Here is a 56,633-nt window from a genome sequence, read left to right on the forward strand (position 1 = left end):
CGCCACCATCCACCACGTCGGCATCTACTACGGCTCGGGCCGCATGATCCACGCACCCCACACCGGCGACGTCGTCCGCATCTCTCAATTCACCGGCAACCCCTACCGCGAACGCCAATACATCGGCGCCACCCGCCCCATACCACCGAGTTCCACCGAAACCTGACCGGAGTCCTCCACTTGCATCATCACGGGAGTTCGAACCGTGACACGCACGCCACCAAGACCCCTCGCGCCCCATGTCCCCCGGACTCCAGCCACCAGCGTCCGAAGAGAACGCCCCGCCACCGAAGAAGACCAAAAGCCCACCGCCGGGCGGGCCGATCCGAGCCTGCAGCTACGGCGGCGACTGCCAATCCACAGCCCCCTCGTCCTGTCCGCTCAAGGTCGCATCGACTTCCTGACCTTCCTGTTCCGACGACAAGTCTCATCCCCATGGAGGCCTGACCATGCAGCCCCTCAAACACTCCGACCTCGCTGAACTTCCTGCCGTCGTCGACATAGTCACCGCTGCGCGAGCTCTCGGCCTTTCCCGCACCTACGCTTACCAACTCGCCAAGAACGATCGATTCCCCTGCAAGGTCATCCGCATCGGCACCTGCTACCGCGTCCCCACCGCCGCCCTCCTAGCACTTCTCGAAGCCTCGTAGCGCAGAACAGGAACACCGGTTCATACGTACAACCCATGCCAGTTGCAACGAAAGAGGACTCCGCGCACAAGGAACAGGGCGGCAGGCGCACAGTACCGCTGCCCTGCTTGTGTTGGCTGACGTAGGCGGGCTGCAAGCTTCGAAACCCCGGCCGCCATGTGCTTTGAGCCGCCAGGTTGCGTAAATCGCCGCGAGCGAAGTCAGCTGAAGGTTCCGTTGCTCAGTTTGGTTGATTAGCCCGGGCGCTGGGCGGACTCGCCATCGTCACAGTCACGATCGAGCGCTCGCATCTCAGCGAGCGTGTCGATCTGGTAGGTGGTCCGGCAATCCCATCATGGCCCGGAGGGCGCAAAATGACCCTCGCGGGCTGGCCAGTGAGGAGCGCTTCAATGAGTGCGTCAGGGGAGCGGCCTGCGCCAGGGCCAGCCTGGACAGCGAACAACTGGCGAAACTCGCCCCTAGTTCGGACTTCACCCGGCTCACGAAGACGCCACGTCGCTGGGGGTGTTCGCCGTGTCGGGGCCGGCTCCAGGCGCACGGCGGGCTCGACGAGGGCTCGACCCAGGTCCACTGTTACAAGCTTGGGGGTCCTGACCTTGCAACACGCTCAGACGTCGTGCTCGGTCCTGACCGCCATCAACGCGTGACAAACCATCGCGCGTCATCCACCTTGCCCGGCGTCTCGCTGTGCCGCGCCGGTGCTTGGCTCCATGGCATATCGAAGGTCGCCAGAGCGAGCCGTTCCCCGCCGATGGCGGAGGACGACCGGTCCCGTACTTCTCCAAGCGCGCTAAACTCCGGCGCGCTGGCCGGTGGGGAGGTCATTCTTGAGTCATGACACAGCCCAACATCCGCTCTGGACACGACAAGCAGTCTAAGAAGATCACTGCAGTCACTCGGCGCGACGTCTTCGACTACCTGCGCGGGTTGGACGATTCGTGGTGGGGGCGGCTGGCCGAGATCGGGTTCCTGGAGAGCCTGTATGACTTGGATGCCCTGCCGTCGAACGACTCGCGATACGCGACGGCACGGCGTGACATCATCCAGCACCGGGTCAACAACTACGATTGGGAGGATGACTGGGTTCTCGAGGACCTCCGGTTTCAGCTTACGGACGGACCAGATGAAGTGCTCCTGGCGTTCCTGGCTCGGATGGTCCATCCCGAGGTGCAGTCTGACGTCGACCGGGCGACTCGGCAGGTTGACGAACTGAACCGGTTGTTGGCGCCGGACGGCTGGGCGCTGCGAGCCCATGAGTTCCTTTCCGGCCGACCGATCTATGCGGCGGTCCCGATAGGCCATGCCGCTGGTCCAGTCATCCCCCTGCCGCTCAGAGACGACGACGCAACAAAGCTCGATCTCGTCCTCGGTCAAGTCCATTATCAGCTTGGCAATGATAACCAGAGAACCGCTCAAGACCTGGTCCGCGCCGCGACCCTCGCCCTTCGCCGCGACGGAGGCTTCTTTCACCCGGTTCCCGATGACAACTGGAGAGCTGATACCTATGAAGCTGTCCTGACCGTGGAAGCTGAGCTTGTCTCCGATTTCACTCCGTCGGTGACCGACTCGGTCTGGCGAAGCCTGGCGAGTTTTCTCCACCGCCTCCAACGCGAAGACGTCCAGTCTCTTGTGGTCGAGCCCAGCGTCCCTTCACTTCCCGACATCGGCCCCGACTGGCGCAAGAGCGCCGCAAGTTCTGCCTCGACTCCGACCAATCAGGGCCGGCGCGAGAGGCAGATTGGTGACGGCCACCCTAGCGAGGACGGGCTATTGTTCGGCAGTAGGGCTGAACTCGTGGTCTATCAGGTCCTCAAAGAAATTCAGCGGGAGGGCCCGCCCCAGAACGCTATCGCCATCCTTCCCTTGCCGAGTGCAAAACTCCGTGACGTCGGCGTACGCAGCCCTGACCTCGTCGTCATCGGCAACGGCCGTGCCGTCGTTATGGAAGTCGATGGCCCGCACCACTACGCCCGTACCCGTAAAGCCGACGATGAGGACCGGGACCGGCACTGGCTGCGCTGCGGAATCCAGACGGTGCGCATCGCCTCCGAGTAGACCGATGACACCGCCATGTTAAAGGAGCGTCTCAGAGAGGACCTGACCCGCACACTCATTCCGCGCCGCTGACCAACAGGTTGCTTGCCGAAAAGCGTAGACCGGCAAAAATATCCTGCTTGGTGGCGAGAGAGTGGACTGGCCGGGAACAGGCAGAGTAGTCCGCTCAGTTCGCGAAGCGGGCCGCCCGGGATGGCGTATCAAAGAGATGTCAAAGTCGCGGCGTGTGGCCACGTGTGTCGAGTTGCTGTGGTACATCGTTGATTCGGACGCCAGTGCGCTTGGGGGGTTAGACCAGGCCTTTGGGTGACTCATTGAACAGCGCCCACCATACGGGATAATTGGGAGGGTTCGTGGTTACTTGGGGTGGAGTTTTGGGGCGGCGGCCCACTCGCCTGGCTGCCGTTGCGGCGGTGGTCGGCTCGCTGGCCCTGTCAACCGCCACCTCCGCTTCCTCCGCCGCAGGCGACGAAGGCGTGAGTCTCGCGACCCACTGGCCGACGGAGCGGCACGACGTCAGCTTTATTGCCAAGTTTCTCCCTCATCACCAGGTGGCTGTGCAGATGGCCAGGGTGGCTGGGGAGCGGGCGGCGGAAGAAGAGGTTCGTCGACTGGCCTCGCACATCGTAGAGGTGCAGACCCGCCAGATCGGCCAGATGCGGGCCTGGCTCAGAGAGCGCAGCGCCGAGCCGATGCCGGCCCCGGCTCCCGTCCGGAAGATGGATCAGCAGAACCTGCGCATGCTGCGCGAGGCGCGCGGGGCGCAGGTCGACCGGCTGTTCTTGATACTCATGCGCATGCATCATTCCCAGGGCATCTCGGAGGCGGCCGACGAACTCCAGCACGGTCGGGATTCGTTCGCCACCAAACTCGCCCGGACCGCTAAAGAAGACCATCTCGGCGAAGTAGCCGAGATGAACCGGCTGCTGACGCCGTGTACGGGAGGACCGAGTAGGGCGGGCGGACGTCTCGACACGGTCGAGGGAAAGCTGCCGGGAGTGCGTCAGGCGCTGGATATCTCTTGCAGGCCGAGAACCGGACGGTGATCCTGACGGTGTGCCACGGCCTCGACCCGAATCCAGGATCTTGGCCTGCTCGGAGCGGCAGACAAGCGGCTGGAAATCGCAGACGGCGACGAGCGGCATGAACGGATAGGCTACGGCGCCGGGTAAGTGTTCACAGCACTGCACGAATGATCTGACGTGCACGGCCAGAAGGTGATCTGGTCAATCATTCGGAGTCGTCTCCGAAGTCGGTGGGACGTGTTGTCCACGAGCCCAGAGGCGTTCCATGGCGGGCCCGCCGACCTGCGATCTCGCGTGGGGCGCCAGTGAGGCCGAGACCGCAGGGCCTGGTATCGGGCTGGCAGGTCGCGCCTAGGCACGGATGGTCCACGCAGATGCGGTTCGTGTCAGCGGAGCATCCTGGAGGAGACGACCTTGGCGACGTCTCTGCGCAGGCTTGGGAGCGTGGGGGCGAACTTGTAACCGCAGCAGTCTGTGTCGTTGAACTTCATGTGCGGGACGATGGCCTCGTACGGGTCGAGGTCATACTGTTCGCACAACCAGGCGCAGACCTTGACCAGGGAATCGCGTAGGCGTTGCGGAGGCAGAACGGTGTTGTAGGTGCCTTCGCACTCGATGCCTACTGTGTCGGCGTTCGCGCCTCTCACATGCGTGCCGACTACCATCTCGCCCCGCTGGGCGGCCTGGAGGCTACCCGTACGTCCCTCCAGGATGTGGCCTCCCCGGCTGATGGTGAAGTGCTGCCCGGTGTCGCCCCATCCTCGACCTTTATGCGCATTCTGGATGGCGCGCGCGAGGCGCTGGGCCCGCGCGAGCGAGTAGTCATCGACGTTGTCGGTGAAGGTGTGATGGACGACGATGTACTTGGGAGGACGCCGGCGGACGGCCGCGGTCCTCTCGGGCTTGCCGGCCCCCCACTCCTTTGTCGGGTGGATCAGCGGAGACTTGGCGGACGTCTTGCGTGCGTTACCGGAGGTGGGAGATCGCCTGCCATCGGGCACGCCCGCCTGGCTACTCGAGGCGGCTCGTTGAGCTGTCCGCTCCGGAGGCGAACCCCGCATCTCCTGGACGCCGAATGCCGCGCCGGCTGCGAGGAGGCCGCCCAGCAGGAGAGCTCGGCGAGGTACGGCACCGCCTGTGGAGTCGTTCGCGCGGTGTCGTCCGTCGTAGTTCATCGGAATTCCTCCGAGGGGGCGCCCGACGGCGTGGCCAATGTCGTATGAATGGCAGGCCGAAGGGCAGGCGGAACTCGCCGCCTGTGGTCAACTGGGAATAGTGCGGGCACGGATGCATAGCGGTCTGCCCACCCCGGCTATGGCCGTGGACTCGAAAGGGCGCCGGTAAACTAGTTGCGCACGTGCACGCCATGAAGAAGACGCTGTATCAGCGGGCCGCGAGATCGTCCTCATCAAAGGACCGGATCCAACAGAACCCGTTTCTCTGCTGACTTCCGGTGTTCTTCGCTGTGGCAGGTCAGCTGCTAGGACGGTTTGCCGATGGGGAGTCAGGCACAGGGCGGCCGACGACTGGGGGAGCGTACTGCCTTTTCACGCTTTCTCCTCTCCTTGACTGCCTACCGGGTTAGCTGACGGGTTCGGGCCAGGAGCAGGCCCTACCGCGACTCCGGTCGCGGATTCACCCCAAGAAGGATGGGTCCCCGGTTTCCAGGGCGTCGGGCGCCATGGAATTAGGCGTTCGGACGGTCGCCTCTGGAGCGGCGTTCTCCGGCCGACTACTAGGCAAGTTAGTACATGGAGCTCAGTGGATCCAAGTCGGCAAAGGTAAAATTCAATAATGATCTACGTGGCCCGATCCGTCTGGGGTCGCGTCTTCGCCTGTGGGTGAGGCGGGATCGGGAGGCGCCTCAAGGGGTGCGGGGCACTGGAGTTCCGCCAAGGTCGACTTGGCTCAGCCCTGAAGGCGGCATACGGGATTTTGCCGGGGCCTCGTCCTACAGCTCGTAGGAGATGACTACAGTACGTGATGTGCAGTTGACGCAACGTGCTTCAATGAGGAGTGCCTCGCCGTCGGGTGGCGGCCTATCACTCCTGCTGATCACGTTGTCTGCGCTCCACTTCGTGCTGTGCCTGCCTGGTCTGCACTCCGGAGCACCGGCCGGGACGGTGGAGCACAAGGTCTTCGCCGTCGCCCTCGGTTCCTACACCGACGGTCAGATCGGTAACGCGGGCGGAGCATCCACGAAGGGTCTGCCCCCGGAGTCGCATGACGACTGTGGAGACTCGACGGCTCTCCCGTCCGAGGGCAATCGGGTCGTGATGCTTCTCATCGCCGCGTTCCTCGGACTCGCCGTCCTCTTGGTGAGGGGAGAGCGAGATACGGCAGCGATGTTCCTGCGGAGCCTCCGCACCGCGTTGCGTCGACGATGTTTGTCGCCGAGCTGCCCTCACGGGGCCCGTCTCCTGAATCTGATCTGCCTGGCGCGGCTGTGATCGGCCGGGTTATGCGTCCGCGCCGATGAAGAGAAGGCGGAGCACGACGTCCTCCGATCTTCACCCTCGGCATGCCCGCTGAGGGATGTCCTCGCGGCCGCGCCGCAACCACATCCGCGCTGTTGAGCCGTGCCTTCAGGAGAGAACGTTGGACGCGATCGACCTGCACGTCCCAGGGCCTTCAAGGAGCCTTGGCTCTCACCCGAAAACGCGAGCCGGTACCTGCCGGTCGCCTGCTCGCATGGTCGGGGACACCCCCGTCCTGTGGATTCCGGATCTGACCGGACGGAGCCCGAACGGCTTCTGGGCCAAGATCGAAGGCACGAACCCGGGCGGTATCAAGGATCGTCCGGCCCTCTATATGGTCGCCCGCGCCCGGGAACGTGGGGATCTCGTCCCCGGGACGCCGATCATCGAATCCACCAGCGGCACGTTCGGGCTCGGCCTGGTACTCGCCGGGATCTCTTACGGCCATCCCGCCACCCTCGTCACGGACCCGGGGATGGAGCTGCTGATGATCAATCTGCTTCGTGCGCACGGCGCCACAGTCGACGTGGTGACGGAGCCCCATCCCACCGGGGGCTGGCAAGAGGCCCGGCGACGACGTGTCCAGGAACTTCGAGAACGGCAGGGCGACGCCTACTGCCCTGACCAGTACAACAATCCCGACAACGTCGCCGCCTACGAGGGACTCGCGCTCGAATTGGCTGGTCAACTCGGCCAGGTGGACGTGCTCGTCTGCAGCGTCGGCACCGGAGGTCACAGTGCCGGGACCTCGCGGGTTCTGCGCCGGATGTTCCCGGAGTTGCGGGTCATCGGGGTCGACACCGTCGGGTCCACTATCTTCGGGCAGCCAGCGAGGCCGCGGCTCATGCGCGGACTGGGAAGCAGCATCTACCCGCGCAACGTGGACTACGCCGCGTTCGATGAGGTCCATTGGGTCGCGCCTGCTGAAGCCGTCTGGGCCTGCCGGGAACTCGCCAAATCCCGGTACACCACCGGCGGGTGGAGCGTGGGGGCGGTGGCGCTCGTGGCCTCATGGATGGCCCGGTCAGGATCGGGACACAACAGGATCGCGGCCGTCTTCCCCGACGGACCTCAGCGCTATTTTGCGACGGTCTTCGACGACGAGTACTGCTCCCGCCACGACCTGCTGGGCACCGTCCCTGGCGAGAAGCCCGATGTGATCAGGCATCCCGCCGAGCGCGAGGTCACCCGGTGGACCCTCTGCGCCAACGTGACGGCGCCGGCCGGAGCATCCGCGGAGGCCGCGCTGTGAGGGCGACATGGTCCCAGCTGTGGTCGTTCGACCGTCCGGTCCGGCTGCTGATGGTCAATCAGCTCACCATCAACCTGGGCTTCTACATGCTGATGCCCTACCTGGCCGATCACCTGTCCAGCGATCTCGGATTCGCGGCGTGGCTCGTCGGCCTGACACTGGGCGTCCGCAACCTCAGCCAGCAGGGCATGTTCCTGATAGGAGGAAGCCTCGCCGACCGGCTCGGATACAAGCCGATGATCCTCACGGGTCTGGTACTGCGCACGGTCGGGTTCGTCCTGCTCGGGATCGCCGACGCGTTGCCCCTCCTGCTCTTGGCTTCGGCCCTCACCGGCCTTGCCGGAGCCTTCTTCAACCCCGCCGTGCGCGCCTACCTGGCTCGGGAGGCCGGAGAACGCAAGGTCGAGGCGTTTGCGGCGTTCAACGTCTTCTACCAGCTGGGGATCTTGGTCGGGCCGCTGATCGGGTTGCTACTGGGCGGCATCGCGTTCCAGCTCACCTGCATGGTCGCGGCCGGGCTGTTCGCGGTGCTGGCCGTCGCGCAGGCCAAGGCGCTCCCAGCCCGGCGCGGCACCCGCGCCGGCGCCGGCGGTTCCGTCGTTCGGGATTGGCGGACGGCGCTGGCCAACCGTGCCTTCGTCCTGTTCTCCCTGGCGATGATCGGCTCATACGTCCTGAACTTCCAGGTCTACCTCGGGTTGCCCATCGAGGTCCGCCGGGTGACGGGAGGGGAGCTCGGCGTCACCCTGCTCTTCGTCGTGTCCGGTGGCTTGGCCGTGCTGGGACAGGTGCGGATCACGTCCTGGGTCAAAGGACGCTGGACGTCGGCGCAGGCTCTGGTCCGGGGGCTGGCGTTGATGGGGCTGTCGTTCCTCCCGATGGGACTGGCCGCCGTCCTGGTGCCGGCCACGGCGTCGCTGCCAGACGGACCGGCAGGCTATGCGGTGGCGATTGCACCCATCTTGCTGAGCACCGCACTGCTCACGCTCGCGACCATGGTGACGTACCCATTCGAGATGGCCACCATCGCGGCGCTCGGAGGTGACGAGTTGGTCGGTACCTACTACGGCCTCTACAACACGATGTCTGGCATCGGCATCGCACTCGGCAACATGCTCACAGGGGCCGCCCTCGACGCGGGCCGTGCCATCGGGATGCCCAGCCTGCCGTGGCTGGCGCTCGCCGTGGTGGGCATCGCCTGCGCCTTGGCCATCCGTACCCTCGCGCGCGCTGGACGGCTTACTCCCATCCGTGAACGTCCGCGCGACCGCGTCACAGCTTCCGGTTGAGATACCACCTCAAAACGGTGTGAGGCGGCGGGGGCACGAGGTGTTGAATTGTCCAGCCACAGCGCTGTACTAGTCACCTTGAGAGGCACGAGTGACCACGCCCACCTCCGGAGTATCGACACCACCGCTCGTGTATCAGCTCACTCTCGAACGTCCAAGCGGAATCAAGGACGAGGCGTGGCGAGAGATCGAAGCGCAGCAGCGGCGTCTTGCCCTGGCTCTGGAGACCGGCGACCATCCGCTGTGCGTTGGCACGGCCAAGGAGCTGGTCGAGGCCATCGCGAAGATCGTGATGTCGACGCGCGGGCAGGCCACCGGAGCCTTGATGGATTTCGACAAGTGCGTCATTCACGCACACAAGGCTTTGGAACGTCTGCCGGATCCTGACCTCAGCGACGATCAGAAGCTGAGGCAGCTCGTCCGGAGCGCGAAGGGCATCGTCACCCAGCTCGGTGCGATCCGCGACGCTTACGGAACAGGCCACGGCCGGTCCGAGCAACCTGCGGTGAGCGAGGAGATGGTCCACCTCTGCCTTGACGGGGCACTGCTCTGGTCCCGGTGGGCGCTTCGCCGGCTTGGGGTCCTCACCCTCTCGATGCCCGAGCCTTTGATCCAGGACCTCGAACACGCGACCTTCCACCGCGGTGATCTCGCCAGGCGTCTGGACGCAGCCCGCATGGCCACCTTGGATTCGGCCGTGCAGCGCAGGATCGGGCTCGCCGTGGCGCAGCGCGCGATGCGGGAGACCTTCGTCGTTCGACACGACGGCGTTGAGGAGTGTGCTCTGAGCCGCGATTTGACGATCTGGCCAGCCGCATACCGCAGCGCGCTCTTCGAGGGGCTGTTCATCGACCCGAGCGGGCGACTGACCGTGGACGAGTGGTCGGCCGAGTGGGCAGCGCGCGTGCTCGCGCCACTTCCTCCGAACGAGGTCATCGCGCTGATCGGCAGCTTGCGGAGCAAGCTCGCCGAGACGAGTGCGCCCTCACTCGCGCAGGATCCCTTCTCGGGCGACCTCGGCCTCGAACTACGCCTCAGGGAGGGCGCCTCCTACCTGGCACCGGCTGCGCGAGACTACTGGAGGCTCCTCGCCCGCGAGGTTGCCGTGGCAGCCGAGAACACCTAGTCGGCAGTCAGACCGCGCCGCAGCGAGGGTGTTTACGGAGGCTACAGGGCTTCACTTGCCTCGGTCTGGCTGAAGTTCTGTGCGCAGGCCTGCCGCCTGGGGCGGCGACACGCCTTCGATGATCTCTATGTGCTGGTCGCTCGCCTGCCGACGGACGGCTCGGACGACCGTGCATCGTCTTTGGCCCCCATGCTTATCGCTAGCGGCGACATCTTCGAGCAGCAAGGGGCGGCTGCCCTGGTGATCATGCTGCTTCCCAGCGCCGAGTAGGGTGCGCTGTTTGCGCATGGTTTGCAACGTCTTGGGTGTTTGGTATGGTCCGTGCCTATTCGGTGCCTGCCATGCGCCGAAACCACACATCAGTGCCCGCTTCATCGCTGAGTCGACGGCGGCTCGCGATCCGGCTCGTCTGTAGTGCGACCCGGTGGTCAGGTGAAGACGGGGACGCCGAGTCCGCGCACGCGCGGAGCCGGGGAACCAGCGCGAGAACGTTCCAGGTCGACACGATCTGACATCTCGCAGGGGTGAATCGACCTCTCCTCATCACGAACGCATGAGGTCGTAGGGCAGCTTCCATGCCCGAATCCGTCAGCTAACCCGGTAGGCGGTATGGAAGGAGAAGGTGCCGTGAGACCTCGGCATGGAAAAAAGATCTTCAATCTCACTGCTCCCGTTTCCGGAGTGGTTCTCGCCGGTGTGTTCGCCGGTTCGCTCGGCCTGATGACGGGCGGCGACTCGGAGGACAAGGAACCCCGCACAACGCGGCCCGCCATACTCGCAGCGGACCGAGGTGAAGAACCGCCTGAGCCGGGACGTGCGTCTCAGCCCGATAAGAGCAGGGCGGAGCCCGCCAAGCCGCCGGCCACATGCAAGCCTTCGCAGGCGAAGAAGCGTAAGTACGCGAACGGCCGGATCCCGACCCGAGACCTCTGTCCGCTGCCTGAGCGGGGAGAGTTCCTGCGGGCCGACGCGGCGGTGGCCTTCTACAAGCTCAATGCGGCCTATAAGAAGCGCTTCGGCAAGGACGTGTGCGTGAGGAGCTCCTACCGCACCTTTGCCAAGCAGAAGCAGCTCTATGACCGCATGCCTGCGGGCATGGCCGCACGGCCAGGCCGCAGCAAGCACGGGGATGCCATCGCCGCCGACTTCTGTGGCGGTGTGCAGAACGATGAGTCGCCGCAGTTCAAGTGGATGCTCGCCAACTCGAAGAAGTATGACTGGGTGCACCCGAAGTGGGCCTTCAGCAGTCCGTTCGAGCCGTGGCACTGGGAGTTCGACGTCGGCCAGGACGCCTAGCGGACTCTTCGTGGGGTGGGCCGGACCGGGCGAGCTGGTCCGGCCCACCCCACCATGGGTCCCTCCTGTCGGAGCTGGCGACCGTTGACGTGGGCGCGGTCCCCGAGGAACCGGTGGGCCGGGAACGCGGCGAAGCATCATGACGCGTGAACTGCTTTACCACCTGGCCGGGTACGGGGCGTGTGATGGGCGGCCCGGCCGTTGGGGGGAGCCGTCCTTTACGGGTCGGTCGGCCTTCTCGCAGAGGCGTTGGTGTTGACACGCAGCAGGCCACACCACACCAAGCGCGGCCGGAGTTGACGCCGCTTCAGCCACATCGCCGTGCCTGTATCGGGCGTCGAATGCCGAACCGACAGCAGTGCGGGCGGGGCCGTGGGCCCCGCCCGCACTGCCGAGCGGTACTACTGCTTGAGCAGCTCCTGCATCTTGGTGATCTCCGCGGACTGCGAGCTCACGATGTTCGTGGCCATCTGCTTGGCCGCGGGGAACTGCCCGGAGGCCTGCTCGGTCTTGGCCATCGCCACGGCGCCCTCGTGATGCTTGATCATCATTTCGAGGAACGCCTTGTCGAAGGCCGCGCCCTGGGCGCCCTCCAGTTCCTTCATCTCCTTTTCGGTCATCATGCCGTCCATGCCATGGCCCATGTGGCCCATGCCGCTCGTCCCGGGGGAGGGCACCGACGCTCCCCAGCCGGTCAGCCAGCCGGACAGCTGCTTGATCTCCGGATCCTGGGCCTTCTTGATCTCCGTGGCGAGCTGCTTCACCTCTGGTGAGGCGGCGCGGGTGGCGGCCAGGTCGGCCATCTCGATCGCCTGGCGGTGATGCGGAATCATCATCTGGGCGAACATGACGTCCTGGTCGTTGTGCTGTGCCTGCGAGCCGCCATTGGACGGCGAAGCGCTCGCCGACATCGAATGGCCGGACATCGGGCCCTTGGCATCGTTGGAGTCGTTGTCGCCGCAGGCGGCCAGGCTGATCGCCAGGGCGGGGACGGCGACGAGCGCGAGTACGCGCTTCATGGTGGTGAACCTTCCGTGTTGAGTGTCTGTGACGTCTGGGAGCCCGGCGCTACGAAAGCACCGGCGGCCTGTCACAGCCTCAGCACGCCCAAGCGGTAGAGAGACGACCTAGGTGGAGGCCGGCCTACGAGGAGGATCCGGATCCTGGTCAGGATCCGCCTCGCCACGATCATCGGCTCGCGCACGAACAGAGCGACGATCGCCGCAAGGAAGGAGATCATGGTCAGTATCGCCAGGCAGACCTGACCGCCCGGATGATCCTGGTGGCGATCGGCTGGCTGGTCCTCGCCAGAGGACTTGTGGATGGCCTTCGACGAGGACGGCGTCGCGTCATGCTCGATGCTCATGGCCGTCAGTGGAACGCCGACCGTCTCGGTGGGGCTCGGCGACGCCTGGAAGCCGTGCATCCCCAGAACGCAGAGCAGCATGAGCAGGGCCAACGGCAGCTTCATGGCTCGCCGGTACCGTTCCGGTGACCGAATCAGCTCTCCCACCTGCCGTTCCACATCGACCATCCGCGTCGACGACCGCTGGCCGTACCTCTCCCTGCCTTCTCTGCCACGTCCATGCTAGTGAGGAGTGGCCACTGGTCGGCCAAAGCGCCGCCTTGACTAGGCCATACGTCTTCCAGCGCGCTCCTGGCTCAATCGAGATCGCCTCGGTCAGGGGCCACGACTTGGTCATCGGCTAAGAACGACCGGTTGTCGTGCGATTGGGGCTGGTCGAGCGAGCCAGTTCAAGAGCGGCGTCCAGAACGCGACACCTGCGCCGTCCTGCAGCCTCCGCGCCGACCGAGATTAGACAGTCTGTCCGCGCCTCCGATCCGGTAGCGGATCACAAACCGGTTACGATGCAACGTAGTAGGACGATCACAAGGCTGGCGGCGGGAGGTTCGAGTGGGCTGCGGTCGAGTTGTTGCCAGGTTGGTGACACCTTGAGCAGGCGGGTTGAGTTTAGCCAGGTCGTGCCGCTCTCGTGAGCCTTGGTGGCTTGCCGGGCGGACGGGGGCGATCAAGGCAAGTCGGTCGCCCGCCTTCTGTCATATCTACTATCCAAAGTAGTAATTGAGGTGGTGTTGCGACTGCTTGGGCGCGGTCATCGGCTGGCGTTGAGGTGACATGGCGGATATCGTCGCCTCCGACACGTCGTAGGAGATGGTACGCGAACCTCGTGGGAGGTCCGGGTGTTCAAGTCGAGCGGCCGCGCGGTTCCCCTGGTGATCGGCATTTCCGCGGTGACTACACTGATCGCGGACGTGGCGGTCCTGGCCGTCCGCTCGGCCTCGCAGGCACCTCCGGCCACAGTGGCGCAATCAGGATCGACCCGCTTTCTGGCGGCGGGGCGTCCCGCATCGGCCTCCGCGGGCCTCGTCGCCCCCTTGAAGTCGCGGCTCGCGCCGCATCTGCTCGTGGCCGCCTCACGACCGGTACCGGCCCCGGTGATCGCCAAGATCGCCGGTTTGAAGGGCGTAGGTGGAGTCGAGACGGTCGATGCGGCACGGGGACGTCTCGCGGGCAAGCCCGTCACCGTCTTCGGTGTCGAGCCTTCGACCTTCCGGCGCTACACGCCGAAACCCACCGCGGAATCGGACGCGCTCTGGCGCAACATTGCTGCAGGGGACATCGCGGTCTCCTTCGCGCTGGGGACCGACGGCGGTGTGTCCCTCGGCAGCCAAGCGGAGCTCGACGGAACCTCTGGAAAGACCAGCCTCAGAGTGGGCGCGCTCGCCACGGTGGGGATCGGTGAGGTCGATGCCGTGGTTTCGCGGTCAACCGCGCGGGCCCTGGGCATGGCCGAAGGCAACGCGCTGCTCATCAGCGCCGGGAAGCGTGACCTGCCGAGACTCACTCGTAGCGTGCGCCGGCTCGTATCGGGCGAGTCCAAGGTCGTGCCGCTCGCCAACGGCAACGGGGCGTCCCCGGACGCCGGTGCCCAGCTCCCGGATGCTCGTGGTCAGGTCTTAACCGCACTCCAGATCCGCTCGGCCATCGAAGCGGCAGAGAGCAAGCTCGGGATGCCGTACGTCTGGGGCGGAGAGTCGGACGCCGAAGGCGGCTACGACTGCTCAGGGATCCTGCAGTATGCCTTCGGCCTGGCTGGTGTCCGGCTACCGCGAGTCGCTGACGATCAGGCGAAGGCCGGCTGGCGGATCCCGTTCGACAAGGCCCGGCCCGGCGATCTGCTCACGTGGGCCCACGACCCCACCGCCCCGGGATACATCTCCCATATCGCGCTCTACCTCGGCGATGGCAAGATGCTCGCCGCACCGAGGCGCGGCACCGTCGTGCGCATTCAACCGGTCTACTTCAGGAACTTCCAGGGGGCGATCCGCATCAATCCGCGTCTCGCCGCCCGGCTAGCGGGCTGACTGGTTGAGATTGGGCCTCACCCCCACGCCTGGCCGAATGGGTCGGCGTTTCGAACACGGTGAGGACGCGATGGGAAGCCGGGGGGTCTTACGTGCGAGGGCGACGCTCAAGCGAGGAACCAAACGGATGCTGAGATATGCAAGGTCCCGGCACTAGCTCCCAGTTGCCACCGGTGAGCCTCACGGTGGTTACTCCTTCCCCGGGTTGGGCTAGTGCGGTGTAGGGCGAACAGCGGCAAGGAGCAGCCAGAGATGGGCGGTAACCACGCACACGGCAGTCACGCTCATGGCGGGAGGGCCAGGGCATCGCGGCCGGTGCGGATAGCGGTGCTGGCGGTCATTATCCCTGTCGCGCTGGTGACGTTGGCGGCTGTGCTGTGGATGTGGCCGGACAAGCCCAAGGCGCCCGCCAGCACGGGATCGGCATTGACCAAGGTGACCGGCACGGTCGTCGGTATCGATCTCAAACCGTGTCCGAAGCAGGTGCAAGCGGCGCCGCCGGGTGAGCCGACGTCCGATGCTCCGCCCACTGACCCGCGCCGGTGCGGCACCGCCCGGGTGAAGTTGACTTCGGGAGCCGACAGCGGCCAGGTCGTGCGCACCGAACTGCCCAGCGGGCCAGGCACCTCGGTGTTCACCGCCGGGCAGAAAGTCGTGTTGCTGCACATGCCCGACGCCGTCGAGGCGCCCGAAGGCTCGGCGCCGCCTGGGGTGAGCCCCTACCAGCTGTCGGACCACGACCGGTCGACCCCTTTGTGGCTGGTCGGGGTGGCGTTCGCGCTCGCGGTGGTTGCGTTCGGGCGGCTGCGCGGACTGACCGCACTGCTGGGCCTGGCGGTCACGTTCGTGCTGCTGCTGCAATTCCTGATCCCGGCGATCCTGGACGGTCGGCCGCCGCTGCTGGCCGCGGTGGTGTGCGCAGCGGCGATCATGCTGACGGTGCTGTACCTCACGCACGGATTCACGATGTCGACCTCGATCGCGGTGATCGGCACCATCGCCAGCCTCACCCTGACCGGAGTACTCGCCACGGTAGCGATCAATCTGACGCACCTTTCGGGGATCACCGATGACGCTTCGCTGAACCTGGACCTCAGCTACAGCGTCAACGGTCAGGGACTGCTCCTGGCCAGCATCATCATCGGGGCGCTGGGCGTGTTGGACGATGTCACCGTCACCCAGGCCGTCACCGTCACCGAGTTGGGGCGCGCCAACCCCGCTTACCGGTTCGGCCAGCTGTACCGGGCGGCGGCCCGGATCGGCCGCGCGCACATCGCCTCGGTGATCAACACGGTGATCCTGGCTTATGCCGGAGCATCCCTGCCGCTGCTGCTACTGCTGAGTGTCGGCAACCAGCCGCTAGGCGAGGCGCTGACCGGACCTGCGCTGGCCACTGAGATCGTCCGCAGCGTCGCAGGCACTCTAGGACTGATCGCCGCCGTCCCGATCACCACCGCCCTGGCCGCCCTACTGCGTTCCCGTGATCCCGCCACTACTGAGCCTGCCGATGCGGACCCTGTGCCAGGCGGGGAACGTTACGGCGCCCGGCATGCTCCGCCAGCGAATGCGGCGGGCCGGGCCGCACCCGATGGCGGGCAGCCTCCCGGCGGTCAGCACCGCACGGCCCAGCGGCCGACGAGTGAAATCCCACCGCCATCGTGGCGCGGCGGCTCCAGTGACCCATTCCCATAACGGTGCGGACACTGCCCAGGGGCCCGTGGGACCTAAGACTGCCCGGTTGCTTCATCGGCCTCGGCTTCTGCCGGGTGGCCGGCCCAGACGGGGGAAGCGACGCTCATGGCGAGCGGGGGATTGCCAGACCCGTAATAGACATCAGCCGAGCCCGGCTTGGCTGGACAGAGTGTCGAGCGCGGCCTGGATACGCTGTCCGGCCTCTTCGGCGACCGGACGCAACTCGGGCCGCTCGGGGACGGCGACCATGATGCCTGGGTCGAGCGCCTGCACCAGAGTCCCGCCCTCGGGCAGAGCACGAACGACGACATTGCACGGGAGCAGCAGACCGATCTCACGCTCGACGCCCAAAGCGCGGTGGGCGAGCTGCGGATTGCACGCGCCGAGAATGAGATAGTCCTCCATGTCCTCGCCGAGCTTGCTCTTAAGGGTGGTGCGGAGGTCGATCTCGGTCAGGATGCCAAAGCCCTGGTCGGCGAAGGCTTCCTTGACCTTGGGAACAGCATGGTCATAGGTCAGGTCGAGGGTGATCGTGCGGGCGTAGTCCATGGCGTTAGTCCTCGCCTCGGGCTGCTTCACGGTGTGCGGTCCGTAGGGGAGACGGCTAATGACGGCCACAAATAGGAGCATCACCAGTCGCCGGAGGCCTGCTCTTCGGTAGCGGTGGGCCGAGACCGCGCGCGCGGAGCTTGGCGCACCGATTTCTCGGCGGCGTGCCCAGGCACCACGGTGGTAAACCGCCCCGGACGGCCCGTGCCGTGGATCATGAAGATCATCATGAGTGATGGCAGGTGAGCGCGGTGCCGGCAGCAGAGTGTCGGCCGGCGGCCCGAGGCAAATGCGCCGATGGTTACGGCCACCGCGTGCCGGCCGAGGTTTCGCTTCCGGTCCGTCGTGCGGGTGGGCGGAGATTTTGGTCAGCGTCCGGACGATCAGGACGATGACGGCGATGACCGGTTCCGTTCGTCCTCAAGCTGTTGAACCGGTGCCGTCTTGCGGGAGAGGCAGCGTGCCGTGTGTGTCCTGGGCCTCGGCCACGGTCTCGCCGATGGGGACGAATTTATGGGTCATCTGGGTGTCCTGTGCGATGACGCCGCTGGTGAGGATGGTATTACGGTGGCGCAGAGCCCCGTTGTCCCGGAGCAGGTCGTCGACGTCCCTTCTGGCCTTAGCGAGGCGTTTCGTGAGTCGTAGGTGGACGAAGAGACCGCCTATGGCGAGGCCGGGGATGAACCCGGCGAAGGAAGGCAGCCACAGCGTGGACGCCGCTGTAATGATCATTGCGACCGTGGCCGCGAGAGCGCCGATGTGCTTCTCCAGCCACTCCAGCGAAGCGTCGACGCGCCTGGGTATTCTCACCTCTCCGTCCTCTCCCTGTGATGCGTTACTAAGCCGGACCGTAGACGAGTCGTGTAACTGCGTTGAGGGGTGCTCTTGACGGTTCATCCCTCGCGGTCGAACCAGCCGAACCGCCAGAGGCTAGAGGCCCGCCACGGCGACCCCCAGCATCAAGTAGAAGGGGCTGTGTCCGCCCGGGAGCATCCGAGTACCTGTGAACTGCGTGAGCAGGTTCAGAACGATAGTCAGCAGCCCAAGTGCGGTGAGCGGCCAGCCGATCCATCGGTGCCGGGCAGGGCGGTAGCGCGTGGGTGGGGTCGCACGGCCGGAGGCCGGCACACCGCCTTGATTTTGGCCTGGCGCTTGGCTTCAGGGGACATGCGTCTCCTCCCAGAATCTACTAAGTAGCATAGTAGAACATGGGCGGGTGCTGTGCCGCGGCGTCGGTTGACGCCGCGGCACACTTGTTCAACGGGCGCCGTAGAGGACGTTGAACGTCCGGCCGCCGTCGCGGGACTCGTACACACTGGCATCCTCGGCGGCAGCCAGCAGGTGCCGTTCGTCGACGGCGGTGAACGCGGCGGCCTGACCGCTAGGCAGGCGGCCGAGGCGCTGCCAGCCGGCGCCGTCCGCCTTGACCTGGACCTGTCCGTCCGGGGCCACGCCGATGAGCGTCCTGCCGTCCACCACGTCCACGTGGGTCAGGACGGGGGCGTCACCAACGACCTTGAAGGAGCCTCCCGAGTCGTTGCTCTTCAGTAGCCCGTCGGGCGTGGCCGCATAGACCTCTTCGGGACGTTCCTTGTGCGCGCCGAGGTCGTTCACATCGAGGCGTTCGCCCAAGGTCCAGGTGCGTCCGCCGTCGCGGCTGTGCCGCACGCGCTGGGTTTGGCTGTCAAAGGCATAGAGAGTCTGCCCGGCCTGCTGGAGCGCGTGGAAGTCGGCCTTGCCGGCTTCGGAGACCGTGGTCCACGTTTGTCCGGCGTCCGCGGAGCGGATCAGGCCCAGATGTGGCGGGACGCCCTTCTTCTTCATGTCGTCCATCGCCGGGTGACCGCTCGCGACGAACGAGCGAGGGCCGACGATGGTGAAGCCCATCGTGTCCTGCCGGCTCGTCCCCACCCGGCTGGCCCGGTCAGGGGACTCGATCTTGAAGACACCGAAGTGAGCCGCGATGTAGACGGATCTGTCGGCCGGGTCCATGGCGACGCCGTGAACGTGCCCGATCTCCGCCTCCGTGGAAGGAGCGGATGCCTTGCCGGAGGGAGCGGGCGCCTTGGCGTCATCGGCCTCGGTGCCGCACGCCGCCAGGACGATGGCGCCGGCGATCAGGGCCAGCGCATGGAGCGGGCGTACGGCACGGGTGCGATGGAAGCGCAGGTTCATGTCGGCTCTCCGATCAGGCCTGGTAGCCGAGCAGGGTCATCATCCCGGACTCGGCGTGGTAGATGTTGTGGCAGTGGATCATCCATCTGCCGGGGTTGTCGGCGTCGAAGTCGACCTCCAGCGAACGGTTCGGGAGGACGATCGCGGTGTCCTTGCGCACCCCGGTCGGTGCCACGGCGAAGGTGTGGCCGTGCACGTGCATGGGGTGCCACATGGTGGTCCGGTTGACGAACGACAGCCGCACCCGCTCTCCCGAACGCACCGGATACAGGTTCTTCGGGGCGTACTTGCGCCCGTTGATGGCCCAGTCGTACTTCATCATCCCGCCGGTCAGATCCAGGCGGATCGTCCGATCCGGACGCCGGTCCTTGAGTTGTACGGCGTCGGCCGGGCGCAGGTCGCCGTATCCGACGATCTTCTGTCGCAGTTCGCGCGGCTGGGCGTCCGCGGCGGGTGTCTCGGCGGCGGTGCTTGTGCGGAGTATCGCGCGGGCCACGGCGTTCTTCCCCTCGGCGAGGGCGGTCAGTGGGAACGCCCCGGACTTGACAGTCACGATGGCGTCGTAGCGTTCTCCCATGCCGAGCAGGACTGCGTCGGTCTCGACGGGCCGCACCGGAAAACCGTCCGTGTGGGTGACCGTTAGACGGTGCCCGCCCAGCGCCACGCGGAACGCGGTGTCACCGCCGGCGTTGATGAGCCTGATCCGGATGCGGTCGCCCGGTTTGGCCCGGAACGTCTCTGGTTCCTTGGCCACTCGGCCGTTGATCAGGAAGTACGGGTAGCGGACGTCACCCGCGTCGCCGCCCAGCAGTTCGCTCTCCGCGCCCATGAGCATGTGCCCGCCCATGCCGGACGAGCCGGGCGCGTGGGTCTCGGTCTTGTCGCCCATGTCCATGCCGGGCATGGCCGAGTGGTCGCCGCCGTTCATGCCCATGCCACCCATGCCGCGGCTTAGTTCGGCGAGCACCTGTTCCGGGGTGCCGGTCACGTCGTCCAGCCAGTCGTCGAGGACCACGACCCATTCGGCGTCATAGGCCAGCGGCTCCCTGGGATCCTCGACGATCAGTGGCGCGTACAGGCCGCGGTCGAGTTGAGTGCCTGAATGCGGATGAAACCAGTACGTGCCGGGATGCGGGGCGGTGAACTCGTAAACGAATTCGGCTCCCGCCTTGATCTCGGGCTGTGTGACACCTGGGACGCCGTCGTCGTCGTTGCGCAACGCCAGCCCGTGCCAGTGGACCGTCGTGCCGGTGGCCAGCCGGTTCGTCACGCGGGCGCGCACCACCTCGCCGGCCTTCACCCGGATCGGTGCGCCGGGCAGACGCTCGCCGTACGTCCAGGTGCGGACGGTCCGTCCTCCCAGGTCGATCGTCCCCTCGCTCGGGATCAGATGGAAGTCGCGGATGGCTGTACCAGCCCCGCGGCGGGCGGCCTCCGCTTTGCGGACTTCCGCGCCGTTCGGTGAGACATAGGCGGAACCGCTTTCCGGGCCGCCACATGCGGCGAGGGCGGTGCCGCCGGCAACCAGGAGCCCTGTGCGCAGGACGGAACGTCGATCGATCGGTTTCATGATGTGAGGGCCTCGCATTCGGTCATGCGGATGGAAGGAGATCAGGCATGAACCGGGCACGAGTGGACGTGGCGAGGGCACGAGCAGGACATCCTCGCGACGATCAACGGCACCCGGCTGGGCCGCTCCTAGATCCGCAGGACCGCTACGCGAGTTATGGACAGGCCAAATCCCGGCGGCCCGCGTGGGTTGGGCAGTGAAGCTGGTCGCATCCGGCAGGGCTGGTCGTGCCTTGATGAGCGAAGCCGCCGCGCCGACCGGCGTAGCGCGATGGCCAGCCCGGCGGCGATCAGCACGGCGAGGCAGATGACGGACGGGTCCAAGACCATCCCTGTTCCAGGGGCGCTCGCCTGGGCGGCACCGTGGACGGCCGACGAGCGCATCGCCTCCGAGGATGTCTCTTGCGCGGCCGGAGTCGGCGAGGGCAGGTAGTGGACGGCCATCGACCGACCATGGGACGTGGCGGCCGCGCCGCGATCATGGGCGACCATGTGCCCGAGGGTGTGCATGGCGACGATGCCGAGGAGGACTGCACCCAGCAGGACCGTCCACGCGAGCGCACGACGCGGACCTCTCGGCCGGACTCCGCCTGCAGTCCGAGAGTGATCGGCATACTTACGGTCGCACATCAGGAAGCACGATAGTAGATGGGTGACGCTCTCATGACCTGACCTCCGGCACCTGGCCGAGTGCGCTCAGTGGCGTGATCGGAATCTCGACATGCAGAGCCTGCGTTCAGGACGTCTCTCAGATTCTCGGACCGGCAGCACCATGGGTGCGCATATTCTACTATGCCTCCTAGTATTTGATCTCTGGAGGTGGTTTCGCATGGTGCGGCCCACGTCATCGGTGCAGCCGGTCCGTGCGCGAACGGGGGCCGGGTGCCTGGCGGCCCTCTTGGTCGCGATCACAGTGGCGGCCGGACAGTCGGCCGCGGCGGAACCTTCTCTCGCCCAGCCCAAGAAGGATCCGGCGGCGCAGTTGGCCGAGCTGGAGAAGCGCAAGAAGTCACTGGAGAAGGACTACCGCGGGCGGATCGAGAGCCTCGAAGATCTGAAGAGGAGCGCGTCCAAGGCCGCTCGGCAGGCAGAACAGCACAATCGTGAGTTGGACGCCGCCCGCACTCAGATTCGCGCGTTGGCGGCAAGCTCCTACATGCAGGGTGCTCCGTCCTCCATCCCCGTCCTGCTCAGTACTGACGGATCCTCCCTCAAGGGTGCTGCGGCGCTGGAGTATCTGGCTCGCAACGGTGACAGGCGCGTCCAGGCGGTGGCCGGCCTGGCGTTGGAGGCCGACAAGTCCCTGCGGACCGCCCAGGCGAAGGTCGACGCGGTCCGCCGCGAGATCGGCGAACTGGAGGGCAAGCGCGCCAAGGTCCGCAAGCTCCTCGCCAAGTATCGTGCCGAGAACCCGCGACGTGGCAGACCTGACGGTGTCTCGGGAAAGACCAAGTCACCGCTGGTCGGCAACTACATGACGCCCCGCATGCGAAAGGTCATGCTTGAGATCGACCAGAAGTTCGGCCCGTTCCCCATGATCGGCTGCTACCGCGCCGGTGACCCGCAGGACCACGGCTCCGGGCGGGCCTGCGACTTCATGGAGAGCACCGCCGGCAGGATGCCGACCGCCTCGGCGACCGCGCACGGGGATTCGGTGGCCAACTACGTCGTTGACAACGCCGCACGGCTCGGCATCAAGTACGTGATCTGGCGTCAACGCATCTGGGATTCGCGCAGCGGCGGCGGCTGGCGCCAGATGGAGGACCGCGGCGGCATCACTCAGAACCATATGGATCATCCACATGTCTCGGTGCTCTGAGGCCGCTTTGGGAAACGCAGTCACGGGATCAGTGGTGTTGACCTGGCCGACGTGATCGCCGGTGTGCGCGCCGAACCCGCCAGAGGGCCAGAAACGCGAGGACGGTCGGCATCATGAGAGCAAGTGGACTCCAGGATGTAACGAACGACGATAGGAGTGCCTCAGCGCCCTCATTCTGTCTGCCAGAGCGCCCCACAGTCGCCGGCGAGCCAGAGTCGCGGCGGGACGGGCCGGGCACTACTCGGTCCACCCACACTGTGAGGTGTGATCGGCGCTCGTCACCCGTCGGAACCACGATGGCCCAGATGTCCGGTCGGATCACCATGCCGAGGGATTGACCGAGTTCCTTCCAGCTGTCGGTCGGTGTACCTCCCAAGTCGCGTAGTCGAGACCAAGCTCCTCCGCCCTGCCGCCACAAAGAAAAGTCCACTCGGCGGCGTTTGAAGACGCCCTGCACCAGCAGCAGACTTCCGTCCTGGACATGGGCGACGGTAGGGGCCAGCGGCAGCCCGTCCGCCGGTGGTCCAGATCGTGTTCTCCATTCCCGCCCATTCGTGGAACTCGCGATGCGCACCCGCTGGCCGTCGGCCGTCGCCTCGGTCCAGCCGACCGTCCGCGTCCCGTCGGGACGGAGCGCCAGCGCGGGGATGAAGAGGTTCAGCGGCATGCCCCGTCGCGGAAGGAGCCGTGGCCGTCTGCCTGCCCTGACGACGGCGGAGGTCGTACGGCCATCGGGCGCGATCTCGTACACGATGACGTCCTGCTTGCGTCCGGTCCGCCAGCCGGCCACGGCTGCGATGATCTGGCCGCGTGCCGTGATGGCGAGGCTCGATCCGAAGGCGACCGGGTCCCGGCGCGGCAGGCGGCGTTGTGTGAAACCACCGTTGTCGCGCCGCCAGGCCACCACCGTCCGGGACGCGGTCGGTTCGGCGAGGCAGTGCACTCTCGGGCCACGGGACCAGGTCCAGCTCAAGGCCGTAAGACCAGTACCTGCGTCATAGGCCAGGGACGGCCGGTCCAGGAAGACGCTGCGCTCAGGTCCGACCACCCGGCTATAGGTCAGCTGCCCGTCCGAGAGTCGAGCGAGGAAGATCACCGATCCGGGTAGGCACCCCGGTGGACCGCTGCGTGCGGCACCGCCGGAGACCAGCAGTGATCCGTCCGCTGCGAACGCCAGCCCCGGGTCAAAGCTGCGCGCGAAACCTGGCGGACGCACGGTCCGCGGCTCGGACCACGTCCGCCCACCGTCGCTCGACTGGGTCACCTGGATGCGTGTGGGATCCAGATACGGATCGGCCGCGACAGCGATGCGCGTCGGATCACGGGGGTCGACGGCGAGTGCCGGCTCGGACATCCGGCCGGGCGGCGCGGTCAGCGGCGCCGATGTGCGCGGCTTCTCCGCTGCGGTGGCCGGAAGCGGTGACGCGAGCGGGATCAGGCACCCGAGGATGCATGACGAGTTCCTCAATGCGGCTCTCAGCGTTCTCACTCCGTCCGATTCGAACGATATCTACTATGCAGCCTAGTAAGTGCTACTACTATGCGACTTAGTAGATAACTCCTCAGAGGAGGCCGCATGTCGGATGGGCTGCGCAACACCTGGAACGAGCGAGTCGACACCTGGCATCACCACGTCACCAACTCGCCCGCCTTCGAGAGGGTCCGCGATGAGGTGCTCCGCCTCGCGGACATTCGAGCCACTGATCGATGCCTCGACCTCGGTGCAGGGACCGGATTCCTGACGCTGCCGCTCGCCGAGCGGGCCGGGCACGTCATGGCCGTGGACATCTCCCCGGCCATGGCTCTGGATCTTCAGCAGCGTGCCGTGGAGGCGGGGTATGGCAACGTCGAATCGATCGCGGGTGACCTGAACATGCTGCGCATACCCGCCGCGTCCCTTGACGTGGTCGTCTCCAACTACGCCCTCCACCACGTGACGAACCCGCAGAAGCGCGAACTCGTCGCGCGCGTTCACGGCTGGCTCAAGCCAGGGGGGCGTCTGGTCGTGGCGGACATGATGTTCGGCCGGGGGCTGGGCGCTGACGATCGCAGGGTCCTCGGCGCGAAGGTCAAGGCGCTGGCGGCCAAAGGCCCTGGCGGTGTGTGGCGGATCGCCAAGAACGTCACACGCCTCGGGCTGCGGCTCGGAGACGAGCAGCCGGCGCCCCCGGACTTCTGGCGGCGCGCGTTCGCCGATGCCGGATTCAGTGATGTGGGCCACAGTCAGGTCGTTCAGGAGGCGGGCATCGTCTGGGGGCGCGCCCATGCCGGCCCTCCGCTCGTCGGAACAGATGAGGGCGCCTCGACGCCGACCTGACGCATCTATCTACGAGGAGTGATAGTAGATATCATGGAGGTAGGACGATGACGATGAAGGTCGAGGGCATGACGGACGAGACGGCGGGGCAGTGGCATCATCATCTGCTCACCGAATCGGTTTCGACCGCGCTCAGCGCCGATATCTGGCTCAGGGCCGCACCACGGCCACAGGACCGGTGCGTCGACCTCGGCGCGGGGGTCGGCATGCTCGCCCTCCCGTTGTCCGGGGAGGTGGCCGAAGTGGTCGCGGTAGAGCCGTCGAGGATCTTGGCCGCCAGGCTCGGAGCCCGGGCGCGCGAGTCGGGTTGTCCGGCCATCAGGACGGAGAACGTTCAGATCACCGAACTGATCATGCCGCGCCGGAGTTGCGATCTGATCGTGAGCGGCCTGGCCCTCCATCACTACGACAACCCCGAGAAACGAGCGTTGGTCTCCCGAGCGCTCCGCTGGCTCCGCCCGGGAGGGCGGCTGGTGATCGCCGACCTGATGTCCGACCGGCCGCGGTCGGTCGGCCTGCGCCGACAGCTCCCGAACGTTTCGAGATCAAACGAAAGAGGACGAATCGATCGCAGTGCCGGCCGGTTCTTCCGGTCGACGCTCCACAGTCTGCGCGAGACGACGGCAACCGGGGAGTTCTGGGTGGAGGCATTCGAGGACGCCGGCTTCCAGACTGTGGGGCACCGACAGTCGGCACCGGGCATCGGAGTGGTGTGGGGCGCCGCCGAGTCGAACTGATCTCCGCGCGCCAATGAGAAAACTACTATGAGCTGTAGTATGCAGAGCCGATCCAACAGGCGGGACGTCGGAAGGCGGTAGATCATGGCCGGGCAGCGCTTCGGCGACCTGGAGGCCGCGGTCATGGACCGGATGTGGTCCTACGGCCGCCCGGCCAACGTCCGCGAGGTCCTTGAAGACCTCCAGCGCGAGCGATCGATCGCCTACACCACGGTGATGACCGTGATGGACAACCTGCACAAGAAGGGGTGGCTGCGCAGGAAGCGCGTGGGGCGAGCGTATGAGTACGAGGCGGTGGCCTCGCGAGAGGGCTACACGGCCAAGCTCATGCGCGAGGCGCTCGCGACCAGCAACAACCAGGCGGCAGCGCTCGTGCACTTCCTGTCCGACCTGTCACCGGAGGAAAGCGAAGCGTTGCAAGCGGCGCTCAAGGTCGTGAAGCCGCGGGACACCACGTGACCGCAGTCGGCACCCTCCTCACCTACGCGACGCTGCTGGGAATCCTGGGGCCCCGGCTGCTGCGCTTCCGCGGCTGGGCCGATCGTGCTCCACGGCTCGGCGTGCTCGCCTGGCAGACGGCCGGAGCCTCGGTCATAGCCGCAGTGGTCCTCGCCGGCCTGATGCTGGTGGTGCCTATCGTCCGGACACCGCATGGCCTGGCGGACCTGCTGGCGGCATGCCGCCTGATGCTGCGCGTGCACTACGAGGTCCCGCCTCAGCCGATCGCGGGCTACACCGGGCTCTTCGTGGCCGGCGGCGTCATGCTCTGGACGGCCGGACATGTCTTGACCGCCTTCATCGCGACCACTATTCAGAGGCGCCGACACATCCAGACGCTCACCCTGGTGGCCCGCCGCCGACGAGACCTGGGTGCGCTGGTCGTCGACTACGACCAGCCGCTTGCCTACTGCCTGCCAGGGCGCCGCCGCTGTGTCGTGCTAAGCACAGGGGCGCTCGAACGGCTGCCTGAGGACCAACTGTCGGCCGTCCTCGCCCATGAACGCGCGCATCTGGCGGGCCGCCACGATCTCGCCATCAACCTCGCCGTGGCGTTCGGCCGTGCGTTTCCAGCCGTCCCGCTCCTCCGCGCCGCGCGGGCCGAGGTCCCAAGGTTGCTGGAGTTGCTGGCAGACGACGTGGCCGCGCGCAAGCACGACCGCGTCACCCTAGCGGCGGCGCTGGTGACCGTCGCTGGCGGCCGGACGCCGGCCACGGCCATGGGTGCGGGCGGCGGTACAGCGCTCCTGCGGGTCCGCCGCCTTCTCGCGCCCCACGACCCCCTCTCCCGTACCGGGCGTCTCACCGGCGGCGTGGGAATCGCTCTCCTCGCGACGCTGCCGCTGGCACTCGCTGCGAACCCGGCCATCACGGCGCTCCTTGAACGGCACTGCCACTTCCCGATGTAACGGTGTAACCCGCGCCGAACCGGGCGTCACAACCGGACCGGGCCACCAGGTATGCGCAGGTGCACAGAGCCGCCGTTCTCGACCGTCACCTCGACGTTCTCTCTGGTGAACGACCTCCTGTTTCCAACGGGGCGGAGGGCCACACCCGGATGGACGTACACCGCCGGACACCTCGTGTAGGTGACGATGACGTCCACCGGCTGACCATCCGAGATCCCATAGCAGACTTCGACCGTCCAGCTTCTGTCTGCGTTCCTCTGGAGCATGGCGTAGCCGCATCTCGATCGATCTGGCACGTGTGCCTCCCGGTTCAGGCTGAGCCTTGCGGCGGGCGTACTGCACCGACACCTCGTTCGCTCTTCTACTAGGCTACATAGTAGATAAGTCGGATGGGTGTCCAGTTGACGGCCCGCAGGGTTGGAAAGCAGAGGGCGTACCCGTCACCCCAGGGGCGGGTGACGGGTACGCGGTACCGGGTGCTCGGAGGGCGATGATCAGGCCACGCGGACGCCGCCGGCGAACGGGCGGCCGGAGATCGAGCTGATCTTGACGACATCGCCGGTCTGCGGGGCGTGGACCATCTTGCCGTTGCCGATGTACATGCCCATGTGGTGCAGGTCGGCATAGAAGAAGACCAGGTCACCAGGCTTGAGCTGGCTTTGGGAGACGCGGGTTCCAGCGTTGTATTGAGCGCCAGTGTAGTGGGGGAGGTTGATGCCCACCTGGGCGTAGGCATAGAGGGTGAGCCCGGAGCAGTCGAATCCCTTGATGTTGGCGCCCTGGGCGGTGCCGTAGGAAGGGCCGGACGCGTTGCCGCCGCCCCACGAATACGGAACGCCGCGCTGGCTCAGAGCCGCCCTGACCGCTCCCATGGCCTTGGCCGAGGCGCCCCCGGCATCCACGTTCGGGGCGGGACCTGCGTTGGTGCGAGCGCCCGAGCCAACCCCGAGCTTCGCTTCGACCTTCTTCAGCTTGGTCTGGAGTTCCTTGCGCTTCTTCTTGGCCTCGTCGGTGAGTTCGCGCACCTGCTTCGCGCGTGCCTCGGCCGATTTGCGGGAGCGCTCGGCGGCCTGCATGGTCTGCAGCAGGTGGGCGACGCGTGTGCTGTCCTGGCGGGCGAAGTAGTTGAGCGTGGCCGATTTATCCAGTACAGCCTGCGGGTCGTCCGCCGATGCGAAGGCGACGGCGGGGTCCGCCGGGCCGTTCTTGTAGCTGTCCGCTGCGAGCTTGACGATCCTGGCGCGGGCGTCGTCCAGTGCCTTCTTCTGGCGGGCGGCGTTGCCCTCGGCCACCTTGGCGGCCCGCTGCGCCTGCTGTAGGCGTACCCGCAACCCGTTGTACTGCTCGCTCAGCTTTTCCGCCTCGTCGGCGAGCTTCTCCTGTTGCGCAGTCAGCTCTTTCCGGGTGGGCTCGGGCTCGGCCCAGGCGGGCGGGGGAGCCACGAGCGTCGCGGAAACGGCGATCGATGCCGTCCACGCCGTGCTCTTGATGAGTCGGCGGCGGACCGATGTTCTTTCTCCGGCAGCTCGTCGCTGCATGCACTGTCCTCTCCAGTACGCCTACCGGGTGAGCTGTCGGGTTCGGGCCGGAGTCGCCCTTCCGCTCGGGGAAGCGGATTCACCCCAGGTGGATAACGGTTCCCCGGTTCCCCGGACGGCGCGGGTCCGCGGGATTCGGCGTGGCCACCGCCGTCCCCGGCGGGGACGCCGCACGGCGGCTCCTACGGAGCGTAGGAGATGGCGACCTCATTCGCCACCCAAGTGGCCAATTACGACAAACCGCCTCTGCTGTCTCGGCGATGTGGTCGGGCCTGCCGGGTTAAAAACGGCCCTCAGCAGATCTCGGACAACTGCACGATGGTCGCGGCGGCGACCAAAAGGGGCGTGGCGACGGCGATGGCAACGAAGGCGGATGCGGCCGCACGGACGGCCCTGCACGGCTTCACCGCCTCGGCGTGCTCGAGACGCAGCAACCGCTCCGTCAGCGCCCCCGTGGAGGGACCCGCAGCGCCGAGCGCGCCCGCCACACCGGGCGTCGCCGCGAGCCGGCACAGGGCGTCAACGAGCGTGCGCCTTCCGCAGGCCTGCGCCGCCGCGTCGTCCGCGGCCATCTCCAGCAGCAACGGCAGGGTCTTTTTCGCGCGCCGGACGGTCGGCAACCAGGGGAGGAGCGCGTAGGCGAGGTCGAGGACGAGCAGCATCGTGTGGTGGCGCTGACGCAGGTGGGTCCGTTCGTGGGCCAGGACCGCACCGAACTCTTCGGGAGTGAGCGTCTCCTGCGTACCGGTGCTGACCACAATGGCGCGCTCCCGAGCGGATAGAGAGTACGCCACGGGGACGGGGTGGTCGAGGACGAGTACGTCGTCGTGCCGTCCGTGTTCCTTGGCGACGAGCCGGAGCATCTCCCAGTGCCTGCGCCGGTGCCGCAGAGCTCGCCGGAGCCGGGGCAGGCTGCGGGCGAGCCTGGAGCAGCAGGCCGTCAGCAGCACCAGGCTCGCGGCGGCCGCCATGATGATCGCCTCGTCACCGTGGTGCGGCAGGCAGTCGCGCAGCCACTCCAGCAGGCCGTGGCCGGGCGCCGGCGGCGACAGCAGGGCCACCGCGATGATCCCGATGTCGGCGATGAAGGTGCCGGCCAGAGCCGCGAACCAGCAGGCGATGGCGATCCCCGGATGCGCGGCGGGACGGCGGAGCCGACCGAGGGCGGGACCAGCCAGGCAGCCCAGCAGGACCGCTGTGAACACCAAAGTGATCACGAGGTAGACCACGCCGTCAGGCCCCCTGGTCGTCGGATGTCCGCCGGCGCAGGGCGTCCAGCAGGTGGCGCGCGTCCTCGGGCGGGACGGCTTCGGCGAACCTCGCCAGGATGCTGCCGTGATCGTCGGACTCGGTGAGGGCGTCGAGCATCAACTCGACCGCGTACTCCTCGCGCGCGCGGGTGGGGGCGTAGCGGAAGGCCGTCCCGTCCGGGGTACGCCACAGCAGCCCCTTCTGCGCCAGCCTTTCGGCCACGGTCTGGACGGTGTTGTAGGCCAGGGCCTTGTCCGCGTTCTCGTTCAGCGCCGCGAGCAACTCGCGCACCCGCAGCGGGCCGCGCGCGTTCCAGAGCACGTCCATGATGGAACGCTCGAGTGATCCGCCCAGTCCGGCCATGCGCCACCTCCGTCCTGCGCACATTGTGCCGGAGAACCGGCTGTGGACAGGACCGCGGGCTGTCGCTCGCTACCGGCACGTGATGCGGGGCTCGGCCTCATACGTGGTGTGGAACTTCTGGCGGCGCACCTCTTTCCCGTTCTGCTTGAAGATACGCCAGACGTCGATCTGGAAACCCTCGGCTCCGGGCATCGGGATGCACTTCGGCCCCGACTCGGTCTTGCTCTCGAAGCTCTTGATCGCGTACTTGCCGGAACTCTTCGATTCGATCTCGTAGCGCTTGGTGCTCCAGAAACTCACGGTGACGGACGTGCCGGTGTAGGCCGTGTCGACGAGGACGCCGTAAGGCGAGTCGTTGCGCCACCGGAAATCCGGCTGGGGGAAGGAGACGGTCGACTCGCGTCCGGCCGGGTAGCGGGAGATGTAGTACGAGTGAGGAGTGTGCTGGACGTCCTGCAGCCCGCCGAAGAAGACGGCGTTGAACATCGTCGTCGCGAACTGGGAGATCCCGCCGCCGACATCGTCCACGTACCGTCCGTTGAGGATCATCGGCGCCTCCACGAAGCCGCGCGCCTTGTCGCGCTTGCCGACGATTCCGTTGAGGGAGAAGGTCTCGCCGGGCCGGACGATATAGCCGTCGAGGATGCCGGCGATGGTGTGGATGTTCTTGACCCGAGGCGCGCAGCACGGATGGCGGGTGGTGAAGGAACTGATCTTCTGCTTGATGCCCAGGTTGCGGGCCTGATCGGTCGCGACCCGCGGCTTGTCGACGGTCATCGGCAAGGTCACCTCACGTCCTTGCGGCCGCAGTACCGCTCCGGCGACCGTGTCACCGAGTGCTCGGGTGTCGACTGCCCGGCCCGCCACGGAGGGGACGAGGGCGAGCTTGCCCGACTTGACGTTGAACGTGGCGTCGCGGGCAGGACGCTCAAGAGCACGCAACCTCGTACCCAGTTCCCGCGCCAATCCCGGGCCGTCGACGCGTGGACTCACCCTGCCCGCTTGATCAGGTGCGAAGACAAGGTAGGGAGCGAAGCTCCTTGGCGCTACCGTGATCCGCTCACCATCCACGACCAAGCCGACCGGTCCGGACATGGCGACCTGTGCGGGTCCCGCCGCGACCCGGCGGATCTCGTTCGCGTCCGCCTTGGGCTTCAACGGGCTTGTCTGAAGTTCGGGAATGGTCGACTTGCCTTCCAGCACCGCGAGGAAAGCGGCCTTGATCGGCCCGGCGGCCGCCTGCGCGTCCAGCCCGGTGCCCGGCTGTGGAAGTACGGTCTCGGGTGTGGTTCCGCGGAACTTCACGGCCCCTTCCCGCACGGACGTGCCGATCCGTTTGTTGATCTGGCCCAGGGTGGCGGCGAACCGGGTCTCGTCTATGCGGACCTGAGGAGTGATCTCCCGTCCGCCGAAAACAGCGGAGAACACTGAGGTGAACCCGAATCCGCCTTGTAGGGCCGCGTCCACGGTCGCCCGGGAATCCAGGGACAGCCCGGCCTCCGCAGGTTCAAGCGTCACCTCTCGGCCCTGAACTCGCACCTGGAGCGGCTGAGCGGCACGTGGGCCGAGTTCCCTTTCGAGGCGTTCCACGGCGGATCGCTCACTGAGCCCGCCGATGTCGACCCCCACTACCGAGGTTCCCCGCGGCACGCCGGTCCCGGCGTACACCGCTGCACCGCCGTAGCCGACGGCCGTGACAATGACCAGGGCCGCGACGGAGAGGAGCAGGGCTCGCCGGGGGCGGCTTCGGACGGCCAGGACGATCCGAGCAGCGGGCGGTTTCGCCGTGTCCTCAGATGACGGACGTGTGGTGTGCACTGCCACCTCTTCTCCGGGAGCGTTCCTGATGCCGGGACCAGACTACTAAGTACCGTAGTAGAGAAATGACGGAAGTAAGCCCTGTCGGGCAAGGCGTCCCTGGCTGGAGTACGTGGAGAAGCCTTCCGCGTACATATGCACGTCTCGTAGTTCGCGGGTGAGCTGCCAGCGGTTCAGTGATGTCCGATTCGGGTGGGCGAGCGCATCTACTAAGAGTACGTAGTACTATGCTCATGTAGTAGTAAGGCGCTGTCGGAGGGAGAACGATGACCACCGCACCTTCAGGCTCGTCCGGCATGGACGGCGAGAACGGTTGGAAGAGCACGGCTGGACAGCACTGGGTTCAGCACGAGGATCGTCACGACCGAATGCTCGCGTCCCTCACATCCCGGCTCATGAGCACAGCCGGGATCTCCGGGACGGACAAGATCCTCGACATCGGCTGTGGATGCGGCGAGACCAGCCGTATCGCCGCCCGGCAGGCCGCGGACGGTGAGGTCCTCGGCGTCGACATTTCGGCACCGATGCTCGCCCGGGCCCGTGTGCGCGCCGAAGAAGAGGGCCTGGCCAACCTTCGCTTCGAAGAGGCTGACGCCGCGACGGCGCAGCTCCCGGACGCGTACTACGACCTCGTGCTCAGCCGGTTCGGCGTGATGTTCTTCGATGACGCCAGGGCGGCCTTCGAGAACATCTCGCGATCGCTTCGCCCCGGTGGTCGGCTGGCCTTTCTCTGCTGGCAGGAGGTCATGCAGAACGAGCACATCGTCGTCCCCTTCAGTGTGCTGGCTGCACACGCGCCGGTACCGGACATCGGGGGGCCCGATGCTCCCGGTCCGTTCTCGCTTGCCGACCCCGAGCGGATTCGCGAACTGCTCAACGATGCCGGCTGCACCGACATCAAGATCGAGCCGCTACACGAGCGGCTTCGCCTGGGGGCGGACGTGCCGGACGCGCTGGCCTACTTCAGCGAGCACCCGGCGGCCTCGTCGAGCATCACAGCCATGGATGAAGCCACGCTGGCGAAGGTTGCCGACGAGTTGGCGGAGGCGATCCGGCCGTACCAAACTCCCGAGGGTGTGTTCTTCGGCTCCGCTGCCTGGCTGGTCACGGCCCGGCGCTGACCGACCGCATCCGAGTTCAGGGGTCGGGTGCCCGGTGAGAGTTCAGGTCTCCACTGGTGCAATGGTCTCAGGGCGAGGCGAGGGCGTGCGGCACTCCCGTAGTGCCCGCAGGCGCCGACGGAGCGCCTCTGCCAGGAGCAGCAGCGAGGCCACCGCGAGCACCGGCTGGAACGGCGCGAAGTAGGAGAGCGCCCCGCCGAATCCAATGGCGAGTACCACGAGCTTGTTGCACACGGGGCACCCGACCGCGAACAAGGAGACCAAGCCGCCGGCGAACGCCTTCTTGCCCTGATTGACCACCGGACGAACTGGAGCGATATACGTCGCCAGCAGCAGGCCCTCCAGAACGGCGGTCAATCCGAGGACGGGGTAGTTCCACCACAGCACAGGGGTCATCCGCGTGTAGAAATCGGTGGGGACTACACCTGTTGGCACCCCGATCGCGAAGGCCGTGACCGCAGCCCCGCCCAGGGCGACACCCCACTGCCGCCACGTCCAGCTTCGCATCATGACCTCCTGCTCCGGGTTACCTACTATTAAGGGTAGTAGAAAGCTGTGCGGGCGGTCTTGGCCTTCGGTCACCTCGGCTCGCTGACAGTGCCGTAGCCGACAACCCAACCGGCTCAATCGGGCTTCGCGGGCCTCGCGATGTCGGTGTCACCGCCGAGATAGCGGCTAGGGGAGGTGCCGGCGGTGCGCCGGAAGGCTGCGAGGAACGCGCTCGGAGTCGCGTATCCGACAGCGTGTGCGGCATGGGAGACGGGTCGGCCTTCGGCGAGCAAGGACAGGGCGGTGCGCATCCGCATGTGGATGCGCCAGCGATCGAAGCTCATTCCGGTGTCGTTGACGAACAGCCGAGTCAGCGTCCGTCGGCTCACCCCGACCGCGCGGGCGTGCGCCTCAAGGCTGCGTTGATCTGCGGGGTCGGCGAGCAGCGCTCGGGTGACGGCTTGAACGCGTTCGTCGACGGCTTCGGGCACGTCGATGGGCGTTGTCGGGAGCGGATTCAGGAGGTCCAGCACGACCGCCTCGGCTCGGAGCCGGACGTCATCGTCGAGGTCGTTGCGGGCGAGGTAGGCGATCAGGTGGGCGAGGAGCCCGTCCACACCGACCGGCGTGGGGACGGCCCAGTCGAGGGCGCACCGGCCCGGTTCGAGGTAGAGGCTGCACAGCACCGCGTCGCGGGTTGCGCCGGTTCGGTGGACGACCCCGGCCGGCAGCCACAATGCGCGAGTGGGCGGTAGTACCCAGTGTGCATTACCGACCACCACGCAGAGCACGCCCCGTCGCGTCCACGCCAGCTGGTGTTGCGGGTGGCTGTGGGGATCGAACCACTGCCCTGACGACAGCGGGAAGTGCCCGACGACGATCGCGCCCACCTCGGTCGGAGCGGCACCCACCACGAAATCGGCCATACCGCCCCACCGTATGTCCTCAATGCGACAGCATGCGGCCTCAGTGCGGATCGTCACCGCCGCGCCCAATGCCTAGCGTGATCGCATGCCGACTGATCATTCCCGTCAAGCATGCACGGACCAGGCTGGTGGCGCGGCTGTCGCGGTATCGGAGCCGGAGCCGTCCGCCGGGCCCGAGCGTCGCCGTCTCGCGCTAATCGTGCTCTGTTTCGTCCAGTTCATGCTCACCTTGGACGACACCGTCGTGAGCGTTGCACTGCCCAGCGTCCGGGACGCCCTGGAGTTCGACGGCACTGGCCTTGCCTGGGTCGTCAACGCCTACTTCCTTGCCTTCGGAGGACTGCTGTTGCTGTTCGGCCGCATGGCCGACCTGCTGGGCCGCCGTCGCGTCTTTCTCGCGGGGGTCGCGCTGTTCGGCGCGGCAAGCCTGGCGTGCGGTCTCGCCCAGGAGCCCTGGCAGCTGGTGGCCGGGCGGTTCGTGCAAGGTGCGGGTGCCGCCATGGCGGGGCCCGCGGCGCTGTCGCTGATCACCCTGCTGTTCCCCGGAACCGAGGAGCGCGCCAAGGCCCTCGGCATCTGGGGTGGCATCGCCGGTTTGGGCGGCACCCTGGGGCTCGTGCTCTCCGGTTTCCTCACCGGCCTTCTTTCCTGGCGCTGGATCTTTTTGATCAATCTGCCTGTCGCCCTGGTCGCCTGCGCGCTGCTCCCGCGTCTGGTCGCGGAGAGCCGAGCGACCCGTGCGGCACGCTTGGACGTCACCGGTGCCGTTCTGGGCACCGCCGCGGTCTTGACACTGGTCTACGGACTCCTCCAGGCCGGCGAGGCTGGCTGGACGGACGCGGGTGTTGTGGCCCCGGTAATCCTTGCCGCCGTGCTGGTGGCCGGGTTTCTCGTCGTCGAAGCGCGCGCGGCCGAGCCCCTCCTGCCATTGCCGTTCCTGAAGCTCCGGACGCGCGCCGTCGGCAATGGCATGACCCTGCTCTTCTCGGCGGCCTTCTATGCGATGGCCTTCCTGCTGATGATCCATCTGCAGACCGTCCTCGGCTATGACCCGCTCAAGGCCGGTATTGCCTACCTGCCCTACGGCGCCGGAATCCTCGCGGGCATATGGCTGTCCTCCCGCGCCCTGATCAAATTCGGGATGCGCTCGACGCTGGTCCTGTCCTTCCTGGTCAGCGCCGCTGGTTTGCTCTTGCTGTCAAGGGTGGCGCCAGCCGATTCTTACGCATCCGGGGTGCTCCCGGGCATGCTCGTCACGAGCCTTGGGTGTGGCTTGAGCCTGCCTACGCTGACCGTCGCCGCACTCACGCGCACCACCGAGGAGGATGCCGGTCTCGGCTCGGCCATCTTCAGTTCCGTGCAGCAGGTGGGCGGCGCCGTCGGGGTGGCAGTCCTGGTCACCGTGGCCGCACGCCGCAGCGACACGGTGGCCGATACGTCCGACCGGCTGCACGCCGCAACCGAAGGCTTCACCCTGGCCCTCACGATCGCCGCCGCCCTTCTGGTGCTCGGTGCCGCTCTGATCGCCGGCCTGCTAGGGGGCGCCGTTCAGGACCCGCGACCCGGTGGTGAAGGACCCACGACGCAACCGGGATAAGTCCAGGTGAGTAGGGCTGTTCGGTGAGCAGGGGCTCCTCCTCCCAGGGAGCGTGTTCAGGTCCGGGACGGCCGGTACCAGGCACTGGATCACTGTCCGGTTTCCATAGGAGGTCAGAAATTCCACCAACACTCGGGAAGATTTACCCCCGGGGGGTATGTTACCTCCTGGCAAACATACCCCCGGGGGGTGCGTCTCGCGAAGGGTGGACTGTCATGTCCGCAGATCCGAAGCGATGGTGGGCGCTCGCCGTGCTCGCCACCGCCCAGTTCATGGTCATCATGGACACCTCGATCATCGGGGTCGCGCTCCCCGACATGCAGCGCGAACTCGGGTTCAGCCAGAGCGGCTTGCAATGGGTCTTCAACGCCTACGTCGTCGCCCTGGGCGGGTTGCTACTGCTCGGCGGCAAGCTGTCGGACCTGTTCGGCGCGCGACGGGTGTTCGCGGCCGGGTGGCTGGTCCTGATCGGCGGGTCGGTGATCGCGGCCGCGGCCACGGGGGCCGAGGTCGAGATCGTCGGCCGCGCGGTTCAAGGCGTCGGCTCGGCGCTGATCGCACCGTCGGCGCTGACGTTGCTGATGGTGCTGTTCTCGGCACGGCCGAAGGAGCTGGCCAAGGCGATGGCGTTCTACGGCGCCGCGGCTCCGGCAGGCGGTACTGCAGGGGTCTTCCTCGGCGGTGTAATCACCGAGTGGCTGAGTTGGCCGTGGGTGTTCATCATCTACATCCCGATCGGCCTGCTCACGCTGGCCATGGTCCCGGCCGTCCTGCCGGACGTTCCCGGACGCCGTGTCGGGCTTGACGTACTCGGCGCACTCGCCGTCACGGCCGGGCTCGGCCTCGCCGTCTACGCGATCGTCCAGGCGCCCGAGCGAGGCTGGGATTCCGCCGCGACGGTCCTGCAGCTCGGCGGCGCCGCCCTGCTGCTGGCGGTCTTCGTCGGGCTGCAGCGGATCGTCCGCAGTCCGCTGATGCCGCTCTCGGTGTGGCGCACCCCGAACCTGGCGGGTGCCAACGTCGCGATGACGCTGCTCGGCGCCGCGTGGATCCCGATGTGGTACTTCCTCAACCTCTACCTCCAGCAGGTCCTGGGGTACGGGGCGTTCCCGAGCGGCGCGGCGCTGCTGCCGATGACGGCGCTGATGATGGTGCTGATGGTCGGCGTCACCGGACGACTCATCGCCCGGTTCGGCACCAAGCCGCTCATCGTCGCCGGCCTCGTCGTCCTGGCGGGCGGCCTGTCGGTGCTGTCCACGATCGACGTGGGCGGGAGCTTCGTCACCGACGTCCTGCCCGGGTCGTTGATCTCCGCAGTCGGCATGTCGCTGGTGTTCATCCCGGCCACCATGGCGGCGATCGGCGGTGTGTCCGCGGAGCAGGGCGGTCTGGCGTCCGGGATCGTCAACACCACCTACCAGGTCGGCTCGGCCATCGGCCTGGCCGTGATGACCGCCATCGCCACCTCGCGGGGCGCGGATGAGCTCGGCGACCTACCCAGCCTGACCGACGGTTTCCAGGCCGCGTTCATTGGGGCCGCCGTCGTCGCGTTGGCGGGTGCCGGACTTGCCCTGGTCACGCTGCGGACCCCCAGCGTCCAAGGAGGGGCCGAAGAGCAGGTCAAGGTGAAGATCCAGTCATGATCGGGTGTAGCAAGGCCGCCGCCCGGGTCACCTGCCTGGGCGGCGCGGCCATGCCAGGGAGCTGTCGGCAAGGTCAGCCGATGCTGAGCGCGACGCCGCTTCCGATGCCGAGGGCGAGGGAGATCGCAGCTGCCAGATAGGCCGTCCATTGGGCAGTGCGGTCCAGACTCTCGTCTCGGTCGGAGTCTCCGGCGAATGCGGGCACGATCCAGCGCAGGTAGTAGAAGACGCTGGCGACGGAGTTGACGGCGGCGACGGCGGCGAGCCACGCGTAGTCACCGTCCAGCGCCGCGCCGAACAGAAGGAGTTTGCCGACGAACACGGCGGTGGGCGGTGTGCCCACCAGACCCAATAGGCAGATCACCAGGGACACCGCCAAGAGCCGAGAGCGTCGTATCAGCGCGCCGTAGGCTCCCAGGTTGTCGCGACCGACGGCGATGACGATGGCGAAAGCGCCGATATTGGTGATGGCGTATGCGGCGAGATAGAACAGTAGAGCCGGTTCGGCGAGGTCGGTGCGCCCGGTCATCGCGACAGGCACCAGCAGATAGCCGGCCTGGCTGACGGTGGAGTAGGCGAGAAGCCGCCGGACGTTGTCCTGCCTGAACGCGGCGAGATTGCCCAAGGTCATGGTCGCGGTGGCGATGACCGCGATGAGCAGCGGCCAGTCGCCCACGCCGGGTGGAAGGGCTTCGGCCGCGAAGCGGTAGAGGGCGGCGAAGGCCCCGATCTTCGGGACGGTGGTGACGAACGCCGCGACGACCGGGGGAGCGCCCTCAGTGACGTCCGGCACCCAGAAGTGGGCGGGTACGGCGCCAGCCTTGAAGAGCAGCCCGGCCAGGAGAAGGACGACGCCCACCATGACAGCGCCGTCCGGGGCCGCCACGAGTTCGGCACGGAGTGATTCGTAGGACGTGCCGCGGCCGAGCCCGTAGAGCAGGGTCACGCCGGCCAGCATGAGAATGCCCAGGAAAGCGCCTACGAGGTAGTACTTGAGCGCAGCCTCTGTCCCCGGCGCGTCTTTCCCGAAGCCCGCCAGCGCATATCCGGGGATGCTGGCCAGCAGATAGGCCGCCACCAGCACCAGAAGATCGGACGCGGCGCCGAGCATGATCGTGCCGAGCGCCGCCATCAGGATCAGGACGTAGAACTCGCTCTCCCTGCGGTGGCCCCGCATCGGGCCCAGAGCGAGCACGATGACCAGCAGTGTCGCCGCCAGGACGACGATTCGTGTCACGTGGGTGATGGGGTCGAGCATGAACGCGTCGAAGGTCATCAAGTCCGCCCGGCGGGCGGCGAGGGTCGCGGCCACCAGGCCGGCCACCAGCCCGAGCACGGATAGCGCGGCAACGACCCATTGCCGGGTTCGCGGCAGGAACGACCCCGTGAGCAGCCCGATCACGGCGGCGCCGAGGATGAACAGTTCCGGCAGGAGGTCTGCCGGATTCTCGCGCATCATCGCGCCACCAAGGAGACCACCGTGGCGGAGATCGGCTCGATGACGTCCAACAAGAACCGCGGCGCGACGCCGATGACCACCGTCAGCGCCAGCAGCGGGACGATCGCGCCGAGTTCACTGCGGTGCGCCTCGGCGACCTGTGCCGTCAACTCGCCCGGAGGGCCCAGGACGGCGCGGTGCAGCAGGCGTAGGAACAGCGCGGCGGTGATGAGGATGCCCAGGATCGCCAACGCGCCGACGACGACGAGTCCGGTGCCGCCGCTGCCGATCACCCCCGTGAAGATCTGGAACTCGGCGATGAAGCCGGAGAAGCCGGGCAGCCCGAGGGAGGCGAACGCGCCGACCGCGACCAGGCCAGAGAACACGGGGGCACGTGCGGCCAACCCGCCGAAACGACCCATGTCGTAGGTGCCGGCTCGGTCATAGAACATCCCGGCCAGCAGGAACAGCGCGCCGGTGATCAGCCCGTGGCTCACCATCTGGGTGACGGCGCCGGTCACCGCGAGCTGCCGCGCCGCCTGGTCGCCGAGGGCGCCGGCGGCGCCGAGCGCCACGATGATGTACCCCATGTGGTTGACCGAGGTGTAGGCGATCAGCCGCTTGAGGTCCTCTTGCGCATAGGCCACCAGGGCTCCGTACAGAACGCTGATCAGGCCGACGATGATGATCACCCAGGCGTAGCGGCGCCAGGCATCGGGGAGCATGGGCATCGCGATCCGGACGAAGCCGTAGGTGCCCATCTTCAGCAGGACGCCGGCCAGGATCGCCGATCCGGCGGCGGGCGCGTCGGTGTGCGCGGGCGGCAGCCAGGTGTGGAACGGCACGGTCGGCGTCTTGATGGCCAGGCCGATGCCGATCGCCAACAGGACGAGTCCGGCAAGGCCCGGCGAACCCGCCAGCGGCGGCGTGCGCGTCAGCTCCACCATGTCGAAGGTGTGCGGCTCGGCACCGAGGTAGAGGCCGATGAACCCCAGCAGCAGGACGAGTGAACCGAGGAAGGTGTAGAGGAAGAACTTCAGCGCTGACCGCATCCTGTCGCCATGTCCCCACCCGGCGATGACGAAGTACATGCCGACGATGGACAGATCGAAGAACACGAAGAACAGCAGCAGATCCAGGGCTGCGAACAGACCGAGTGAGACCGTCTGCAGGATCAGGAAGAGCCCGGCGAAGGCACGCACCTGCCGTTCTTGGCGCAGCGAGTAGATCGCGCAGGTCAGGAACAGCAGTGAGGTCAAGGCCAGCAGAGGTAGCGACAGTCCGTCGACGCCGATGTGATAGCCGGCGGAGACGGACGGGATCCAGCGCACGTTCGTCTCGTAGGAGATCCCGTCGCCGGTGCCGTGCCCGATCCACATGGCGACGACCAGGGCGAAGTCGATGGCGCACGCGACGATCCACGTCCAGGTCACCGCGCGGGCGCCGAGCCTGGGGACCGTGTAGAGCCCGAGCGCGACAGCGAGCGGAAGGAAGATCACTAGGGAGAGCACGTTCACCTGACCAGGAGGACGATGAGGATGAGCACGGCGAACAGGACGGCGGCCTGCGCGTAGTAGGTGTGCGCCTGGCCGGTCTGCGGGCGGCGGGCGAGGTCGGCCAGCCGGCGGGCTCCCCGTCCGACCGCGTTGACGAACCCGTCCACCCTTACCTCGATCCGGAGGCCGGCCAGCGCGGCGGCGAGCCGTCCGGTGGCGGCTGTCGCACGCACTCCACCGTCGATGACCCGGTCGTCGAATCGGGCGAGTGCTGTGGCCAGCGCGAACACCGGGCGGGCGACGAGCAGTTCGGCGAGCCGTTCGAGATGCAGCCAGTGCTGGGCGGGAGCCGTCCACGCCGTCCGGATCCGACCGCCATTGCGCATGAGGACCCAGGTGAGCGCTAGGACGAGCAGCACCAGGGCGGCGGAGAGTGCCAGCTCGGCCGGACTCGGGCTCGGCTCCTGTCCGGCACCGAGGAGGTGCCGCCACGCTTCGTCCACCACCGGCAGTGCGAAGACGCCAAGCACCGCGGAGCCGAGGGCCAGCGCGGGCAGCGGCAGCTTTTCCAGCAGGCCGATGTGCCGTGTCCCGGCCTGCTCGGTGTCCGTTCGTGTGGCCGCGTCGATCGGCTGGGCCACGGCGAACAGCGCCCGCGCCGCATAACCGGCTGACAGCAACGCTGCCGCGAGCCCGACCGCGTACAGCAAGGGAGAGTGCTCCAACGCGGTGCTGAGAACCGTGTCCTTGGTGGCCCAGAGCGACAGAGGCGGCACCCCGGCAAGGGCGAGCAATCCGATTCCGAAGGTGACGCCGACCAGGCGGTACCGGCGGCCCGCACCATGCAGCTCGGTGAGGTCCTTGGTGCCGAGGGCGCTGAGGAAGGCGCCGGCGCCCAGGAACAGCAGGCTCTTCACGGCGGCGTGTGCGACTAGATGCGCGGTGCCACCGGCAACTGCGCCGACTCCGGAGCCGAGCACCATGAATCCGATCTGCGCACAGGTCGACGCCGCCAGCAGTTGTTTGAGGTCGCGCTGGACCAGGGCGACCGCTCCCAGCAGCAGCGCGGTGATCGCGCCAAGCCAAGCCACCAGCGAGGCGGCCCAGCCGGTCGCCGCCATCAGCGGTTCCAGGCGCAGCAGCAGGTACGCACCGGCGGCCACCATGGTCGCTGAGTGCAGCAGGGCCGAGACCGGGCTCGGGCCGTCCATCGCCCGCGAGAGCCAGAACGAGAACGGTAGCTGCGCCGACTTGCCCAGCGCGGCTAGGACGACCCCGGCAGCGACCACATCCCGCCACGGACCCTCCGCGGCGCCCAGTTCATCGAGGCTCAGCGAGCCCGTTCCGAGCAGGGCGGCGCCGGCGGCGAAGTAGAGGCCGAGGTCACCGGCGCGCGTGGTGACGAAGGAGATGTCAGCCGAGCTGACCCTTCGTCGCTCGCGCCACCAGAAGCCGATGAGCGCGTACGACATCGCGCCCATGACCTCCCAGCCCATCAGCAGGACTGCCAGGTCGGTCGCGGTGACCGTCACCAGCATCGCTCCGGTGAACACCAGCATCAGGCCGAAGAAGCGTGCTCGTGACTCGCTCGGGGAGAACTCTCCGGCGGAGAACAGGAGCACGGCGAGGCTGACCGACGTGACTGTGAGGACGAGGGCGGCGGAAAGCCCGTCCACCGCCATACCGGCGGGCAGCCGACCGAAGAGCGGGAACTGCACGACCGGACGCGTCAATACCGCCGCGATCGCCAGGCACAGCGCCGCGAGCGCGGCCGCCACCGCGATCGTGGGCGCCGCCCTGTTCAGGCCGCGTCCGAGGACGAAGCGCCCGGTGAGCAGGAACACGCCGGTCGCGATCGGGACTGCCGGCAGGAGCCAGCCGAGGACGCTCATCCTTTGAGATCTCCGGCCTCGTCGGTCATGTCGACGTCGCGGGTACGGAACAGTGCGGTGACGACGGCGAACCCCATCGCCATCTCCAGCGCCATCACGGTCACGGCCACGAGCACAAGTACCTGGCCGTCCGCCGTTCCGGGCGCGACGTAGAACCAGAACGCCCCGCCCGCGACCAACACGCCGTTGATCATGAGTTCGAGACCCATCATCAGCATCACGATCGACTGCTGGGACAGCGCCCCGTACAACCCCACCGAGAACAGGGCGGCGGCGAGCACGAGAAAAACCTCAAGGTTCATTTCGCACCGGCCTTGCCGCCGGACGGCCGGTCGTAGCGGCCTCGGTCGGTCGCCAGCACCACCGAAGCGATCATCGTGGCGAGGATGGCGATGCCGATCACCATCATCACCAACATCTTCGGCCCCATGATCGCCTCTCCGACGGAGAACGTCGGGTCGGCGGGCACAGTCCCGCGACGCTGCGGCCAGGGTGTGACGAAGATGCCCGTCACCAGTGCGGCGAAGACGGTGAGGGAGATGGCGATGGCTCCGCGGTTGTTGTGGACCATCGTCATCGGCATGAGCCCGCCAGGATTCATCATGTACATGATCATGAAGACCGCCATGATGAGCATCTCCATGATCATCATGAGGATCACCAGGACGCCGAGGTAGTCCAGATCCAGGAGCAGTAGCTCCACGCCGACGCATAGGAAGGACGCCAGCAGGGCGAACGTCGCCCGCGCCATCGAGTCGACGACGAAGACGACCACGCCGAAACCCACGGCCGCCACCGCCAGGACCCAGAACGCGACGGTTTGCATCTCACCTCCCTCAGTTCACGACCACGATGCCGACGACCAGGGTCTGCAGCAGCGTGGCCGGGATCAGGACCATCCAGGCGGCGGTCATGAAGCGGTCCATCCTGATCACCGGGAACCGCTGGCGGACCCAGACGAGCACTGCCAGCACCGCGCACGTCTTGATCAGCGACCACGCCCATTCCGGCAGCCATGGCCCGGCGCCGCCGCCAAGGAACAGCGGCACGGCGGCCGCCGCCGCGACGGTCAGCAATGCGAAACGGCCGACGAAGAACAGCAGCCTGTCCGGACCTGACAACTCGGCCGCGACCCCGCCCGCCAGATCGTCCGCGACCGGATGGCCCAACGGTCCCCAGAAGGTCATTGCGAGGGCGGACAGCAGGTAGACCGCGAACGCAACTGGCATCCAGACGACGAACCACAGGTCGTTCTGCGCGGCGGCCACCTCACCGAAGTTGAGCGAGCCCGCGCCTAGGCCTGCGGTGATGAGGGCGAACATGTGCGGCAGTTCGTAGGCCAAGCCCTGAGCCAGGAACCGGTAGCCGCCCACCAGTGGGAACGCCGAGTTGACGCCCCAACCGGTCAACCACAGCGAGCCCCATGCCACGACCTCCATTGCGTTGAACCACACGACGCTCACCGGCAGGTTCCACACGCTCGTGTCGCCGAGGGGGACCACCGTTGCCGCCAGCAGAGCCGCCGTGGGAAGGCTGATCACGCCGATGCGCATGAGCAGGACGTCCGGCGCAAGAGTGCGCCGCCGCTGCTGGACGATCAGCCGGGCGCCCTCCCGCAACGGGGCGACCGGACCACCGCCGGAACGGAAAGTCGTGTCCATCGCCGCGGCCGAGTACGTCAGGGCAGCCAGGACGAGGGGCAGTGCCACGACGGCCCAGACCGGTGTCGTCTCACTCACCGGAGACCTCCATCGGCACTGCTATGTGGTCAAGATCTGGGTCCAGGCTCGCGACCGTCAGCCTCACGGCCGCCAGTTCCGCGCCCTCCAGCAGTTCGGGAAGCAGAGCGAGAACCGCAGTGCTCGGTTCTGCTTCTACTGGACCACGCGGGCCGTCGGTTCCCTGCAGAGGCGCGGGATCGTCCAGCTGTCCCATGGCTTGGCCGATCTCGTCGAGCCAAACGGTCAGCCGGGCGAACGCGTCACCGAGATGGCGGGCGGGTGGCCCAGTCAGACCGTGACGATCAGCCATTTCCCGATCGATGACGCCGACGTCGCTGAGCATCCACCGCAGCGTTTTCGACCTGCTGGTGCGTCGTACGAGCTTGGCGACCCGAGGCGCCACATCGCTCCCGGGCGCACCAGCGATGATCTCGTCACGCAGTTCGCGGGCCCGGTCGGCAGCACTCTCCCAACCCGCGACGGCCAGAAGTCGGCCCACGCTGTCGAGATGGCTCGCGGCCCGTCGGCGTTCAGTGTCCGCGGTCGTCACCTGCTCTCCCGCTGCCGAGCGCAGCCACGGCTCGTCCCAGAAGGACGGACCTTCCGTTGAGCCGGCCATCACGGCAACCTCTACGGCCTGGGCGACATCGCCCTGAAGCGTCAAGTGGAGTACAAGGCCGGCGGGCCAGTCAGAAAGAGCCGGCCCGAGCGGGACGTGCAGCACGTCGAGCTTCAAGCCGTCTCGGTCCGCCGCTCGCTCGGCCATGGCCAGCCCCATCGGCGCCCCCATGTGATGCTGATGGCCGCCGTGCCCGCCGGCATGGTCGCCGTGTCCCCCGGCTGGGAGACCGTGGCCGGCGTGACCCTCATGCTCCATTTGCTCGCCACGTGGTTCTTCCTCGGCGGACGAACCCCCACCGTGTCCTGCATGACCTGAGTCAGCGCCCTGGTCGTGCTCACTGTCGTGGCTGTCGTGGTCCTGCTTCTCATGCCGCATCGCTTCGTGGTCGTCAGCCTCGTCTGACTCGGAAGAGGCCGCGTGGTGGTGCTCGTGGCCGGGCGCATGGTCGCCGTGCTCATCCATCCCGTCGCCATCGCCGGGAGACCATGGTCCGTGCACTCTGCGGGTCTCGGCATCTGCCCGCTGTGCTGCGGTGTCCGCAAGTTCTTCGGCCGCCTGATCGAGTTTTGCGGCGATCTCCTCGGGCGCTGCGGACTCAGCCAGCCGGACGAGAGACCTCGGCCCTGGCATGTCCTCCCAGATCGTGTCCACCGCCGCCGCCAGCTCTGGGCCGGGTCGTCCGCAAACGATGAGCGTTGCCGCCGCCGCGGGCGACGAGACCACACGACCGTGGCGTCGACGAAGTTCGGCCTCGAGGAGCAACCTGATTCGTGTCGCTCCAGGTGCCGCGATGACGAAGGCTCGGGGATGCGCGTGGGCGAAGCGGAGGAGCCGTGCCGTCAGGCCCATCGGAACGCCCCTTCGCGCCACGCGTAAACGACACCGACGATCAGGAGCGCGAGGAACGCGAACATCTCGACGACGGCCTTCGTCCCCACTGAGGCGACCACCACCGCCCACGGATACATGAAGACCATCTCCATGTCGAAGGCCAGGAAGACCATCGTCACGACGTACCAGCGCACGTGATAGCGCGACAGTGCGTGCTCTTGGGGGCGACCGCCCGACAGGTACGGCCCGATGCCTGGAGCACCCGGTGGCGCATAGGCGAACGACAAGGCGTAGGCGGCTGCGACCACGGCCGCCAGCAACCCCAGAAGCGCGAGCACCGCTACATACGGTTGCATGCTGGCACCTCCCCCGAAATCCACATTCTCCTACGTGCTGTAGGAGATCATGCCTCACGTCAGTGCGCATGGCTAACCCCCACCTGCCGGTCCCCGACGGTTTCGTGCTTACTATGAGAGGTAGTAGAGGAAGCGGTATGCCGGCCCGGCACACCGGCCGGAAGCGGGGTATCGATGATGGGCCGATGGCAACCCCTCCAGATCACCATGGACGGGCAGGACCTCCACAGGAGGCTCACCGAGCTTGCCGTGATCGGGCTGTTCGCCGGCGCTGCCATGGCGCTCTTCGGTCTTCCGCCGATAGATGTGCACGGCCCTTTGCACTACGCCGGGATCATGGACCCGCTGTGCGGCGGCACCCGCAGCGTGCACTCGCTGATGAGCGCTGATCTCTCGACGGCGTGGCGCTACAACCCCGTCGCGTTTCCGCTCGTCCTTGGTGCCATCAGCCTGCTGATACGGCATGTGGTTGGATTCACCGCAGGACGATGGATCAACGTCCGCATCGCCAATCGGCGCGTCTTTGGGGGAGTCGCTGCGACGCTTCTGGTCGCGCTGGACGTCAACCAGCAGCTCCATGCAGATCTACTGCGCAGCTCACCCGACCGGCTCTCATTCCTCGGCCCGGTCATCCTGGCCGGGATAGCTACTGTGGTCTACCTGCTACTGCGGCGCCCCCGTGTAGGCAAGGTTGCTTCCCAAGTGACTAGCGACTGATGCAAAGATGGCGCCCGCCTGCGGTATTGGGACGTGGCGCTGGCCATGAGAGCTGCCCGAGGAGATGACGCTAGGCGACCCGGTCGCTACAGTCCGGGTCGTGAAACAGCAGAACTGCCCCGCATGCCGGGAACCTTGAGTCCGACCGCGTTCAAGGAGATCCGGTCACGCGGCCGGGTGATCCGCCGGCTCCCGCTGGCGTGGGACTGCCCGAGTAGCTGCCAGGACACACTCCGCCCAGAGGAATGGAACGCGGCCGTCAGCCAGTACGGGAGAGAGCAACGAGGCGAGGCTTAAGTCCTTCTCACGCGACATGTCGACAACCCGGGGCGAAGTCGCTTCAGCCTGCTAGAACATGCAGATAGGTGTGGACTGGCCGATGACCAGTGCTGTCCAAACACAGGCGGCGGCGAAGGCCGTTACGGAGAGGACGGCGCCAACGCGGCCTACGCGGCTCAGGCGTGGCAGCGGGGGTTCTGTTCCGGTTTCGAGTTGGGTGATCCGCGCCGAGAGAAGGTCATCGCTGGCCATGGCCGCAGCCGGGGCGGACCTGGCCCAGGCCGGCCCCTCCGAGACTTTGAGCAGTGATCCGGCGAGAGCCGTGGTCCCGTGCTGGGCGAGGGCACGCCGATCGGCGGCCAGTTCGCGTCCCATGGTGAAGCGGTGCCGCAGATGGTCCATCCCTGGTAGGTAGAAATGCCGGGCCAAGAGCACACGAGCGCAGAGGGTCTTCAGCGGGTCGCGGTTCCGCAGGTGGGCGCGTTCGTGTGCGAGCACGGCCGCGAGTTCATCTTCGTTGAGTGAGTTCAGGAGACCAGTGCTGACCAGGATGCGAGGTCGGCGAAGCCCGTAGGTGAGCGCGAACGGACGGGAGGTGGCGATCACGCGGATTCGTGAGCCGATCCGTAGCCGGTCGGTGAGCACACGCAGGTCCGATGGCACAGGGCCGCGATATCGCCGAACGGTGTCCGTAAAGGTGCGGGTGTGCCACAACGACTGACCTAGTGACCATGCGCCCTTCAGCGTGCCGACGCTGGTCAGGGCAAGAATCAGCGTGCCCGGGAGCAGGTCGAGCCGGGTTGTCCACAGGGTTGTGACGCCACCGTCCCGGACGGCCGTCCAGATCACCATCGCCAGGCAGCAGATCCCATAGGCGAGGAGGATGCGGAAAGCCAGCGATATCCCGACCAGTGTCCAGAACGCGCGGTTGCCGGTGTCCATTGGCCGGAGCGTCATGAATCCTGCTTCAGGAGCGCTTGGAGCCGCTCTCGGAGGGCCGGGTCGGTGGCCGCTTGGTCGAGGAAGTGGCTGACCGCTGCGTCGCCATAGGTGCGCAGCACGCCCTGCACCGCCAGCGCCGCCTCGTCGTCGGCGGCGGGTTCGTAGGCGTGACCGCGCCCGCGGGCGGTGCGGGTCAGGGCGCCCTTCTCAGCCAGTCGGCTCATCACGGTGAGCACGGTGGTGTAAGCCAACGGAGGTGTCCGATTGTCATTGAGCGCGTCCAACGTCTCTCGGACTGTCAGTGGCCGGCGCGCGCCCCAGAGAACATCCATGATCTCGGACTCCAGACTGCCGAGCGCCATCGACGTCCTTTCCTCGGACTACTACGCATCTGTCGTACCAGACGATACCTCCATGCCTCGACCTGCAGGACGGATCGTCACAACGGCACGGTGTAACCCTGGACCCAGCCCTGCATCAAGGTGATCAGACGTGTCCAGACTCCTGTGACCTGCAAAACTCCCACGAGGACGAGCATGGCTCCACCCAATCGGGTGAGAGTGCGGGCCTGCTGTCGCGCCACGTCGAAGGCCCGCATCACCCAGCTGACCCCCAGCGCGGCCAACAAGAATGGGACGCCCAGTCCGAGGCCGTACACCAAGGACAGGAGCGCTCCGCGGCCGGCGGTTCCGGTCGCCGTCGACAGGCTGAGAACGGCTGCCAGGGTGGGACCGATGCACGGCGTCCACCCCAGGCCGAAGACGACCCCGAGCAGGGGTGCACCCGCGAGGCCCGCCCGTGGCCGCCAAGACGGGCGCATTGAACGAGCCAGCCACGGCACCCGATCAAGGACCCCCATGAACGCCAGGCCGAGCACGATCACCAGAGCGCCGAGAATCCGAGTCAGGAGCGACTGGTACGTGACCAAGGCTGCGCCAAGCCCGCCGAACAGTGCTCCGTAGGCGGCGAACACTGCGGAGAACCCGAGAGCGAACAGTGCCGTGCCGAACGCGGTCCGCGCTCGCCCCGGCGCTCGTTGGCGGCCTCCCGTAGATGTGCCGACACCTTGAGAATCGGCACCCGCCATTCCCGTCACGTACGAAAGGTAGCCAGGAACGAGCGGCAGGCAGCAGGGGGACAAGAACGACACCGCCCCCGCGGCGGCCGCAATGGGTGCCGCAAGAAGAAGCGGCCCTCCGGCAACGAGCTCGCCGACCCCGCCGCCCATCTTTCAACCCCAATCTACTAGCCATATTAGTAGATCAGAGGCTACAGCCGCCTCGGCCGATGCTGTTTCCGGGGCCCCTGTGTCGGTCGGTGGTGGCTCGCGGGGCGTCCTCGGCGGCCCAGCGGACGGGGCGGGAGCCGGACGGTTCCGCCTTGCCGCCGCGCGCGACGGTGAACGCGCCGGTGGCGGTGCGGTCGTAGGGTGGGCCGGCGCCGCGTCCAAGGGATGTAGGAGCTGCCCCACCTCAGTGCGAAAGACATCAGCGGCGGCAGGGCGGTGCGGGGTAGGTCCATCGGCCAGGACAAGCGAGTTATCCCCTGCGCATGAGCCGACCGACGGCCGCCATCATCTCCGTCCTGACCTCCTCTTCACGCCCCTCGTCATTTGCTCGGCTCATGCAATGCCGGACATGGTCGTCCAAGAGTCCGAGCGCGACCTTGTCCAGTGCTGCCTGGATGGCCGAGATTTGGGTGAGGACGTCGATGCAGTACCGGTCCTCCTCGACCATCGACTGGATCCCCCTCACCTGCCCTTCGATTCGGCGCAGGCGGACCTGGAGTTGCTCCTTGGTCGCCGTGTACCCGCGAGTCGGTGCGGAGGCCTTCGGTGTCGTCATGCACTCGATGGTACCCGTACCCCTTGGGGGTATATGGGTTTCCTGTCGTGATGGCCCCGCAACCACGCGGGGGGGCCGAGAGGCATCGTCAGGCGTCCGATCGCTTGGTGCCCAGCCTCAGCAGGAGCAGAGAGCAGGCACCTCCGAGAACGACGATCACCACACCAGCGAGCAGGGCGCTGCTCATGCCGCCGGCGAAGGCGTCCTTCGTGGCGTCCTCGAGCTGGGCTCCCGGCCGTCCGCCGATCCTTTCGGCGATGAGCAGCGCGCCGGCGAGCGAGTCAGCGGCCGTGTCGCGCAGATGAGCCGGGAGGGTGTTCACCGACGTCACTCCGGCGCGGTAGCCGCTGTTGAAGATGCTGCCCAGGATCGCGATGCCGAGCACTGCCCCGAGTTCGCGGCTGACGTCGTTAAGGGCGGCGGCCACGCCCTGTCGTGCGGGCGGAAGCGCGGCCACGATCGCGTCCGTCGCGGGCGTGGCCGCGTAGGCGACTCCGGTCCCGATCAGAGCGCCGCCCACGGCGACCGGCCAGAACCCCGATCCCGCGTCGATGAGAGACAGGACGACCAGCCCCCCTGCGATGATCACCAGTCCCAGGCCGACGACCGGAACGAGACCGTACCGGTGCCCGAGCCGCGGCGCCGTTGGTGAGATCACGATCATCGCGACGGCCAGCGGGAGTAGGCCCAGGCCCGCCTCGAACGCCGTGTAGCCGAGGATCTGCTGCAGGAACTGCAGGATGAGAAAGAACAGGCCGAACGTCACCAGCGACTCGACCAGGATGACCAGCGACCCGCCGGACACGCCGCCCAGGCGGAAAACCCGCAGATCGAGCATGGGGTGGCGGGCGCGCAGTTCCCACCAGGCGAACAGGGCGAATCCGGCTGCGGCTACTGCGAAGCCCGCGATGACGAGGGGGTCACTCCATCCTCGTTCGGGCCCCTCCACGATTGAGAAGACGAGAGCGGTCACACCAGTCACCGAGAGGGCTGCGCCGGGCAGGTCGAGGGGCGTGGCGTCCGGATTCCGCGACGTCCGGACCAGAAGCGCCGTGGCGACGAGTGCGGCGGCGGCCAACGCCGCGTTGAACGCGAACAGCGAACGCCACGAGAACGCCTCAAGCAGTCCGCCCGCGACGAGGATGCCGACCAGTCCTCCGCCGCCGAACACCCCGGACCAGACGCCGACGGCGCGGCCGCGCTCTTCCGGGGGGAATACGTTGGTGATGATCGACAGCGTCATCGGCATGACGAGCGCCGCGCCCATGCCGGCGGCTGCGCGCAGAGCGATGAGGAGGCCGGTGTCCTCCACCCACAGCACACCCAGTGAGGCGCCCGCGAAGACGAGCAGACCGGCGAGGAGCCCGCCCTTGCGCCCGTAGCGGTCGCCCAGCGCGCCTGCGGGGAGGAGCAGCCCCGCGAAGGCGACGCCGTAGGAGTTCATTACCCATTGCAGTTGCGCCTCAGTAGCACCGAGGTCCCGGCCCAGGCCTGGCAGGGCCACTGCCAGTGAGACGAGCATGCCGACCACCGCGATGAGGGCCACGCACATCACCGCCAGCACTACGAGCCGGCGATCGTGGCCGGCGCTCGGCGGATCGTGTCGAGGGTCGGTCTCAACGAACGTCATGGACTCCACGCCCTTCCCAGAGATTCAAACGATCGTTTAAATCAAGCACGGCGATCCATGCGCAGTCAAACGATCGTTTAAACTTGGCGCCCGTGAGTGCACTCGGTGTCGCCACCAAGGCCCGGATTCTGGACGCGGCCGAGGAACTGTTCGGCGAACGCGGCTTCGCCGGCACCTCCCTGCGCGCCGTCACCGCGGCGGCGACGGCAAACGTGGCGGCGGTCCGCTACCACTTCGGCGGCAAGGAAGGGCTGCTGCGGGCCGTGGCCGACCGTGCCATGGCCCCGGTCAACGAGGAGCGGCTGAAGGCGTTGAGGGACATGCAGGCGACCGGGAGCGACGCGGACGTCGCATCACTGGTACGGGCCTTCGTCGTCCCCAGCGCGGAACTAGTCCACCGGCACGGCGAACGTGGCCTGCACGTCGCACGGTTCATCGGCCGAGTCATGTTCGAGCCCGAAGGCGAAGTTCGCCGCATGTTCGCAGAGCAGGTCGACCCTGTGGAGGGCCTCTACCTGGCGGCGCTCACAAAGGCCCTTCCCGACCTGGTCGAAGAGGAGGTGGTCTTTCGCTATCGCGCGATGGTCGGACTGCTCGCACTCCACCAGACCGGCGCCCTCGCCGACCTGGCGACCCGGTCGGCGGCGCCCGCCGACCGGGCGCAGGTCACCGAATGGCTGGTGACCATGATCACCTCGTCGTTCCTAGCCCCGTCGACGGTCACATGCTGACCCTGACGGGCGCCGACAGCCACCCTCGCGTCGGTCCTGCAAGGCCTGCCTAACACGGCCTCGCAGTGATCGTCGCCGTCACCTCGCCGTTCTCGTCAGCGAAGGAGCGTCCCTTGCTTGTCGCCCTCAGGGAGACGGCGGGATCTACGTACACGGCTGGACACTTCGTGTACGTGGATGACGTCCACCGATGGGCCGTCCAAGATGCCGTAACCGGCCTGGACGGTCCAGGTGTCGCCTTCGTGTTTCTTGGCCGGCGCACAGCCGACTTCTTCTATCCGTGCGTGCGTGGTGTGTTCAGCTCATGCCTTCAGTTCGTATCCGGCCTCCTCGACCGCGGCCCGGACCTGGGCCGCGTCGATGGGGGTGTCGCTGGTCACGGTGACATTGCTGCCGCTCAGGTCCACGTCCACGGCGGTCACCCCGGCGACCCGTTCCACATGCTGCTTGACGGTGCCGGCGCAGCCGCCGCAAGTCATGCCGACGACGGTGTAAGTGGCGGTGCTCATACTTCCTCCTTGTACCCCCTAGGGGTATCGATAGTGTCATGTTGCCACGTGAGATCAAGCATCGGCAACTCCTGCCCCTAGGTGTCTCCTTCCTGGAATGTCTTGATGCAATACCCCTCGGGGGTAACGTATGCCATCGTTCAACCGCAACGTGCACGGAGGCATGACATGAGGACGTTCGATCGGCTCGTAGTAGTCGGCGCATCGTTGGCCGGCCTGCGCGCCGCGCAGACACTCCGGGACGAAGGGCACACCGGTGACCTCACCTTGATCGGCGCCGAGCCCCATCTGCCCTACAACCGCCCGCCCCTGTCCAAGAGCGTCCTGACCGGCGACGACGACGTCACGCTCTCCGGCAACGACGAATTGGACGCGCGCTGGCTGATCGGCCGGAACGCCGTGGGGCTGGACACCTCGCGCCAGGCCGTCGCACTCGACGACGGCACGCAGGTGCCCTACGACGGGCTGGTGATCACGACTGGGGCCCGTCCACGTCGCCTCGACGACTCCGCCATGTCCCTCGCAGGGGTTCACTTGCTCCGCACCTTCGACGACGCGATGAACTTGCGCAATGCACTGCGAGAAGGTCCGCGGCGCGTCGCTGTCATCGGCGGCGGCATCATTGGCGGCGAGGTCAGTTCAACGATTCGCGCGCTGGGAATCGAAGTGGTCTTGATCGACGCGGCACCGGCGCCCATGGTGGGACCGCTCGGCGAGACGGTCGCCGGATGGCTCGCCGAACACCACGCGCGGAACGGGGTCGAGCTCGTCTCTGGGGCACGCGTGGAATCCCTTGAGGGGAGAGGGCAGGTGAGCGCAGTCCGGCTGAACGATGGGCGTTCCATCCCGGCCGACCTGGTCATCGTTGGTCTGGGCGTACTCCCCAATACGGAGTGGCTGGACGGCAGCGGGCTGCGCCTTGATGACGGCTTGGTCACCGACTCCGCGCTCTTCGCCGGAGGTCGCGCGAACATCGTGGCGGCGGGAGACGTCGCCCGCTGGCCGCACGCTGTCTTCGACGACGAGTACGTGCGCATCGAGCACTGGGCAAACGCCAATGATCAGGGCGCCCTCGCCGCGCGCAACCTTCTCCGCGGCCCACAGGATGCCGAGCCGTTCACCGAGGTGCACTCCTTCGGCACCCGCGTCCACGGCACCCGCATCCAGTGGGCCGGCCTTCCCCGGATCGCCGACGAGATCGTGGCGATCGCGGGCTCTGTCGAAGAAGGGAAAATCTCCATCGGCTTCGGACGGAGCGGCAGGCTCGTCGGTGCCGTCGCGGTCAACTGGCCAAAGGAGCTCTTCAGACTGCGCCGTGCCATCGCTGCACGCGAACTGCTGTCGGCCGCGGACTGACGAACACCCGCCGCCTGGCCGGAGCGCCCCACCCAGCGCTCCGGCCTCGGCACTTCTGCACTCTGCAGCCGAAGGATCCGGCCACCACTTGCCGTGTTCACCCTCCCCGGCCACGCCGTCATCGCGAAGATTGCCGGCGTGGCCGATATGCCGTCCGCCCAGACAAGCGCCCTCGAAGTCTGTATTAGCCAGCTTCCTGGTGTCTGGCCTGTGGTGAGCACTCCGATCTAGTGCGTGGTCCGGCCATGGGCTTGGCTTCGGTCCACGCCATCGTCATGATGTGGCGGCCGGGGCATCGACATCGCCTTCGAGGGAGGTGTCGGTGATGCCGAGTTGCAGATGCTCGACGTGGTAGAGAGCTTGGTCGAGGAGTTCTGCGACGTGATCGTCGTAGAGGGCGTAGACCACGGAACGGCCCTGCCGGGTACCGGTCACCAGGCCGAGGTTGCGCAGCAGCCGTAGCTGGTGGGAGCAGGCCGACTGCTCCATGCCGACGGCGTGGGCGAGTTCGGTGGCGGGCATCGGGCCCTCACGCAGCCGAGCGAGTATGAGCAGGCGTGAAGGGGTGGCCAGAGCCTGCAGGGTGGTGGCTACCTTCGCGGCGACGACCGCGTCCAGTGGCTTGCGCTGGACGGCCTCGTCGGCGGCTCCATGACCCATGACGCCCAGTCTACGGCGAGGTAATGCATGAATAGATGTTCATGTATTCCTGTATTGTGGGTCGATCACCTCCGCTGGGCGAAGGGAACTCGCGCCATGTCATCCACCCTGCTCTCGCCGGCTTCGACGACCGGCAGGGAGCCGGTGTCCTCCAAACGGCCCATACGGGTGTTCGCGCTGCCGGAGGCCCGCTGGGCGGCGACCGCGCTGGCACTGTTTCTCATCGCGCTGCCCCTGCACCTCCTCGGCGCCCCGGCATGGGCGTGGGGGCCGATATACCTGCTGGTTTACGTCACCGGCGGCTGGGAGCCGGGGTGGCAAGGGCTGAAGGCCCTCAAGGACAAGACCCTCGACGTCGACCTGCTGATGATCGTGGCGGCCCTGGGGGCGGCGGCGATCGGACAGGTCCTCGACGGTGCACTGCTGATCGTCATCTTCGCCACCTCCGGTGCGCTGGAGGCGATCGCAACGGCCCGCACCGCCGACTCGGTCCGAGGCCTGCTCGATCTGGCCCCCGTCACCGCTACCCGCATCGTCCAGGGCGGTGAGGAAACGGTCGCCTCAGGCCGACTCGCACCCGGAGACGTCATCCTGGTGCGGCCGGGAGAGCGGATCGGCGCCGACGGGCGCGTCTTGGACGGCGAAAGCGACGTCGACCAAGCCACCATCACCGGCGAACCACTCCCGCTACCCCGGCGTCCCGGGGACGAGGTGTTCGCCGGCACCCTCAACGGCACAGGAGCCCTGCGAGTGCGAGTCGAGCGCGACCCGTCCGACTCGGTCATCGCCCGCATCGTGGCCATGGTGGAGGACGCGTCCCGTACCAAGGCACCGACACAGCTCTTTATCGAGAAGATCGAGCAGCGCTACTCGATCGGCATGGTGGCCGCCACCCTGGCACTGTTCCTGCTGCCGCTGGCGCTCGGTGCCGCACTCGTCCCGACGCTGGAACGGGCGATGACCTTCATGATCGTCGCCTCACCCTGTGCGGTCGTGCTGGCGACCATGCCGCCACTGCTGTCGGCCATCGCCACCGCGGGCCGGCACGGCGTACTGATCAAGTCAGCCGTGGTCATGGAACGGCTCGGTCAGATCGATGCGGTCGCCTTCGACAAGACCGGAACCCTGACCGAGGGCACCCCCCGCCTCACCGACATTCGGCCGCTCCCGGGCGGCGATCTGACACCGGACCGGCTCCTCACCCTGGTGGCCGCCGCCGAGCGCCCCAGTGAGCACCCATTGGCACGCGCCATACTGGACGCCGCCCGAATGCGGAAACTGGACGTCCCCGAAGCGACCGCCTTCTCCTTCGCCCCCGGACGGGGAGTCACCGCACGCGTGGACGGTATGAATGTCATGGTCGGCAGCCCCGAGCACCTCCCACCCGGAGCGGGCTGGTCCGTGCAGGAGATGATCGACGCTCGGGCCGCGGCCGACATCCTGGCGAGTCAGGGGCGGACGCCGGTGCTGGTCACCATCGACGGCATCCCGTCCGGAGTGCTCGGCATCGCCGACACCCTGCGCACGGACGCCGCGACCACCATCGCATCGCTCACTGCGCTCACCGGCACCGTCCCGCTCCTGCTCACCGGCGACAATCCCCGCGCCGCCGCTCGGCTGGCCACCGAGGTCGGCGTCACCGACATCCGCGCCGGGCTGCTGCCCCAAGACAAGGTCGCCGCGGTACGCGAACTGGAGGGCGCCGGACGCAAGACCCTGGTCGTGGGCGACGGCGTCAACGACGCCCCCGCGCTGGCTGCAGCGCATACCGGCATCGCCATGGGACGCGCGGGCTCCGACCTCGCGCTGGAGACCGCCGACGCTGTGATCGTCCGCGACGAACTGGCCGCCATTCCCACCGCCATCGCTCTGTCCCGCAGAGCACGACGCCTCGTCGTGCAGAACCTGGTCATCGCCGCCGTCTTCATCACCGGCCTGGTCATCTGGGATCTGGCAGGTCACCTGCCCCTCCCGCTCGGCGTGGCCGGCCACGAGGGCTCAACCGTCCTCGTCGGCCTCAACGGCCTGCGCCTTCTCCGCAA

52 protein-coding genes and 3 riboswitches (1 of these 55 running past the window's edge) are annotated in these 56,633 nt (G+C 67.1%); of the genes, 22 read left to right on the forward strand and 30 right to left on the reverse strand.

The genetic code is table 11. The features are described from left to right. The first annotated feature begins 7 nt into the window (after positions 1-7). From ETD96_RS01310 to ETD96_RS01325, 4 genes are all read left to right on the forward strand, one after another. Complete coding sequence (locus tag ETD96_RS01310; protein ID WP_274704585.1) at positions 8-166, forward strand: NlpC/P60 family protein; 159 nt, start codon at positions 8-10, stop codon at positions 164-166. Between the two features lie 283 nt (positions 167-449). Next, entirely contained in the window at positions 450-650 is a 201-nt protein-coding gene (locus tag ETD96_RS01315; RefSeq protein ID WP_138632659.1) for a helix-turn-helix domain-containing protein, read from the forward strand. An 834-nt stretch (positions 651-1,484) separates the two neighbouring features. After that, complete coding sequence (locus ETD96_RS01320) at positions 1,485-2,705, forward strand: AbiJ-related protein (RefSeq protein WP_138632662.1); 1,221 nt, start codon at positions 1,485-1,487, stop codon at positions 2,703-2,705. A 413-nt stretch (positions 2,706-3,118) separates the two neighbouring features. Further along, on the forward strand, positions 3,119-3,751 hold the full coding sequence (locus ETD96_RS01325; RefSeq protein WP_171068797.1) for a DUF305 domain-containing protein: 633 nt from the start codon (positions 3,119-3,121) through the stop codon (positions 3,749-3,751). Between the two features lie 365 nt (positions 3,752-4,116). On the opposite strand, the gene ETD96_RS01330 is transcribed toward ETD96_RS01325, so the two are convergent. Then, positions 4,117-4,905 carry a peptidoglycan recognition protein family protein gene (locus ETD96_RS01330; RefSeq protein ID WP_138632668.1) on the reverse strand — a complete coding sequence of 263 codons (789 nt, stop codon included), beginning with the start codon at positions 4,903-4,905 and terminating at the stop codon, positions 4,117-4,119. A 379-nt stretch (positions 4,906-5,284) separates the two neighbouring features. Beyond that, positions 5,285-5,434, reverse strand: a riboswitch (cyclic di-AMP (ydaO/yuaA leader). Positions 5,435-6,421: 987 nt separating this feature from the next. Here ETD96_RS01330 and ETD96_RS01335 point away from each other — a divergent pair. The 4 genes from ETD96_RS01335 to ETD96_RS01350 all read left to right on the forward strand — a co-directional run bounded on the left by ETD96_RS01335 (position 6,422) and on the right by ETD96_RS01350 (position 11,170). Then, positions 6,422-7,459 (forward strand): PLP-dependent cysteine synthase family protein, encoded by a 1,038-nt coding sequence (locus tag ETD96_RS01335; RefSeq protein WP_138632671.1) that lies wholly within the window; start codon positions 6,422-6,424, stop codon positions 7,457-7,459. Continuing rightward, positions 7,456-8,748 carry an MFS transporter gene (locus ETD96_RS01340; RefSeq protein WP_205719050.1) on the forward strand — a complete coding sequence of 431 codons (1,293 nt, stop codon included), beginning with the start codon at positions 7,456-7,458 and terminating at the stop codon, positions 8,746-8,748. The genes ETD96_RS01335 and ETD96_RS01340 overlap by 4 nt, the downstream gene beginning before the upstream one ends. A 91-nt stretch (positions 8,749-8,839) precedes the next feature. Then, complete coding sequence (locus ETD96_RS01345; protein ID WP_138632674.1) at positions 8,840-9,874, forward strand: abortive infection family protein; 1,035 nt, start codon at positions 8,840-8,842, stop codon at positions 9,872-9,874. Between the two features lie 435 nt (positions 9,875-10,309). Next, positions 10,310-10,495, forward strand: a riboswitch (cyclic di-AMP (ydaO/yuaA leader). Between the two features lie 6 nt (positions 10,496-10,501). Continuing rightward, entirely contained in the window at positions 10,502-11,170 is a 669-nt protein-coding gene (locus tag ETD96_RS01350; protein ID WP_240807072.1) for a M15 family metallopeptidase, read from the forward strand. A gap of 401 nt (positions 11,171-11,571) precedes the next feature. Here the strand turns inward: ETD96_RS01350 and ETD96_RS01355 are convergent, their stop codons facing one another. Both ETD96_RS01355 and ETD96_RS01360 read right to left on the reverse strand, forming a co-directional pair. Further along, complete coding sequence (locus ETD96_RS01355; RefSeq protein WP_138632679.1) at positions 11,572-12,189, reverse strand: DUF305 domain-containing protein; 618 nt, start codon at positions 12,187-12,189, stop codon at positions 11,572-11,574. A 71-nt stretch (positions 12,190-12,260) separates the two neighbouring features. Next, on the reverse strand, positions 12,261-12,641 hold the full coding sequence (locus ETD96_RS01360) for a DUF6153 family protein (protein WP_138632682.1): 381 nt from the start codon (positions 12,639-12,641) through the stop codon (positions 12,261-12,263). Positions 12,642-13,372: 731 nt separating this feature from the next. On the opposite strand from ETD96_RS01360, the gene ETD96_RS01365 reads away from it, so the two are divergent. Next, on the forward strand, positions 13,373-14,557 hold the full coding sequence (locus ETD96_RS01365) for a C40 family peptidase (RefSeq protein WP_138632684.1): 1,185 nt from the start codon (positions 13,373-13,375) through the stop codon (positions 14,555-14,557). 327 nt (positions 14,558-14,884) lie between these two features. Then, positions 14,885-16,249, forward strand: a complete 1,365-nt coding sequence (locus tag ETD96_RS01370) for a YibE/F family protein (protein ID WP_240807074.1) — start codon at positions 14,885-14,887, stop codon at positions 16,247-16,249. A gap of 141 nt (positions 16,250-16,390) precedes the next feature. Here ETD96_RS01370 and ETD96_RS01375 read toward each other — a convergent pair whose 3' ends face one another. From ETD96_RS01375 to ETD96_RS46380, 5 genes are all read right to left on the reverse strand, one after another. Further along, on the reverse strand, positions 16,391-16,798 hold the full coding sequence (locus ETD96_RS01375) for a DUF302 domain-containing protein (protein ID WP_138632690.1): 408 nt from the start codon (positions 16,796-16,798) through the stop codon (positions 16,391-16,393). A gap of 420 nt (positions 16,799-17,218) precedes the next feature. Next, the gene (locus tag ETD96_RS01380; protein ID WP_138632693.1) at positions 17,219-17,608 is read right to left on the reverse strand and encodes a hypothetical protein; all 390 of its coding nucleotides are present in this window, start codon (positions 17,606-17,608) and stop codon (positions 17,219-17,221) included. A gap of 447 nt (positions 17,609-18,055) precedes the next feature. Continuing rightward, the gene (locus ETD96_RS01385; protein WP_138632696.1) at positions 18,056-18,973 is read right to left on the reverse strand and encodes a F510_1955 family glycosylhydrolase; all 918 of its coding nucleotides are present in this window, start codon (positions 18,971-18,973) and stop codon (positions 18,056-18,058) included. Positions 18,974-18,986: 13 nt separating this feature from the next. Continuing rightward, positions 18,987-20,543, reverse strand: coding sequence for a multicopper oxidase family protein (locus ETD96_RS01390; RefSeq protein ID WP_138632699.1), 1,557 nt, complete (start codon positions 20,541-20,543; stop codon positions 18,987-18,989). 128 nt (positions 20,544-20,671) lie between these two features. Then, positions 20,672-21,172 (reverse strand): DUF6153 family protein, encoded by a 501-nt coding sequence (locus tag ETD96_RS46380; RefSeq protein ID WP_274704583.1) that lies wholly within the window; start codon positions 21,170-21,172, stop codon positions 20,672-20,674. A 199-nt stretch (positions 21,173-21,371) separates the two neighbouring features. On the opposite strand from ETD96_RS46380, the gene ETD96_RS01395 reads away from it, so the two are divergent. The 5 genes from ETD96_RS01395 (at position 21,372) to ETD96_RS01415 (ending at position 26,821) form a co-directional block, all read left to right on the forward strand. Next, complete coding sequence (locus ETD96_RS01395; RefSeq protein ID WP_138632702.1) at positions 21,372-22,361, forward strand: coiled-coil domain-containing protein; 990 nt, start codon at positions 21,372-21,374, stop codon at positions 22,359-22,361. A gap of 1,576 nt (positions 22,362-23,937) precedes the next feature. Continuing rightward, positions 23,938-24,678: a class I SAM-dependent methyltransferase gene (locus ETD96_RS01400; RefSeq protein WP_138632705.1), complete on the forward strand. Its 741-nt coding sequence runs from the start codon at positions 23,938-23,940 to the stop codon at positions 24,676-24,678. A 47-nt stretch (positions 24,679-24,725) separates the two neighbouring features. Beyond that, complete coding sequence (locus ETD96_RS01405) at positions 24,726-25,415, forward strand: class I SAM-dependent methyltransferase (RefSeq protein ID WP_138632708.1); 690 nt, start codon at positions 24,726-24,728, stop codon at positions 25,413-25,415. Positions 25,416-25,499: 84 nt separating this feature from the next. Beyond that, positions 25,500-25,874 carry a BlaI/MecI/CopY family transcriptional regulator gene (locus ETD96_RS01410; RefSeq protein ID WP_138632711.1) on the forward strand — a complete coding sequence of 125 codons (375 nt, stop codon included), beginning with the start codon at positions 25,500-25,502 and terminating at the stop codon, positions 25,872-25,874. Then, positions 25,871-26,821, forward strand: a complete 951-nt coding sequence (locus ETD96_RS01415; protein WP_138632714.1) for a M56 family metallopeptidase — start codon at positions 25,871-25,873, stop codon at positions 26,819-26,821. The genes ETD96_RS01410 and ETD96_RS01415 overlap by 4 nt, the downstream gene beginning before the upstream one ends. A 26-nt stretch (positions 26,822-26,847) precedes the next feature. On the opposite strand, the gene ETD96_RS44345 is transcribed toward ETD96_RS01415, so the two are convergent. From ETD96_RS44345 to ETD96_RS01435, 5 genes are all read right to left on the reverse strand, one after another. After that, positions 26,848-27,018 carry a hypothetical protein gene (locus tag ETD96_RS44345; RefSeq protein WP_171068798.1) on the reverse strand — a complete coding sequence of 57 codons (171 nt, stop codon included), beginning with the start codon at positions 27,016-27,018 and terminating at the stop codon, positions 26,848-26,850. Positions 27,019-27,315: 297 nt separating this feature from the next. Then, complete coding sequence (locus ETD96_RS01420) at positions 27,316-28,359, reverse strand: C40 family peptidase (protein WP_138632717.1); 1,044 nt, start codon at positions 28,357-28,359, stop codon at positions 27,316-27,318. Positions 28,360-28,362: 3 nt separating this feature from the next. Next, positions 28,363-28,510: riboswitch (cyclic di-AMP (ydaO/yuaA leader) on the reverse strand. 142 nt (positions 28,511-28,652) lie between these two features. Continuing rightward, positions 28,653-29,588 carry a M56 family metallopeptidase gene (locus tag ETD96_RS01425; protein ID WP_138632720.1) on the reverse strand — a complete coding sequence of 312 codons (936 nt, stop codon included), beginning with the start codon at positions 29,586-29,588 and terminating at the stop codon, positions 28,653-28,655. A gap of 4 nt (positions 29,589-29,592) precedes the next feature. After that, positions 29,593-29,997 (reverse strand): BlaI/MecI/CopY family transcriptional regulator, encoded by a 405-nt coding sequence (locus ETD96_RS01430; RefSeq protein WP_338072524.1) that lies wholly within the window; start codon positions 29,995-29,997, stop codon positions 29,593-29,595. Positions 29,998-30,042: 45 nt separating this feature from the next. Then, positions 30,043-31,797 carry a VanW family protein gene (locus tag ETD96_RS01435; RefSeq protein WP_138632725.1) on the reverse strand — a complete coding sequence of 585 codons (1,755 nt, stop codon included), beginning with the start codon at positions 31,795-31,797 and terminating at the stop codon, positions 30,043-30,045. 260 nt (positions 31,798-32,057) lie between these two features. Between ETD96_RS01435 and ETD96_RS01440 the strand changes: the two genes are divergently transcribed. Next, on the forward strand, positions 32,058-32,912 hold the full coding sequence (locus tag ETD96_RS01440; protein ID WP_138632728.1) for a class I SAM-dependent methyltransferase: 855 nt from the start codon (positions 32,058-32,060) through the stop codon (positions 32,910-32,912). 42 nt (positions 32,913-32,954) lie between these two features. Here the strand turns inward: ETD96_RS01440 and ETD96_RS01445 are convergent, their stop codons facing one another. Next, positions 32,955-33,422, reverse strand: a complete 468-nt coding sequence (locus ETD96_RS01445) for a hypothetical protein (protein WP_338072525.1) — start codon at positions 33,420-33,422, stop codon at positions 32,955-32,957. Positions 33,423-33,535: 113 nt separating this feature from the next. Continuing rightward, the gene (locus tag ETD96_RS01450) at positions 33,536-34,327 is read right to left on the reverse strand and encodes an AraC family transcriptional regulator (protein ID WP_138632731.1); all 792 of its coding nucleotides are present in this window, start codon (positions 34,325-34,327) and stop codon (positions 33,536-33,538) included. Positions 34,328-34,526: 199 nt separating this feature from the next. Between ETD96_RS01450 and ETD96_RS01455 the strand changes: the two genes are divergently transcribed. Together ETD96_RS01455 and ETD96_RS01460 are read left to right on the forward strand one after the other, a co-directional pair. After that, positions 34,527-35,924: a DHA2 family efflux MFS transporter permease subunit gene (locus ETD96_RS01455; protein ID WP_274704586.1), complete on the forward strand. Its 1,398-nt coding sequence runs from the start codon at positions 34,527-34,529 to the stop codon at positions 35,922-35,924. A 215-nt stretch (positions 35,925-36,139) separates the two neighbouring features. Then, positions 36,140-37,567 (forward strand): MFS transporter, encoded by a 1,428-nt coding sequence (locus ETD96_RS01460; protein WP_138632737.1) that lies wholly within the window; start codon positions 36,140-36,142, stop codon positions 37,565-37,567. A gap of 73 nt (positions 37,568-37,640) precedes the next feature. Here the strand turns inward: ETD96_RS01460 and ETD96_RS01465 are convergent, their stop codons facing one another. Genes ETD96_RS01465 through ETD96_RS01500 form a run of 8 tightly spaced genes read right to left on the reverse strand, consistent with a single transcriptional unit; the run spans position 37,641 to position 45,923 of the window. Then, positions 37,641-39,026: an NADH-quinone oxidoreductase subunit N gene (locus ETD96_RS01465; RefSeq protein WP_240807082.1), complete on the reverse strand. Its 1,386-nt coding sequence runs from the start codon at positions 39,024-39,026 to the stop codon at positions 37,641-37,643. Further along, the gene (locus ETD96_RS01470; protein WP_240807084.1) at positions 39,023-40,522 is read right to left on the reverse strand and encodes a complex I subunit 4 family protein; all 1,500 of its coding nucleotides are present in this window, start codon (positions 40,520-40,522) and stop codon (positions 39,023-39,025) included. Before ETD96_RS01470 ends, ETD96_RS01465 begins: the two co-directional genes overlap by 4 nt. Further along, complete coding sequence (locus tag ETD96_RS01475; protein ID WP_138632740.1) at positions 40,519-42,393, reverse strand: NADH-quinone oxidoreductase subunit 5 family protein; 1,875 nt, start codon at positions 42,391-42,393, stop codon at positions 40,519-40,521. The genes ETD96_RS01470 and ETD96_RS01475 overlap by 4 nt, the downstream gene beginning before the upstream one ends. Then, a complete protein-coding gene (nuoK, locus tag ETD96_RS01480) occupies positions 42,390-42,674 on the reverse strand; it encodes an NADH-quinone oxidoreductase subunit NuoK (RefSeq protein WP_240807086.1) in 285 nt (94 codons plus the stop codon). The genes ETD96_RS01475 and nuoK overlap by 4 nt, the downstream gene beginning before the upstream one ends. 17 nt (positions 42,675-42,691) lie before the next feature. Continuing rightward, complete coding sequence (locus ETD96_RS01485; protein ID WP_138632745.1) at positions 42,692-43,219, reverse strand: NADH-quinone oxidoreductase subunit J; 528 nt, start codon at positions 43,217-43,219, stop codon at positions 42,692-42,694. A 10-nt stretch (positions 43,220-43,229) separates the two neighbouring features. Next, complete coding sequence (locus tag ETD96_RS01490) at positions 43,230-44,132, reverse strand: complex I subunit 1 family protein (protein WP_138632748.1); 903 nt, start codon at positions 44,130-44,132, stop codon at positions 43,230-43,232. Further along, positions 44,125-45,585: a hypothetical protein gene (locus tag ETD96_RS01495; protein ID WP_138632751.1), complete on the reverse strand. Its 1,461-nt coding sequence runs from the start codon at positions 45,583-45,585 to the stop codon at positions 44,125-44,127. Before ETD96_RS01495 ends, ETD96_RS01490 begins: the two co-directional genes overlap by 8 nt. Further along, the gene (locus ETD96_RS01500) at positions 45,576-45,923 is read right to left on the reverse strand and encodes an NADH-quinone oxidoreductase subunit A (protein ID WP_138632754.1); all 348 of its coding nucleotides are present in this window, start codon (positions 45,921-45,923) and stop codon (positions 45,576-45,578) included. Before ETD96_RS01500 ends, ETD96_RS01495 begins: the two co-directional genes overlap by 10 nt. A 207-nt stretch (positions 45,924-46,130) precedes the next feature. Here ETD96_RS01500 and ETD96_RS01505 point away from each other — a divergent pair, with 207 nt between their 5' ends. Next, the gene (locus tag ETD96_RS01505) at positions 46,131-46,640 is read left to right on the forward strand and encodes a DUF2752 domain-containing protein (protein WP_240807088.1); all 510 of its coding nucleotides are present in this window, start codon (positions 46,131-46,133) and stop codon (positions 46,638-46,640) included. Positions 46,641-46,988: 348 nt separating this feature from the next. On the opposite strand, the gene ETD96_RS01510 is transcribed toward ETD96_RS01505, so the two are convergent. The 5 genes from ETD96_RS01510 to ETD96_RS01530 all read right to left on the reverse strand — a co-directional run bounded on the left by ETD96_RS01510 (position 46,989) and on the right by ETD96_RS01530 (position 51,335). Continuing rightward, complete coding sequence (locus tag ETD96_RS01510) at positions 46,989-47,861, reverse strand: M56 family metallopeptidase (RefSeq protein ID WP_171068799.1); 873 nt, start codon at positions 47,859-47,861, stop codon at positions 46,989-46,991. A gap of 11 nt (positions 47,862-47,872) precedes the next feature. Next, positions 47,873-48,223: a BlaI/MecI/CopY family transcriptional regulator gene (locus ETD96_RS01515; RefSeq protein WP_138632760.1), complete on the reverse strand. Its 351-nt coding sequence runs from the start codon at positions 48,221-48,223 to the stop codon at positions 47,873-47,875. Between the two features lie 77 nt (positions 48,224-48,300). Next, positions 48,301-49,089 carry a cytochrome c biogenesis CcdA family protein gene (locus ETD96_RS01520; protein ID WP_138632763.1) on the reverse strand — a complete coding sequence of 263 codons (789 nt, stop codon included), beginning with the start codon at positions 49,087-49,089 and terminating at the stop codon, positions 48,301-48,303. A 310-nt stretch (positions 49,090-49,399) separates the two neighbouring features. Then, positions 49,400-49,705: a metal-sensitive transcriptional regulator gene (locus tag ETD96_RS01525; protein ID WP_138632766.1), complete on the reverse strand. Its 306-nt coding sequence runs from the start codon at positions 49,703-49,705 to the stop codon at positions 49,400-49,402. Positions 49,706-49,793: 88 nt separating this feature from the next. Beyond that, the gene (locus ETD96_RS01530; RefSeq protein WP_138632769.1) at positions 49,794-51,335 is read right to left on the reverse strand and encodes an MFS transporter; all 1,542 of its coding nucleotides are present in this window, start codon (positions 51,333-51,335) and stop codon (positions 49,794-49,796) included. Positions 51,336-51,427: 92 nt separating this feature from the next. Here ETD96_RS01530 and ETD96_RS01535 point away from each other — a divergent pair, with 92 nt between their 5' ends. Beyond that, positions 51,428-52,066 (forward strand): TetR/AcrR family transcriptional regulator, encoded by a 639-nt coding sequence (locus tag ETD96_RS01535; RefSeq protein ID WP_171068800.1) that lies wholly within the window; start codon positions 51,428-51,430, stop codon positions 52,064-52,066. Between the two features lie 302 nt (positions 52,067-52,368). Here ETD96_RS01535 and ETD96_RS01540 read toward each other — a convergent pair whose 3' ends face one another. Then, positions 52,369-52,575 carry a heavy-metal-associated domain-containing protein gene (locus tag ETD96_RS01540; protein ID WP_138632776.1) on the reverse strand — a complete coding sequence of 69 codons (207 nt, stop codon included), beginning with the start codon at positions 52,573-52,575 and terminating at the stop codon, positions 52,369-52,371. A gap of 168 nt (positions 52,576-52,743) precedes the next feature. On the opposite strand from ETD96_RS01540, the gene ETD96_RS01545 reads away from it, so the two are divergent. After that, the gene (locus ETD96_RS01545) at positions 52,744-53,931 is read left to right on the forward strand and encodes an NAD(P)/FAD-dependent oxidoreductase (RefSeq protein WP_138632779.1); all 1,188 of its coding nucleotides are present in this window, start codon (positions 52,744-52,746) and stop codon (positions 53,929-53,931) included. Positions 53,932-54,204: 273 nt separating this feature from the next. Here ETD96_RS01545 and ETD96_RS01550 read toward each other — a convergent pair whose 3' ends face one another. Next, on the reverse strand, positions 54,205-54,591 hold the full coding sequence (locus ETD96_RS01550; protein ID WP_138632782.1) for an ArsR/SmtB family transcription factor: 387 nt from the start codon (positions 54,589-54,591) through the stop codon (positions 54,205-54,207). 144 nt (positions 54,592-54,735) lie between these two features. Here ETD96_RS01550 and ETD96_RS01555 point away from each other — a divergent pair, with 144 nt between their 5' ends. After that, a protein-coding gene (locus tag ETD96_RS01555; RefSeq protein ID WP_274704584.1) for a heavy metal translocating P-type ATPase crosses the window boundary here: on the forward strand, positions 54,736-56,633 show its 5' portion. It continues 34 nt past the right edge of the window; the window shows 1,898 of its 1,932 coding nt (coding positions 1-1,898); it begins with the start codon at positions 54,736-54,738; its stop codon lies off the right edge, out of view.

It is taken from the genome of Actinomadura geliboluensis, assembly GCF_005889745.1.
Lineage (GTDB): Bacteria > Actinomycetota > Actinomycetes > Streptosporangiales > Streptosporangiaceae > Spirillospora > Spirillospora geliboluensis.

Excerpts from the sequence above, each read along its gene's own strand:
- ETD96_RS01475 (WP_138632740.1), bottom strand. The coding sequence starts at position 42,393 with ATGAGCGTCCTCGGCTGGCTCCTGCCGGCAGTCCCGATCGCGACCGGC.
- ETD96_RS01400 (WP_138632705.1), top strand. The coding sequence starts at position 23,938 with ATGTCGGATGGGCTGCGCAACACCTGGAACGAGCGAGTCGACACCTGG.
- ETD96_RS46380 (WP_274704583.1), bottom strand. The coding sequence starts at position 21,172 with ATGTGCGACCGTAAGTATGCCGATCACTCTCGGACTGCAGGCGGAGTC.
- ETD96_RS01530 (WP_138632769.1), bottom strand. The coding sequence starts at position 51,335 with ATGACGTTCGTTGAGACCGACCCTCGACACGATCCGCCGAGCGCCGGC.
- ETD96_RS01395 (WP_138632702.1), top strand. The coding sequence starts at position 21,372 with ATGGTGCGGCCCACGTCATCGGTGCAGCCGGTCCGTGCGCGAACGGGG.
- ETD96_RS01485 (WP_138632745.1), bottom strand. The coding sequence starts at position 43,219 with ATGCAAACCGTCGCGTTCTGGGTCCTGGCGGTGGCGGCCGTGGGTTTC.
- ETD96_RS01320 (WP_138632662.1), top strand. The coding sequence starts at position 1,485 with ATGACACAGCCCAACATCCGCTCTGGACACGACAAGCAGTCTAAGAAG.
- ETD96_RS01335 (WP_138632671.1), top strand. The coding sequence starts at position 6,422 with ATGGTCGGGGACACCCCCGTCCTGTGGATTCCGGATCTGACCGGACGG.
- ETD96_RS01385 (WP_138632696.1), bottom strand. The coding sequence starts at position 18,973 with ATGAACCTGCGCTTCCATCGCACCCGTGCCGTACGCCCGCTCCATGCG.
- ETD96_RS01440 (WP_138632728.1), top strand. The coding sequence starts at position 32,058 with ATGACCACCGCACCTTCAGGCTCGTCCGGCATGGACGGCGAGAACGGT.
- ETD96_RS01405 (WP_138632708.1), top strand. The coding sequence starts at position 24,726 with ATGACGATGAAGGTCGAGGGCATGACGGACGAGACGGCGGGGCAGTGG.
- ETD96_RS01410 (WP_138632711.1), top strand. The coding sequence starts at position 25,500 with ATGGCCGGGCAGCGCTTCGGCGACCTGGAGGCCGCGGTCATGGACCGG.
- ETD96_RS01520 (WP_138632763.1), bottom strand. The coding sequence starts at position 49,089 with ATGGGCGGCGGGGTCGGCGAGCTCGTTGCCGGAGGGCCGCTTCTTCTT.
- ETD96_RS01515 (WP_138632760.1), bottom strand. The coding sequence starts at position 48,223 with ATGGCGCTCGGCAGTCTGGAGTCCGAGATCATGGATGTTCTCTGGGGC.
- ETD96_RS01445 (WP_338072525.1), bottom strand. The coding sequence starts at position 33,422 with ATGATGCGAAGCTGGACGTGGCGGCAGTGGGGTGTCGCCCTGGGCGGG.
- ETD96_RS01505 (WP_240807088.1), top strand. The coding sequence starts at position 46,131 with ATGGACGGGCAGGACCTCCACAGGAGGCTCACCGAGCTTGCCGTGATC.
- ETD96_RS01430 (WP_338072524.1), bottom strand. The coding sequence starts at position 29,997 with ATGTGCGCAGGACGGAGGTGGCGCATGGCCGGACTGGGCGGATCACTC.
- ETD96_RS01460 (WP_138632737.1), top strand. The coding sequence starts at position 36,140 with ATGTCCGCAGATCCGAAGCGATGGTGGGCGCTCGCCGTGCTCGCCACC.
- ETD96_RS01355 (WP_138632679.1), bottom strand. The coding sequence starts at position 12,189 with ATGAAGCGCGTACTCGCGCTCGTCGCCGTCCCCGCCCTGGCGATCAGC.
- ETD96_RS01420 (WP_138632717.1), bottom strand. The coding sequence starts at position 28,359 with ATGCAGCGACGAGCTGCCGGAGAAAGAACATCGGTCCGCCGCCGACTC.
- ETD96_RS01360 (WP_138632682.1), bottom strand. The coding sequence starts at position 12,641 with ATGAAGCTGCCGTTGGCCCTGCTCATGCTGCTCTGCGTTCTGGGGATG.
- ETD96_RS01465 (WP_240807082.1), bottom strand. The coding sequence starts at position 39,026 with ATGATGCGCGAGAATCCGGCAGACCTCCTGCCGGAACTGTTCATCCTC.
- ETD96_RS01495 (WP_138632751.1), bottom strand. The coding sequence starts at position 45,585 with ATGGGCCTGACGGCACGGCTCCTCCGCTTCGCCCACGCGCATCCCCGA.
- ETD96_RS01375 (WP_138632690.1), bottom strand. The coding sequence starts at position 16,798 with ATGGACTACGCCCGCACGATCACCCTCGACCTGACCTATGACCATGCT.
- ETD96_RS01450 (WP_138632731.1), bottom strand. The coding sequence starts at position 34,327 with ATGGCCGATTTCGTGGTGGGTGCCGCTCCGACCGAGGTGGGCGCGATC.
- ETD96_RS01510 (WP_171068799.1), bottom strand. The coding sequence starts at position 47,861 with ATGGACACCGGCAACCGCGCGTTCTGGACACTGGTCGGGATATCGCTG.
- ETD96_RS01525 (WP_138632766.1), bottom strand. The coding sequence starts at position 49,705 with ATGACGACACCGAAGGCCTCCGCACCGACTCGCGGGTACACGGCGACC.
- ETD96_RS01550 (WP_138632782.1), bottom strand. The coding sequence starts at position 54,591 with ATGGGTCATGGAGCCGCCGACGAGGCCGTCCAGCGCAAGCCACTGGAC.
- ETD96_RS01330 (WP_138632668.1), bottom strand. The coding sequence starts at position 4,905 with ATGAACTACGACGGACGACACCGCGCGAACGACTCCACAGGCGGTGCC.
- ETD96_RS01315 (WP_138632659.1), top strand. The coding sequence starts at position 450 with ATGCAGCCCCTCAAACACTCCGACCTCGCTGAACTTCCTGCCGTCGTC.
- ETD96_RS01540 (WP_138632776.1), bottom strand. The coding sequence starts at position 52,575 with ATGAGCACCGCCACTTACACCGTCGTCGGCATGACTTGCGGCGGCTGC.
- ETD96_RS01545 (WP_138632779.1), top strand. The coding sequence starts at position 52,744 with ATGAGGACGTTCGATCGGCTCGTAGTAGTCGGCGCATCGTTGGCCGGC.
- ETD96_RS01500 (WP_138632754.1), bottom strand. The coding sequence starts at position 45,923 with ATGCAACCGTATGTAGCGGTGCTCGCGCTTCTGGGGTTGCTGGCGGCC.
- ETD96_RS01390 (WP_138632699.1), bottom strand. The coding sequence starts at position 20,543 with ATGAAACCGATCGATCGACGTTCCGTCCTGCGCACAGGGCTCCTGGTT.